This is a genomic window from Vibrio hepatarius, from assembly GCF_001274785.1.
GTDB lineage: Bacteria > Pseudomonadota > Gammaproteobacteria > Enterobacterales > Vibrionaceae > Vibrio > Vibrio hepatarius.
Genome location: NZ_LHPI01000013.1, coordinates 1 through 56,961 on the forward strand (window position 1 = coordinate 1; position 56,961 = coordinate 56,961).

The 56,961-nt window shown below is 43.4% G+C and carries 63 protein-coding genes and 1 tRNA gene; 26 read left to right on the top strand and 38 right to left on the bottom strand.

Annotated elements, in window-relative coordinates:
* The first annotated feature begins 455 nt into the window (after nucleotides 1-455).
* Nucleotides 456-1,388 (top strand): ParA family protein, encoded by a 933-nt coding sequence (locus tag AKJ31_RS14020; RefSeq protein WP_053409734.1) that lies wholly within the window; start codon nucleotides 456-458, stop codon nucleotides 1,386-1,388.
* 2 nt (nucleotides 1,389-1,390) lie between these two features.
* Entirely contained in the window at nucleotides 1,391-2,644 is a 1,254-nt protein-coding gene (locus AKJ31_RS14025; protein WP_053409735.1) for a ParB/RepB/Spo0J family partition protein, read from the top strand.
* Nucleotides 2,645-2,756: 112 nt separating this feature from the next.
* On the opposite strand, the gene AKJ31_RS14030 is transcribed toward AKJ31_RS14025, so the two are convergent.
* Nucleotides 2,757-3,143 (bottom strand): hypothetical protein, encoded by a 387-nt coding sequence (locus AKJ31_RS14030; RefSeq protein WP_053409736.1) that lies wholly within the window; start codon nucleotides 3,141-3,143, stop codon nucleotides 2,757-2,759.
* Between the two features lie 12 nt (nucleotides 3,144-3,155).
* The gene (locus AKJ31_RS14035; protein WP_053409737.1) at nucleotides 3,156-4,238 is read right to left on the bottom strand and encodes a PRTRC system protein D; all 1,083 of its coding nucleotides are present in this window, start codon (nucleotides 4,236-4,238) and stop codon (nucleotides 3,156-3,158) included.
* Nucleotides 4,239-5,305: 1,067 nt separating this feature from the next.
* Here AKJ31_RS14035 and mobI point away from each other — a divergent pair.
* The 19 genes from mobI to AKJ31_RS14130 all read left to right on the top strand — a co-directional run bounded on the left by mobI (nucleotide 5,306) and on the right by AKJ31_RS14130 (nucleotide 24,371).
* Nucleotides 5,306-5,800, top strand: a complete 495-nt coding sequence (gene mobI / locus AKJ31_RS14040) for a conjugative transfer protein MobI(A/C) (protein ID WP_053409738.1) — start codon at nucleotides 5,306-5,308, stop codon at nucleotides 5,798-5,800.
* Complete coding sequence (locus tag AKJ31_RS14045; protein WP_053409739.1) at nucleotides 5,800-6,507, top strand: hypothetical protein; 708 nt, start codon at nucleotides 5,800-5,802, stop codon at nucleotides 6,505-6,507. The genes mobI and AKJ31_RS14045 overlap by 1 nt, the downstream gene beginning before the upstream one ends.
* 15 nt (nucleotides 6,508-6,522) lie before the next feature.
* Nucleotides 6,523-9,336 carry a MobH family relaxase gene (gene mobH / locus AKJ31_RS14050; RefSeq protein ID WP_053409740.1) on the top strand — a complete coding sequence of 938 codons (2,814 nt, stop codon included), beginning with the start codon at nucleotides 6,523-6,525 and terminating at the stop codon, nucleotides 9,334-9,336.
* A gap of 9 nt (nucleotides 9,337-9,345) precedes the next feature.
* Nucleotides 9,346-11,217, top strand: coding sequence for a conjugative transfer system coupling protein TraD (traD, locus tag AKJ31_RS14055; protein ID WP_072161358.1), 1,872 nt, complete (start codon nucleotides 9,346-9,348; stop codon nucleotides 11,215-11,217).
* A gap of 9 nt (nucleotides 11,218-11,226) precedes the next feature.
* On the top strand, nucleotides 11,227-11,865 hold the full coding sequence (locus tag AKJ31_RS14060; protein WP_053409742.1) for an IncC plasmid conjugative DNA transfer DtrJ family protein: 639 nt from the start codon (nucleotides 11,227-11,229) through the stop codon (nucleotides 11,863-11,865).
* Nucleotides 11,866-11,914: 49 nt separating this feature from the next.
* A complete protein-coding gene (locus AKJ31_RS14065; protein WP_053409743.1) occupies nucleotides 11,915-12,910 on the top strand; it encodes a S49 family peptidase in 996 nt (331 codons plus the stop codon).
* Between the two features lie 125 nt (nucleotides 12,911-13,035).
* A complete protein-coding gene (locus tag AKJ31_RS14070; protein ID WP_017190581.1) occupies nucleotides 13,036-13,425 on the top strand; it encodes a hypothetical protein in 390 nt (129 codons plus the stop codon).
* A gap of 68 nt (nucleotides 13,426-13,493) precedes the next feature.
* Entirely contained in the window at nucleotides 13,494-13,808 is a 315-nt protein-coding gene (gene traL, locus AKJ31_RS14075; RefSeq protein ID WP_053409744.1) for a type IV conjugative transfer system protein TraL, read from the top strand.
* A gap of 11 nt (nucleotides 13,809-13,819) precedes the next feature.
* Nucleotides 13,820-14,470 carry a TraE/TraK family type IV conjugative transfer system protein gene (locus AKJ31_RS14080; RefSeq protein ID WP_053409745.1) on the top strand — a complete coding sequence of 217 codons (651 nt, stop codon included), beginning with the start codon at nucleotides 13,820-13,822 and terminating at the stop codon, nucleotides 14,468-14,470.
* Nucleotides 14,471-14,493: 23 nt separating this feature from the next.
* On the top strand, nucleotides 14,494-15,720 hold the full coding sequence (locus AKJ31_RS14085) for a type-F conjugative transfer system secretin TraK (RefSeq protein WP_169780634.1): 1,227 nt from the start codon (nucleotides 14,494-14,496) through the stop codon (nucleotides 15,718-15,720).
* A gap of 13 nt (nucleotides 15,721-15,733) precedes the next feature.
* Nucleotides 15,734-17,080, top strand: coding sequence for a TraB/VirB10 family protein (locus AKJ31_RS14090; RefSeq protein ID WP_053409747.1), 1,347 nt, complete (start codon nucleotides 15,734-15,736; stop codon nucleotides 17,078-17,080).
* A gap of 33 nt (nucleotides 17,081-17,113) precedes the next feature.
* Complete coding sequence (locus AKJ31_RS14095) at nucleotides 17,114-17,509, top strand: hypothetical protein (RefSeq protein WP_053409748.1); 396 nt, start codon at nucleotides 17,114-17,116, stop codon at nucleotides 17,507-17,509.
* Between the two features lie 123 nt (nucleotides 17,510-17,632).
* Nucleotides 17,633-18,082: a hypothetical protein gene (locus tag AKJ31_RS14100; RefSeq protein WP_053409749.1), complete on the top strand. Its 450-nt coding sequence runs from the start codon at nucleotides 17,633-17,635 to the stop codon at nucleotides 18,080-18,082.
* A gap of 186 nt (nucleotides 18,083-18,268) precedes the next feature.
* Entirely contained in the window at nucleotides 18,269-19,132 is an 864-nt protein-coding gene (locus AKJ31_RS14105) for a thioredoxin domain-containing protein (RefSeq protein WP_053409750.1), read from the top strand.
* Complete coding sequence (locus AKJ31_RS14110) at nucleotides 19,110-19,739, top strand: TraV family lipoprotein (RefSeq protein ID WP_053409751.1); 630 nt, start codon at nucleotides 19,110-19,112, stop codon at nucleotides 19,737-19,739. The genes AKJ31_RS14105 and AKJ31_RS14110 overlap by 23 nt, the downstream gene beginning before the upstream one ends.
* 11 nt (nucleotides 19,740-19,750) lie before the next feature.
* Nucleotides 19,751-22,366, top strand: coding sequence for a TraC family protein (locus AKJ31_RS14115; protein ID WP_053409752.1), 2,616 nt, complete (start codon nucleotides 19,751-19,753; stop codon nucleotides 22,364-22,366).
* Between the two features lie 119 nt (nucleotides 22,367-22,485).
* Nucleotides 22,486-22,665 (top strand): hypothetical protein, encoded by a 180-nt coding sequence (locus AKJ31_RS14120; protein WP_053409753.1) that lies wholly within the window; start codon nucleotides 22,486-22,488, stop codon nucleotides 22,663-22,665.
* Between the two features lie 260 nt (nucleotides 22,666-22,925).
* Complete coding sequence (locus AKJ31_RS14125; protein WP_053409754.1) at nucleotides 22,926-23,606, top strand: hypothetical protein; 681 nt, start codon at nucleotides 22,926-22,928, stop codon at nucleotides 23,604-23,606.
* Nucleotides 23,607-23,696: 90 nt separating this feature from the next.
* Nucleotides 23,697-24,371, top strand: a complete 675-nt coding sequence (locus AKJ31_RS14130; protein WP_053409755.1) for a hypothetical protein — start codon at nucleotides 23,697-23,699, stop codon at nucleotides 24,369-24,371.
* Between the two features lie 101 nt (nucleotides 24,372-24,472).
* Here the strand turns inward: AKJ31_RS14130 and AKJ31_RS23010 are convergent, their stop codons facing one another.
* The 12 genes from AKJ31_RS23010 to AKJ31_RS14185 form a co-directional block, all read right to left on the bottom strand.
* Nucleotides 24,473-24,646, bottom strand: coding sequence for a hypothetical protein (locus AKJ31_RS23010; protein WP_157052362.1), 174 nt, complete (start codon nucleotides 24,644-24,646; stop codon nucleotides 24,473-24,475).
* A 276-nt stretch (nucleotides 24,647-24,922) separates the two neighbouring features.
* Entirely contained in the window at nucleotides 24,923-25,174 is a 252-nt protein-coding gene (locus AKJ31_RS14135) for a hypothetical protein (RefSeq protein WP_053409756.1), read from the bottom strand.
* Between the two features lie 15 nt (nucleotides 25,175-25,189).
* Nucleotides 25,190-25,585 (bottom strand): hypothetical protein, encoded by a 396-nt coding sequence (locus AKJ31_RS14140; RefSeq protein WP_053409757.1) that lies wholly within the window; start codon nucleotides 25,583-25,585, stop codon nucleotides 25,190-25,192.
* A 102-nt stretch (nucleotides 25,586-25,687) separates the two neighbouring features.
* The gene (locus AKJ31_RS14145) at nucleotides 25,688-25,930 is read right to left on the bottom strand and encodes a hypothetical protein (RefSeq protein WP_053409758.1); all 243 of its coding nucleotides are present in this window, start codon (nucleotides 25,928-25,930) and stop codon (nucleotides 25,688-25,690) included.
* A 29-nt stretch (nucleotides 25,931-25,959) separates the two neighbouring features.
* Nucleotides 25,960-26,265, bottom strand: coding sequence for a BrxR family helix-turn-helix transcriptional regulator (locus tag AKJ31_RS14150; protein WP_053409759.1), 306 nt, complete (start codon nucleotides 26,263-26,265; stop codon nucleotides 25,960-25,962).
* A 62-nt stretch (nucleotides 26,266-26,327) separates the two neighbouring features.
* Nucleotides 26,328-26,621 carry a hypothetical protein gene (locus AKJ31_RS14155; protein ID WP_053409760.1) on the bottom strand — a complete coding sequence of 98 codons (294 nt, stop codon included), beginning with the start codon at nucleotides 26,619-26,621 and terminating at the stop codon, nucleotides 26,328-26,330.
* Entirely contained in the window at nucleotides 26,614-27,033 is a 420-nt protein-coding gene (locus tag AKJ31_RS14160) for a hypothetical protein (RefSeq protein WP_053409761.1), read from the bottom strand. The genes AKJ31_RS14155 and AKJ31_RS14160 overlap by 8 nt, the downstream gene beginning before the upstream one ends.
* Before the next feature lie 78 nt (nucleotides 27,034-27,111).
* Nucleotides 27,112-27,828 carry a hypothetical protein gene (locus AKJ31_RS14165; RefSeq protein ID WP_169780635.1) on the bottom strand — a complete coding sequence of 239 codons (717 nt, stop codon included), beginning with the start codon at nucleotides 27,826-27,828 and terminating at the stop codon, nucleotides 27,112-27,114.
* Nucleotides 27,829-27,940: 112 nt separating this feature from the next.
* The gene (locus AKJ31_RS14170; protein WP_053409763.1) at nucleotides 27,941-28,366 is read right to left on the bottom strand and encodes a hypothetical protein; all 426 of its coding nucleotides are present in this window, start codon (nucleotides 28,364-28,366) and stop codon (nucleotides 27,941-27,943) included.
* A 527-nt stretch (nucleotides 28,367-28,893) separates the two neighbouring features.
* Nucleotides 28,894-29,658, bottom strand: a complete 765-nt coding sequence (locus AKJ31_RS14175) for a hypothetical protein (protein WP_053409764.1) — start codon at nucleotides 29,656-29,658, stop codon at nucleotides 28,894-28,896.
* Between the two features lie 75 nt (nucleotides 29,659-29,733).
* Nucleotides 29,734-30,282, bottom strand: a complete 549-nt coding sequence (locus tag AKJ31_RS14180; RefSeq protein WP_053409765.1) for a hypothetical protein — start codon at nucleotides 30,280-30,282, stop codon at nucleotides 29,734-29,736.
* Between the two features lie 180 nt (nucleotides 30,283-30,462).
* On the bottom strand, nucleotides 30,463-30,900 hold the full coding sequence (locus AKJ31_RS14185) for a hypothetical protein (RefSeq protein WP_053409766.1): 438 nt from the start codon (nucleotides 30,898-30,900) through the stop codon (nucleotides 30,463-30,465).
* Nucleotides 30,901-31,074: 174 nt separating this feature from the next.
* Between AKJ31_RS14185 and AKJ31_RS14190 the strand changes: the two genes are divergently transcribed.
* The gene (locus AKJ31_RS14190) at nucleotides 31,075-32,436 is read left to right on the top strand and encodes a hypothetical protein (RefSeq protein ID WP_053409767.1); all 1,362 of its coding nucleotides are present in this window, start codon (nucleotides 31,075-31,077) and stop codon (nucleotides 32,434-32,436) included.
* Between the two features lie 113 nt (nucleotides 32,437-32,549).
* Entirely contained in the window at nucleotides 32,550-33,413 is an 864-nt protein-coding gene (locus tag AKJ31_RS14195) for a hypothetical protein (RefSeq protein WP_053409768.1), read from the top strand.
* Nucleotides 33,414-33,517: 104 nt separating this feature from the next.
* Here AKJ31_RS14195 and AKJ31_RS14200 read toward each other — a convergent pair whose 3' ends face one another.
* From AKJ31_RS14200 to AKJ31_RS14210, 3 genes are all read right to left on the bottom strand, one after another.
* Nucleotides 33,518-34,021: a helix-turn-helix domain-containing protein gene (locus AKJ31_RS14200; protein ID WP_053409769.1), complete on the bottom strand. Its 504-nt coding sequence runs from the start codon at nucleotides 34,019-34,021 to the stop codon at nucleotides 33,518-33,520.
* Between the two features lie 156 nt (nucleotides 34,022-34,177).
* Complete coding sequence (locus AKJ31_RS14205; RefSeq protein WP_053409770.1) at nucleotides 34,178-34,516, bottom strand: hypothetical protein; 339 nt, start codon at nucleotides 34,514-34,516, stop codon at nucleotides 34,178-34,180.
* Between the two features lie 320 nt (nucleotides 34,517-34,836).
* Nucleotides 34,837-35,316 (bottom strand): hypothetical protein, encoded by a 480-nt coding sequence (locus AKJ31_RS14210; protein WP_139374586.1) that lies wholly within the window; start codon nucleotides 35,314-35,316, stop codon nucleotides 34,837-34,839.
* A 274-nt stretch (nucleotides 35,317-35,590) separates the two neighbouring features.
* Between AKJ31_RS14210 and AKJ31_RS14215 the strand changes: the two genes are divergently transcribed.
* Together AKJ31_RS14215 and AKJ31_RS14220 are read left to right on the top strand one after the other, a co-directional pair.
* Nucleotides 35,591-36,853, top strand: coding sequence for a type 1 periplasmic-binding domain-containing protein (locus AKJ31_RS14215; protein WP_139374585.1), 1,263 nt, complete (start codon nucleotides 35,591-35,593; stop codon nucleotides 36,851-36,853).
* An 11-nt stretch (nucleotides 36,854-36,864) separates the two neighbouring features.
* Nucleotides 36,865-37,899, top strand: coding sequence for a hypothetical protein (locus tag AKJ31_RS14220; protein ID WP_053409773.1), 1,035 nt, complete (start codon nucleotides 36,865-36,867; stop codon nucleotides 37,897-37,899).
* A gap of 29 nt (nucleotides 37,900-37,928) precedes the next feature.
* Here AKJ31_RS14220 and AKJ31_RS14225 read toward each other — a convergent pair whose 3' ends face one another.
* Nucleotides 37,929-39,068, bottom strand: coding sequence for an adenine nucleotide alpha hydrolase family protein (locus AKJ31_RS14225; protein ID WP_053409774.1), 1,140 nt, complete (start codon nucleotides 39,066-39,068; stop codon nucleotides 37,929-37,931).
* A 143-nt stretch (nucleotides 39,069-39,211) separates the two neighbouring features.
* Here AKJ31_RS14225 and AKJ31_RS23015 point away from each other — a divergent pair.
* A tRNA-Ala gene (locus AKJ31_RS23015) sits at nucleotides 39,212-39,333 on the top strand.
* 38 nt (nucleotides 39,334-39,371) lie between these two features.
* Here AKJ31_RS23015 and AKJ31_RS14230 read toward each other — a convergent pair.
* The 20 genes from AKJ31_RS14230 to AKJ31_RS14330 form a co-directional block, all read right to left on the bottom strand.
* Entirely contained in the window at nucleotides 39,372-40,085 is a 714-nt protein-coding gene (locus tag AKJ31_RS14230) for a DNA/RNA non-specific endonuclease (protein WP_053409775.1), read from the bottom strand.
* Between the two features lie 143 nt (nucleotides 40,086-40,228).
* Nucleotides 40,229-40,687 (bottom strand): hypothetical protein, encoded by a 459-nt coding sequence (locus AKJ31_RS14235; protein ID WP_139374584.1) that lies wholly within the window; start codon nucleotides 40,685-40,687, stop codon nucleotides 40,229-40,231.
* Nucleotides 40,688-40,773: 86 nt separating this feature from the next.
* Nucleotides 40,774-41,205, bottom strand: coding sequence for a hypothetical protein (locus tag AKJ31_RS14240; protein WP_053409777.1), 432 nt, complete (start codon nucleotides 41,203-41,205; stop codon nucleotides 40,774-40,776).
* Nucleotides 41,206-41,345: 140 nt separating this feature from the next.
* Nucleotides 41,346-41,840 (bottom strand): hypothetical protein, encoded by a 495-nt coding sequence (locus tag AKJ31_RS14245; protein WP_139374583.1) that lies wholly within the window; start codon nucleotides 41,838-41,840, stop codon nucleotides 41,346-41,348.
* A 71-nt stretch (nucleotides 41,841-41,911) separates the two neighbouring features.
* Entirely contained in the window at nucleotides 41,912-42,175 is a 264-nt protein-coding gene (locus AKJ31_RS14250) for a hypothetical protein (RefSeq protein WP_053409779.1), read from the bottom strand.
* 63 nt (nucleotides 42,176-42,238) lie between these two features.
* A complete protein-coding gene (dinG, locus tag AKJ31_RS14255; protein WP_053409780.1) occupies nucleotides 42,239-44,401 on the bottom strand; it encodes an ATP-dependent DNA helicase DinG in 2,163 nt (720 codons plus the stop codon).
* 280 nt (nucleotides 44,402-44,681) lie between these two features.
* Nucleotides 44,682-45,146, bottom strand: a complete 465-nt coding sequence (locus tag AKJ31_RS14260) for a hypothetical protein (protein WP_157052364.1) — start codon at nucleotides 45,144-45,146, stop codon at nucleotides 44,682-44,684.
* Nucleotides 45,147-45,236: 90 nt separating this feature from the next.
* Nucleotides 45,237-46,771 (bottom strand): IS3 family transposase gene (locus AKJ31_RS14265; protein WP_411912938.1). Its coding sequence is split into 2 segments (ribosomal slippage): nucleotides 45,237-46,318 and nucleotides 46,318-46,771, totalling 1,536 coding nucleotides; the frame shifts between segments, so codons are not numbered across the junction.
* A gap of 136 nt (nucleotides 46,772-46,907) precedes the next feature.
* Nucleotides 46,908-47,183 carry a hypothetical protein gene (locus AKJ31_RS14275; RefSeq protein WP_053409784.1) on the bottom strand — a complete coding sequence of 92 codons (276 nt, stop codon included), beginning with the start codon at nucleotides 47,181-47,183 and terminating at the stop codon, nucleotides 46,908-46,910.
* Nucleotides 47,180-47,791, bottom strand: a complete 612-nt coding sequence (locus AKJ31_RS14280) for a hypothetical protein (protein ID WP_053409785.1) — start codon at nucleotides 47,789-47,791, stop codon at nucleotides 47,180-47,182. The genes AKJ31_RS14275 and AKJ31_RS14280 overlap by 4 nt, the downstream gene beginning before the upstream one ends.
* Nucleotides 47,788-48,090: a hypothetical protein gene (locus tag AKJ31_RS14285; RefSeq protein WP_053409786.1), complete on the bottom strand. Its 303-nt coding sequence runs from the start codon at nucleotides 48,088-48,090 to the stop codon at nucleotides 47,788-47,790. Before AKJ31_RS14285 ends, AKJ31_RS14280 begins: the two co-directional genes overlap by 4 nt.
* 61 nt (nucleotides 48,091-48,151) lie before the next feature.
* The gene (locus AKJ31_RS14290; protein ID WP_053409787.1) at nucleotides 48,152-48,460 is read right to left on the bottom strand and encodes a hypothetical protein; all 309 of its coding nucleotides are present in this window, start codon (nucleotides 48,458-48,460) and stop codon (nucleotides 48,152-48,154) included.
* Between the two features lie 123 nt (nucleotides 48,461-48,583).
* A complete protein-coding gene (locus AKJ31_RS14295; protein ID WP_053409788.1) occupies nucleotides 48,584-50,254 on the bottom strand; it encodes a DUF6884 domain-containing protein in 1,671 nt (556 codons plus the stop codon).
* A 14-nt stretch (nucleotides 50,255-50,268) separates the two neighbouring features.
* Nucleotides 50,269-50,817, bottom strand: coding sequence for a hypothetical protein (locus AKJ31_RS14300; protein ID WP_053409789.1), 549 nt, complete (start codon nucleotides 50,815-50,817; stop codon nucleotides 50,269-50,271).
* Between the two features lie 95 nt (nucleotides 50,818-50,912).
* Nucleotides 50,913-51,728: a hypothetical protein gene (locus AKJ31_RS14305; protein WP_053409790.1), complete on the bottom strand. Its 816-nt coding sequence runs from the start codon at nucleotides 51,726-51,728 to the stop codon at nucleotides 50,913-50,915.
* Nucleotides 51,729-51,903: 175 nt separating this feature from the next.
* Nucleotides 51,904-52,215, bottom strand: coding sequence for a hypothetical protein (locus AKJ31_RS14310; RefSeq protein ID WP_053409791.1), 312 nt, complete (start codon nucleotides 52,213-52,215; stop codon nucleotides 51,904-51,906).
* 15 nt (nucleotides 52,216-52,230) lie between these two features.
* Nucleotides 52,231-53,475 carry a DNA cytosine methyltransferase gene (locus AKJ31_RS14315; RefSeq protein WP_053409792.1) on the bottom strand — a complete coding sequence of 415 codons (1,245 nt, stop codon included), beginning with the start codon at nucleotides 53,473-53,475 and terminating at the stop codon, nucleotides 52,231-52,233.
* Nucleotides 53,476-53,537: 62 nt separating this feature from the next.
* Nucleotides 53,538-55,562, bottom strand: coding sequence for an ATP-dependent helicase (locus tag AKJ31_RS14320; protein WP_053409793.1), 2,025 nt, complete (start codon nucleotides 55,560-55,562; stop codon nucleotides 53,538-53,540).
* Nucleotides 55,563-55,816: 254 nt separating this feature from the next.
* Nucleotides 55,817-56,317 (bottom strand): hypothetical protein, encoded by a 501-nt coding sequence (locus AKJ31_RS14325; RefSeq protein WP_139374582.1) that lies wholly within the window; start codon nucleotides 56,315-56,317, stop codon nucleotides 55,817-55,819.
* 9 nt (nucleotides 56,318-56,326) lie between these two features.
* The gene (locus tag AKJ31_RS14330; RefSeq protein WP_053409795.1) at nucleotides 56,327-56,953 is read right to left on the bottom strand and encodes a hypothetical protein; all 627 of its coding nucleotides are present in this window, start codon (nucleotides 56,951-56,953) and stop codon (nucleotides 56,327-56,329) included.
* Between the last annotated feature and the right edge of the window lie 8 nt (nucleotides 56,954-56,961).

The following is a 56,961-nucleotide window of genomic DNA, read 5'->3' on the forward strand; positions in this document are numbered from 1 at the left end:
TGCCATGCTCGCTTTAGAGTGAAATGTCTCCCACGTGGGAGACTTTGGCAAAACTACCTATTTGTCTATATTTTTCAATAGGTTAAGTTAGAAATTAATTTTTAAAAAATTAACTCTGAGCACTACTGCCATGCTCGCTTTAGAGCGAAATGTCTCCCACGTGGGAGACTTTAGCAAAAAAGACCTTTTTATCTAAATCTATCAATAGGTTAGTTGCTATTTTAATTTTTAAAAAATTAACGATCTATAGTTACAAGGCTTGCTCAAATTATAAACAACAACAATCAGGTAAAGTAAATATAAACGGCAAATCGAACCGAAAAATGTACTACTTTTCAGTCAGGATATAAAAAACATGATGTTGCTGGGGTATTATGGCATAGATTTATTGATAAGGCCTAACTGGTGGCGTAATATCACTAAAAGCTTAGATTATTCAAGAGGAACTGGTGTTTATGGCTAAATCTAGAAAGCCCATTTCGCTTATTTGCTACAACCATAAGGGTGGTGTGGGTAAGACTTTTATTGCGAGTTGGTTAGCATACTTATTTGCAACCGGCGGAGTAGATAAGAAAGGTAAGAAGTATCGCGTTGTCTTAGTTGACCTTGATAGCCAACAAAACTCCAGTAAAACATTCTTAGAGATGCAATATAGAAGTGGGTTGCCATATCTATTACCGCCACTACATCCAGACTACGTAGATGGCGACCCAGATAACGGCACGTGGAATGGTTACTCAACGAGTTCAGACATACTCTTCGATCGTCAATTTGTATACTACCCAGTTAAAGATGTACCTAACTTGAAAGTTCTTCCATCTGAGGGGCGTGTAGATAGGCTGAATGACGTTTTCTCTGATAGAGATGCATACATTCCACTGATCTCTGAATTGACAGAAACATACCTTGAAGTAGAAGGTGACTTGGATGAAGTTGATATTATTATCTTTGATTCACCACCAAGTAAGACAGCGATTACTGAAGGCTTTATGACAAAGTGTTCACACGTGATCATTCCGACACAGCTGGAATATGATTCTGTAGAGGCTGTACCGAATCTACTTGAAACAATTCGAATCAACAATGAATCCACTGACGAACCAATAAACGTTGTTGGTGTTATTCCGAACCTCGTTCGTTCTAGTAGTTTGACTAATAGTGAGTTAGAACAATTCACAAACCTCATTGAGAATGTGAGTCGATACGAACCGGTACTAAATACTAGTAATCTTGTACCGGATGACTTCTTTTTAGTGAATCGAGTAATTTTCAAACCTAGACGTAAGCCAGATAACTTAGAAGAAGTTTTCTCATTAAAGAAAGATGTTAAAGCTACGGAAGAAATGACTAAGTTATACAAATTTGTAAGTGAAAGAATTGGTGTTTAATTATGGCCGAAAGTAAAAACAAAGTTACTGTAAGAGGACGTAATCGACGTTCATCTGGCCTCGATAAAATGGAGCAAGCTCGTTCTAAAGTACGTGAGCAACAGGAACAGCAAGACAATGGAAATCAAGAGTCTCAACAACCTTGGGAACCAGCAATCAATACAGGTGCTAAAGATTGTATCCGTGATGATTTAGCTATCGCTTCTGTCAGTCCTGACCCTCAGAATGCTCGTGACTTTCCTGTTATCAGGCCAACAGCTGAGGCTATGTTTCTGGCTCAGGAAGAAAATGTCGGTAAGCCTTATGTGATTATTGATAAAGGAACCATAGTTAATAAGACCCCTAAAAACCATCCGTTATACAAACACATTCAAACTCAGATTGATGAAATAGTTCTACTAGCTGAACAGATCCGTGAGGGTGGTGGAATTTACCAGCCAATAGAGGTGTACCGTGTCGGAGGTACTGATTACAGAATTGTGTTTGGACATAGACGTTTTTATTCAGTTGTATATCTAACTGGATGGGATGGTGTATGGCCGTTCCAGGTACACAGACAGAAACCAAAATCTCCTAAGTTAAGACAGTTTGCTGAGAATAACTCTAGAAGTGATTTAGCCCTCCATGAAAAAATATATGCTTTTAAAATGGCATATGATGAAATCAAAGATGACGAATCCAAAGAACTGACTGCTGTCGAAACCATGAAGTTGATGGGTTTGAAAAATGCGTCCTTCTACCGGTATCTGCTGCTAAACAAATTCCCGTTCATCTATGATGCCGTTCGTGATGGCATTGACTTTATGACCATCCGGGAACTTGAAGAAGCTCTCAAATTACCAGATGGAACGGAAGATGAAGAACTAGCTGTTAAGATGAACCTAGCAGAGATGTTCTTAAATAACTCCATGTCAGTTCCTGAATATTTGAAAGCAGTTAATGAAGACGAAGAGCTGGAGTCACCAAATGATTCTGATTTGGGCTTAGATGGCAATGACCAAAACAACGAGAATGACGATTCCCAAGCTGGTAAAGAACCACAAAATGAGATTCGAAGAGGTCGTAAAGCCAAATATTATGTCCCGCCAAGAATCAAGAATACCAATGTAGTTAAAACGCTTCTCACAAGCGACATAACTAAAATGGAGATTGAAGGTATCAACTGGGAAGAGGTTAACTGGGAGGATAGGGCACAAGTAAACCAATGTCTCGATGCCACGATAAAAGCTCTTGAAGAGATGAAACAAGAAGATTAGGAATTATAAAGGTCACCAAGTGACCTTTTTTTTATATTAGAATGTAAAGAAAATACTAATGAAAAAACAAAAAACCACCCTACTGGCCAGTAGAGTGGTTTTGGATATTTGATTAGTCTAGCCCTAGCAAATCATCGCCAAAATCAAGATCACTTTCATCTAGGGAGACAGTATTCGAATCTGCTGGCTTGGTAACATTCGAACTTGATTGACTGTCAGCAGATGTGCCACTACTCGTTACTGTTTCCGATGTAGGTGCGCTACTTGGAATATCTTGAGCAACTACGTGATGAACTGGTGATGCTACTGCAGGCAATCCTCCTAGCTGTCCATTCTTTACCATTAAGCCGAGTCTCATTAGGTAACGAATTTCTTCCGCTCGGCCCTTTTCATTGATTCGTGAAAGATGGTCAAAAAGGTCAGGGTGGATGTCTTGAAGTACACGTAGATTACATCTTACAAACTCTACGTCGTTTTGAAGCTGTTGAGGCTTACTCATAACATGCTCCTATTACTTCTTGAAAAGACCTTTTCTCACCATTGCATTCATTCGTTGCATGCCACCTTCTTGGAAACCAATTACGTTTGCACGCAAGCTATCTTGAAGAATTTGAATATCATGGTTTGGAAATGCTTTCTGTAAAGCTGGTTTGTAAAGCGCAGCCGGGCCACCTACGATAATGATGCGGTCCAAATCTTGAGCGTCACCAACCTTGTTTACTACAGTTGAGATTGCTTCTTCCGCAACTGAATTGATAGCATCTGTGAAATCAAATTGCGGTGTTTTATCGCATCCTTGATGAACTGGGAAATCCATAGTACGACCAAACAATTTTAATTTACCAGTTACAAACGCTTGATCTAATAGCTCAACATTGATGTCGTTGATACGTGTAAATGACGGATGCTCTTTGAACACCTCTAATGCAGCATCTGCTACGGTTGCCAATACACGTGACATGCCAGCTTCATAATCGCCAGAACGGTTTTCATTGGCAATTAGACCACGAGTAACAAGCCAGTCGACAGTTAGGTATCCTGGGTCAACTACAAGCAGGTTCTCATTCTTCATTTCATTAAAGCGACCTTGACCACCTTCACGCGCATAAGCTAATAAACCACCTAGTGGCTGTGCAATAACCCAAGCTGACTTAATAGTAATCTCACGGCCATCGCCAAGATCATGCTTTCCTTCTACCATTTGTTTTAGTTCTTCACGGCGAGGCATAACCGAAACTGGTAGGCCACAAACAAGCAAATCTACTTGTTCATCAGGAATCATTTTTAGAGCGCCAAGTAATAATGCTTTGTATCGCTCAGAATCAATATATCCCTCAGTGTTTAACACGCGAGAAGATCGCGGGTCAGAAGAAGCGTGAACATCTTCACCGACTTCATACTTATTTTTACCTACTGGTACCACAACGGTTTTACGTGAACTAAGGATGTCACTGCCTAAATTCTGCTTACTGTACTTAACAGGTACTGGTACGGATGGGTAAGTACGAATAACAAAGCCTTCTTTTGTTACTCCAGTCACTGTAGATGACGTGCCGTAGCCAATTTCAACAGATCTAACGATTGGATCAGTCATATTTTACTCCAGTAAATGGTTTCAACCATCATTCAAAAATTGGGTGGTGTCCTCTGCGACCTTATAGCAGTCGCGTGGGACTTCTGAAATATAAACGCTACATATTGAAATTGCAATAAAATCATTAAAGTGTTCGTTGTGACTTCCATGAAGTTACACAAGACTTCTTGAGTAGAATCCAAAGTATTTCCAAATACAAGCAAGTGTCCTACATGACTTCTAAGAGGTCACATGGAACACCCGTCACCATTGAGATTTTTGACTGATTAAAAAGAATTGGGCTAGAAGCGAGTAAAAAACGAGCAAATCAAGCGTTTTACTATGGTTAGTAGTGCTGACGCTGATGTTAGGTAAGCCAATATCAGAAAATATCGACGTAATTGATACCTATGAGCGTCCCATTTAGAACTTAGCCATAGAAAAACGAACCCAAATGACCAATTAAAGTGGTGTAAATAAGGCTAGATAATCACCACGGTTGCAAGAAAACTCCTTCAAAATCTCCAGTCATAAATTCTTCAATATTTTGATTAAAGTCGGCGCCGAACTGAATGGTTGCATTTGTTCATAACTTGCCGATTTGCATAAAAGTCGGCACCGAACTCGGTGCGGGTATTCAATAAAACAAAATTTGTTGAAATTGAGATAGTCGGTGGTTTTAAAATCGGTCTGGACTAACTCGGCACCGAACTAGAGTGTTGAGTTAAACCTAACTTATGCAGGAAACCAGCAATGTCGGCACCGAACTAGTGCCGGATATTAGTCGTTAATTTTCAGTGCCTGGATTTGTCAAAAAACAACGAAGTTTAATGAGCATTAAACCCGGCACCGAACTGCAAAAGAGACGTATCTCTAACATTGCCGAAATCCAACTAACTCGGCACCGAACTATTGCAGGGCTTGCTTGCACTTTCCTCTTCGTTTTTTACGAATTCATCAAGGAAATGCAAACCCGGCACCGAACTGAACGTGGAGGCCATTCCTTCACCCGTTGCCGGAATATTCAAACACGGCACCGAGCAAATAGGTGTAGAGATTGAAAAATAAAAAGAGGTTTGAGGGGGCGTATGCCAAGACAGTCAATCGAAACTGCTAGGGCAGAAATTAGAACCACCTTAGAAAAGCTCATTGAAGAGGCAACCACGGTTGTTGATGGCTATTGGATTGAATTCAGAATGATGAATATGAAACTCCAAGAGCGTGAGCGGAAAGAAGGGGCTCCAGAAGGTTATCTTCGAGGGAATTATGGTCCTCGCATTACCGTTCGAACGGGTAAGACATATATCGAGTGGGTTTTTTACGGGCCTGGTCGTTATGGGGGAAGAAAGAAATCGTGGGGTGAGCGAGTAGCTCCTAGAAAGGGTCCGGTATATCAAATGTCCCAGTTCGCTAAAAAGGCACAACCTTGGGAACTTGAGATGATTGAAGAAGCTGAAAACAAACTTCGCCCTTTACGTTATGCAATTGAACATGTGCATGGAGCTCAGGCTTATCTAAGTCGTCTCCTTTCAAAAATGGATAAAACCGAAACAGAAACACTGAACTCTGAGGAACAAGAATAATGGCAGAACAAAATTCACAACAAAATGGAACGGAACAAAGCAATCGTCCATCTGCGCGCAGACCACAGCAAAGACGCAATGAGTTTGTACAAACACGCAAGTCAGTTCCTTACACTTTGCAAGTGCAATCAAATGCAATGCTGGATTATATGTCACGTAATGGTGGAGCAGCAGCTGGCGCATTCCAACGAGTAGCAGGCCTTATCCAGTTCACAGCGAATGACACAGTTGTACGTGAGCGATTGGATACGTGGTTTGAAAGTGTAATCGCCAATGCATCTGAGCGTGCTAACGCATTATCTGTACAGCAGGAAAAATATAGCGAAGGTATTGTGACTAATGTGCCTCGTCCAAAGGTTCCTGAAAACTACAAGTACGTCGTTGAGATCACTCACCCAATTTTTTGGAAACTGATTGGTCTGGTAGAGATGATTGATAACGTTATGGGGGAGATAGAGTTCCTATGGTTATCTGGCCAATTGGAAGACGTTCACCTGCAGAACGCTCAAGGCCAAGCCATCAATACTATTCGTACAATGGTCAATCGTATCTACTACGTTACCAATGCATCACGTAATCGTAAGGGTGGTTTATACAATCCTGATGCATACAACGAGCTAATGCAGGCTCTAATCAAAAACGAAGAAGCTCCAGAGCACCAAGAGAATGAAACTGGTGAGCAGGAAGCCGCTGCAACAGCAGCGTAGTGATTGGAGTCCTTCATGCTTAGCCGCTTAAGAGGTGCGGTACACAAAATGTTATCAGGAGCTGCCGAAAGGGTGGCTCCTGATACTGGTAGTGTAGTTATGCCTGCACCAGAACTGTCTATTGAAGATCTGATTCGATACCCGCCAGAAACAAAAGGTATTCCAGTTATCTCATTGGAAAAAATACTTGCTTCTCAAACAGAGATATTACGATTGATGCATCGTGATTCTGGCTTGCCTGACCCAGAAGAGGATAAGGGGAATTCAAAAGGTGACAAAAAGAAGAAAGAGTATCAGCTTAACTTCGATACACTTTTTCGTCAGGTTGTTACCAACTACATTCGATATGTCCATTTACTTCCTGCATCTGAAAACCACCATCATAGTGATGTTGGTGGTTTGGCTCGTCACAGTTTAGAGGTTGCACTCAACAGTTTGCGCCGTTCACAGCAACAAGTGTTGCCAGCAATTGGTCATTTAGATGAAGAGCAAGCTAGAAAACCACGTTGGCAATACGCAGCGTGGATTTGTGGGTTGCTACACGATGCAGGGAAAATTCTATACGACATGCGCGTATATGATGTTGATACCGGTGAAGACTGGAACCCATACCTTTCTGACCTAATTTCTTGGGCTCACGAAAACAAAGTATCTCGATACCGTGTTACGTGGAAGCCAGAGCATCGCCATAAAAAACACGAAAACCTAAGTGTCCAAGTTTTGGAATGGATTCTCACTCCAGAAGCCAAGTTCTTTCTAATGGACAATTCTGATGAACTTCCTATAGCAATCAACCATGCTCTTGCACATTACGGTGGAAGTGATGGCTATCTGCAGACGTGCATCCGTGAAGCTGACAGCGCTAGTACTGAAAAAGACATTCGAACTCAGTGGCATGAAATGATTGGTAAGCGTCGCTACCCATTGGAAAGCGCAATTGTTAAAGCAATGCGCCGGCTTCGTGATAGTTGGGATGTAAATAAACCCAAAGGTCATATATGGATTATTGGTGAGGAAGTTTATCTAGCGTGGCCTAAGTCAATTCAACTGATTGTGCAGCAACTACAAGAAGACAAGGTAGATGTTCCTGTAAACCCAACGCGAATTCTGGAGATTTTGGAAGAGCGTAATTTGGTTAATCGGATGGATGAAAGCGTTACATACAGCATGTTTACACCAGAAATGGAAGATGTGACTGGAGCAGAGCGTGTCATTCAACTTGCTTGGCCGGGGCTGCTATACGAAACCATGCCCGTTCCTAGATCGGTACCTGGAGTCTTGCGTCTAAATAACGATGGCAAGTCACTTGAGTATAGAAAAGATGGTTCTGTTGTTGAGATCGATCCAGAGCATGATGCTGATGAAAAAAACACTGGAGCATCGGAATCACAGTCTAGCCGTGAAGCGACAAAGCAGCGTAAGAATCTGAAAAATACTACTAAGGCAGAATCTGAAACAAATGTTGGGTCAGTGGATTCCAATGCCTCAAATAAAGCCGAAGAAAGTAAACCTAAGAAGCCACGCAAGAAACCGGCGGCTAAAAAAACAGTCGATAAAAAAGATAGTTCTACTCAGGCATCAACTCCACCTAAAGCAACTGATAGTAACAAAGGTTTAGTGTTTGCCAATCAGGGGGCTCCAGCACAACAAGATAAACCAAACAAACAGAAGCCAATCGAAGAAACGCAAAAGCAGGTGTCTACTCATAAAACTGTTGATACCGGCAATGACGCAAATATGGAAGTGCCAGCGTTCTTGATGGCCGATGAATACGACGGTGAATTCCAGTCGCAGGCTGGTGGTGATATGGATGTGCCAGCATATCTGCTTGAGGAACAGGAAGTAGTGCATAAACCTTCAACGGAGAATGCAACACAGCTTTCACATAATCCTGAGATGGAGACTGCTGCAAATAAAGAACCTACTGAATCTGTAAGTCAAGAAGCCTCACAAATCAAATCTAGAAAACCACAAGCACAAAAAACTGACGGTGTTGTGCCTATGGGAACTCTTCTTAAGCGGAAAGAAGCATTTAAGAAAGAACGACCACAAGCTGCACAGCCGAAAGGTTGGTTGGGGCAGAAAAAACACGGTCGTTCTCAAGCTGATTCGTTCCTAATTGATTTGGCAAATGCAATGGCAAATGGCGATTTGACTGTTGAAGCAGGTAAGGGAATCTTCCTGACCGATGGCCAGTTGCACATCGATACACAAATGATGACAAAAGTGCTCGATGTTGAGGCTGGTCCAATTTCATCGATCTTGAAGAATGAGCGTTTACTCGATTACGACAAGCTGAAACCAAACCTACTTGTTCAGCGAAAAACATTTGGTCGCCATAAGGCAATGGTTTTTTCTCTCATTAAACCAGTTAGCCAGCAAATTTGTTCAGAGCTCGGGATAACTATCACGAACATTGACTATTCCGCTGAGGAACAAAGCCAAACCGTCAAAGTAACTAATCCAAAAAGTGATGCCTTAAGTCCAAAAGAACCTAAAGGTAACAACAACGCTAAACAGCCTGTTCCAACCCCTGAAATAACAGGAGGTCAAGCCGTTGGAGAGGAAGACGAAATCACCATGCTTATGACGTACCTAAATGCGAAATCAGAAGCTGGATGTGAATTCATGCAGAAAACAAAAGATGGCCGTCATTGGGGGATTTACGCCCAAGGCGCTATCAAATCATTTATTCAAGATGTACGCCCTGGGGCAAGTCGAAATGGGTTATCTAAGGAACTGACTTTGATGGCAGATGGAGTGACTGACTTAGAAACCGATTCAGGGCGTAAGAAGCATCTCTTGATTAGAAAAGAACTAATTGGGTAGTGAGGTTCAATGATAGATAGAGGTAAACAATTCTGGATGGAAAACATGTTCCGTCCAGTATTCGAACTTAAACAGGCGCAGATATGGTTTTTTGGTGGCTTTATAACTCTGTTTACAGGGGGGCTAGCCTTAGACACTTCTGTACCTATTCATGTAATCCTCTTTGGGTACATGATGATTCAATCTGGAATTCGCGTTAAACAAGGCCTGCCCTTGTTAAAGCGCCAGTTCAAGTTGTTTGTTAATTATTTTTACGTAATCAGTGCACTGGAGTTTCGAGAGAAAAATCTCAAGAAGAAGGATACCGCGTTTCTTGGTCGTGGCTTTCCTTGGGGGCCAGAACATGCCCAGCGTGCTTATCAAGTTATGTCTATGTCTACGGACTATCTAGAGATAAAGCTGCCGTTGGTGCTTCGTCCATTCAGTAAGAAGTACGAAAAAACAACACGTAAGCTAGGTGGTCGTCCTTGGATACATGGTCTTGGTGAGGAAAAGGAAGTTACAGCTGATGAAAGCGTATTCCATGCTCACTCAGTAATTTTTGGAAATCCGGGTACCGGAAAAACAACGCTGTTAAACATGTTATCAAGTGGTGCGCTTCATCGTGGGAACGTAATAATCATTATTGACCCAAAAAACGATGCGGATTGGCGAAAAACAATTCAGCGTGAATGTAAAGCTCTTGGTATGGAAGATAAGTTCTATTTCTTCCACCCTTCGCACCCAAGTAAGAGCTGTAGGATTGACCCGTTAACTTCGTATGTTCGTACCACTGAACTCGCGTCTCGCTTGTCTTCGTTGCTTCCGGGCGAAGCGGAATCTGACCCATATGTTCAATTCGCATGGAAATGTATTTATCAGGTTATTGAAGCTCAGTTATACGTTGGCGAGAAACCGCAACTTACGAATATTGCCTATTACCTAATGAGCGGCAAGTTCCAACTAGCCAAACGATGCCTTGATAAATTGTTCTGCGAAGTATTGGGGCCTGATTGGGTTACCACTATGGGTAAAGACATCGAGAAAATGGGACAGGGCAGCTTGATCGCTGGAATGTGTTTTTACTACACGCAAAATCTACAAGCTGATCATCCAAACCCTGCGGTCAACGGTATTGTTGAGATGGTGTCACACCCTCAAGAACACATGACGAAAATGTTAGGTTCGACAGCACCATTGTTTGCTCAGCTGACATCTAAACCACTTGATGAATTGTTATCTCCAACTCTACGTATGGATGAAACCGATGATGAACGACCTATCGTTGACACGGATAAACTCGTTCGAACTGGTGGTGTTTTGTATGTTGCGCTGGATAGCTTGTCTGACTCAATGGTAGCAAGTGCAATTGGTAAGTTAATTCTTGCTGATGTTTGTGCGGCAAGTGCACGTCGATACAACTATGAAGAAGGTAAAGGACGTCGCGTTAGCTTGTTCGTAGATGAAGCCCACGCATGTATAAATGACCCACTAATCAATATGTTAGCTGTCGCTAGGGGCGCGCAATTTGAGTTGTATGTGAGTAGCCAAACTTTGCCCGATTATATTGCTAAAACCAATGAGGCACAGGCTCGTCGTATCCTTGGTCTAGCCTCAAACCTGTTCTGTCTACGTGTGAACGACAACATCACACAAGAATATGCGACAGAGAACTTTGGTGAAGCCAGCATCCGTGAAGTTGGGTTCTCTTTGAACTCTGGTACATCGACTACAGGTGCACTAGGTGAATTCTCTGGTGGGTTGAAGGAGCAGCTCAGTCAATCCCGCGAGAAGGTTTTCCCTGCAACTTTGCTAGGTGACTTACCAAACCTCCAATACATCGCACGTTTATCTGATGGCCGTAAGGTGAAGGGGCGTATTCCGTTCCTCAAGGCTGCGTAAGGACTAAATATGTTTAGCGATAAAGATACCAATAAGCAGAAAAACTTCTTTGCCAGAATGGTGGGAGCTGTTGCCATGATCTCACTTGCGTATGTGTTGATTATGATGACACCAGAGGGTTACCGACAAACCTTACAGGCTGAAATTAACGCCTTTAAAGGTGTTGTTGGCCCTGCAGATTCAGCTCATGTATTACAGAATGCAGCTGACATGTATAGCTACGCATTTTTAGAAACCGGTGTTGTTTCTTCTATGGAAGAGTCAGTACAGATTACGGGGGTTGGTGGTGAGGAATTCTGGCGCACACCAATGATTCGAATTGTTGAAAACTTAAAGCTGATGTTCTACCAGACGGTTTTCAGAATGGCGGTGTTTTTCCACTGGTTAATACTTGGTGCTCCATTCATCTTCGCTTTGGCGTCGGATGGTTACTACAAACGAAAAACAAAGCAGTACGAGTTCGGTATTGCCAGTGCGAACTTATTTCGTATCTGGGTTAAAGCCGGGATGTTTGCCTTTTTCATTATCGATGTTTACTTCATTTTCCCCGCGGCAGGCGTGTTCGGAGTTCTACTGCCGCCGATTATGTTTGTAATCCTCGGTTTCTCACTCAGATATGCACTTAGCAACGTAAGTAAGGTCTTCTGATTTTATAAGCCCTCTCAATGGGGGCTGTTCATACACGGAGTTTTAAAAGATGTTCCCCTTTAGAAAGAGAAAGAAAGTACAAGAGCCAAGAAACTTTAAGGAAGCAATCATTCAAGAGTCTGCTCGCCATCTAAAAGTTAAAAAGTGGACGGACGGCGTTAAGGCTGGCGCTATCGCAATCATGATGATGGTTAGTGTTGGGTACACTCTTAGCGATACGGCAAGTGAAAAGATTGGGCCTCACATTGCTGTCATTTCGCTAACAGGGCCAATTGAAACAGGGAACCGTGAAACTGATGGTTGGAAAGTAAGCCAAGTTATCACTGACGCTATTGAAGACGATAATGTAAAGGCCATACTAATTGAGGCTAATTCACCTGGTGGTTCTCCAAGTGACGCGGAGATGATTTATAAAACAATCATGAAGTACCGTTTCTCAGAAGAAAACACAAAACCAATCTACACGACAGTTAGAACTTCATGTGCAAGTGCCTGCTATTACATTGCGGCAGCAACAGACGAAATCTACGCAATGGATTCATCGCTGGTGGGGTCTATCGGTGTACGTATGGATGGTTGGGGCTTCCAAGATGTAATTAAGAAAGTTGGAGTTGAACGTCGAGTATTCCATGCAGGCACACATAAGGCATTAATGGACCCGTTTAAACCAGTATCCAAAGAGGAAAGGGCGTTCATACAAGACTCTATCTTAACCAAACTCCATACACAGTTCATAAATGCAGTAAAGAAAGGCCGAGGCGACAGGTTGGTTGATAAGCCTGAGATTTTTTCTGGGCTTATCTGGACAGGTGAAGAAGCTGTTGAACTGGGTCTAATCGATGGTGTAAAGACCCCGATGGAGATAGAAGCGTACTTGGAAAAACAACTTGGTGTTGATAAATACATATATCATGGACGACAGAAGTTTAAGTTAACAAATCTGTTTTCAATGGATGCGAGTACATTGGTTGATATGATTTCAGAGTCAATCTACCACGAGTTCAAATCTGACGTTAAAAGCAATTCCCTAACCCCTACATATTAATTAAATACCTCTAAAAAGCCCTACATAATCGCTGTGTGGGGCTTTTTTTATTGGCATTCTACCCTCTGTCATAAAGACACGATCAATCAACAATTCTTACGTGATTAATATAGAGAGTTAAGAAAATGCAAAATACTGCAGTAATGGACAAAAACATGCTTGGCGCGGGCTTCGACAGCAAGAAAGTAATGATGTTTCTCGTTGCGCTTGTTGGTGTAGTGGCATTTGCCCTAGCGTTCAACGCCTTAGCCGCAACCGGTACCCTTGAAGGTGAATTTGCTGACATGTGGGACGAAGTGAAAGGTCTAGCTGGTGGTGCTCCGGGCAAAATTCTAATGATGCTTATGGTAATGGGTGTCGTGTTCTTCTCAACTGTTAAGCCAAACCTGGTTGGTTTCGCTGGCTGTGTTGTGTCAGTTCTTGTACTAGCTAACGCTGGCAAGATCATCGATTCATCATTGACTTCAACAATTTTTGACGCTCCAGCTGCATTACTACCACTTATTGGTGGCTAACCAACCCTTGATTGAGGCGCTGATCATTTCAGCGTCTTAATTTTTCCAATTTTGATGAATGAGAATGTATGGAAGATTCACAACAGCAAGCGCTTAGAAGTGACCAGCATTACCTCCCAATGCGAGTCAATGAACCAATGATGGTTATCTTTTGGGACGTAGACGAAGTAAGGCCAATCATCCTTTCTTTTGCTTTAGGTGTGCCGTTTGATGCTATCAACTACGTGCTACCTGTTGGGCTTTTGTACTTCTACGTGGCTAGAAGAATTAAAGCCAAATACGCCAAAGGAATTCTAAACCACATTGCATGGTGGCACGGAATTCTACCAATGAAAACCACGCGTTCAATGCCTGACCCGCTCATTAGAGAACTTTTCAGATAGGAGCACCATAAGTGTTTAAAAATTCCAATGCGCTGCGCTCATGGAGCTCAAGCGTAGCCTTATCTCGATTTCTAGTACAAAGCAACTTGGCTTTGGCCATTGCAGTAGTGGCATTGGCTTACGCCGCTTTAAGCAAAGATGAAACTGTCATCGTAGTGCCGCCAACGTTTACAGAAGAAATCACAATGGCAGGCAATAAGGCAAGCGAATCCTACAAAACAGGGTGGGGCTTATTTGCTGCGAACATGGCAGGCAACATCTCCGATCGTAACGCTTCATTCGTTGTCGATACGTTGAGAAAAATGTTCCTAGCACGTGACGCTGATGACTATGAACGCCAACTTCTATCTCAGGTAGAAGCCCTCAAGGTTCGTGGTGTAAGGGAAAACTTCACACCATTAGATCTAATTTACAACTCGCAAGTAGATACCGTTTGGGTTTACGGCGACAAGAAAACCACTTCAACACGCTCTGGCGCAACAACTACTCAAAAGTGGACATACGAAATCAAAATCGCCGCTCGTAATGGTCAGCCTAAGATTACCTATTTTTCACAATATGCAGGCGCACCAAATACACGTAAGCGCGTAGTTGAACTTAAACAGCAGCAAGTTGAAGAGAAGAAAGCTGCGGAAGAAGAAAATAAACAGGCCGAGGAATAGAAAACCAAATGAAGTATAACTCTATGAATAAATCAGCCTTGGCAATGTTGCTTACTGTTGCCTTTTCATCATCTGCATTTGCTGCAGAGAAAGATGTAGCAGCTGACATACCTGTTACACCAATGAACGCAAGCCGAGTGCCCGTTGACATCTCTGTTTCAAATGGAAACGTCGCCAATGCTGTAGACCAAGCGATTATGGATGCTGTTGCTAAAAGTATGCCTGCAAAATCTGTTGCGGAATACAAGGCTTCACAGCAAGCGCAGCAACCGGTAACCGTAGACTCTTATGGTATGCCAGTGGTTCAAGGTACGAAGGTTAAAACCGTAGATACTGCGCCAGTTTATACGCAGCAAGGGCAGCCACCAGCTATTGCGGCAACTCCAGTTCCGTCTGCAGCGCCACAGGTTAAAGGTTCTTCTGACCCAATCACTGACTCAGTACGTTCAAAATACAAACCACATCAAGAAGTAACTATAGAGCCTGGTCACGGTGAGTTATTACCCGTTGCTGCAGGGCTTCAAAACCGAATCGCAACGCCTTTTGTTGATGCTGTTGTTAAAACCGCTGATATGGAAGTGCCAATTCAAACAGATGGCGGTTTTGTTTACATCACGCCTTTAAGTCAGGCTCCGATCGGTCTAATGGTCGGTGAGCGCGGTATGCCAGAAACGATGGTAAGCCTAACTCTTATGCCTTTGGACGTTCCACCAGTAATGGTAGACGTCAAAGTGAAAATGGATGCAAAAACTAAAGCAAAGCACTCTGAATACATCGCCAAACTGAAATCCGATAAAGAGAAAAACGATTTCCTTACAGAAGCGCGTAAAGGTCCAACTGTTAAGAACGACCCTCGAGTGAATACTGAACATGAAGACCGTGCCACCAGCGTTCTGTCAGAAGTTGCGGGCGGTAACATTCCAAATGGCTTCGACATTACTACCGATATTCCAGCTGAGGAACGCTACCCATGTGACATCGTGCGTTTGGGGATGTACCACGAAGTGGGGCAGCGCATGATTAGTGGCCGAGAAATTATCGATGTCGTTCTGGTTAAAAATGACATCAATGGATTCCGCGAAGTGCGAGAAGAATACTGCTTGGCTGATGATGTAATTGCTGTTGGTGTGTTTGACCGTGCAACGCTGGCTCCGGGTGAAACCACAGAGTTATACATTTTGCGTGACAAACTTTACAACGAAAAACTTAAGCGCGTTCGTACTCGACCTCGTTTAACAAGTTCTTACTAAGGGGGAAATCAAAATGGATATGACCTCTTTGAAAGGCAAAGCTAATCAGCAATGGCAGAACCCTAAAGTACGTTACGGCGTAGTGGGGGCGGTACTGCTAGGTATTATTTGCTCTATTGCATTTAGTACTGACGACATCGATACAGGTGGTACTCGCAAAGACAATAATGGTGCTGTAGTTGTTCCTGAAAAATCTCGTCGTGTAGAGGCTAACTTCTTTACACAAGATGGCGCTGACGATATTGACCAAGGTCGAATGGATGAAATCTACGGCTTAATGGAAGACCAATTGGCAGAGCGTGAGAAAGCTATCGACGAACGCGAAGAAGAAATGCGCCAAATGGAAGGTCGCGTAATGAAAGAGCTTGAGTCACTACGCTTTAACCAGAACGACCTTAAGCGTGAGTTGGAAGTGCAGAAAACCGCTTCTGAGGAAGTTCAGAAACAATTTAGTAATCAGAACTCTCCAATTTTTACGCCACCAGCACAACAGCCGGTTACCCAGACGCAACAGCCTGTAACCACGACAAACCCAATGGCAAATGCTGTACAGAAAGTTATGCCAAAGGTTATTGACCACAAGCGTATTGGTATCCGTACCATCGATAGCACTGGTGACCGATTCCAAGATGCGACGGGTGAGATTAAAGAACTACGAGTAACCGAAGAGGTTGAGGAAGAGGTTGTTAAGGAAGACACTGACAAAGATAAGACCAAGGATAAGGCAGAAATCTTCTTGCCGGCTGGTTCAATTATCAGTGGTGTACTTGTAACAGGTATGGACGTACCTACAGGTAACTCGACTAAGCGTGACCCATTCCCTGCAATTCTTCGAATTAAAGAGGAAGCTCTGCTACCAAACAACTTTACCGCTGATATTAGAGAGTGTGTGATTGTTGCTTCTGGTATTGGTGACATCGCAAGTCGTCGTGCTTACTTACGAGCAGAAGCGATTTCATGTGTAACGGATGCAGGGAAAGCAGTTGAAGCGAATCTAAATGCATTTGCAGTAGGTGGTGATGGTCGTAACGGTATTCCGGGACGTCTAGTTTCTAAGAATGGTGAAGCGGCTATGAAATCGGCGTGGGCAGGTTTCTTGAGCGGCATGGCTAACTTAGCGGGTCAATCTACTTACAGTATTGGCGATAACGAAACAGGTATCTTTGGTCCAATGCAAAACCCAGAAATCATGAAATCAATGGCTGGTACCGCGGCGTTACAAGGTGCTGGTGATGCGATGGAACGATTAGCTGACTACTACATTGAACTTGCAGAAGAGATGAAACCTTATATCGAGGTTAACCCTGGTATCTCTATCGACTTTATTATCCAACGCGGTTCCAAACTACCCCTAGAGTAATCTAGGGGCCACAACCCTATTAAGAGAATGTATATGAACGTTACGAAAAAGAGTCTTTTTGGAATCCTGACAGTTTGGACAATCGTGCTTTGTGTCGCTTTTGGCTTAGTGCTTAAGTTCTTTGTGTTAACAGGTAATACAGAGTCACGACTCGACAAGGTTGATCATGAAATCAAGGTGCTTGCCCAACAGACAGCTGTATCTCCAAAGATTGTTGTACTTGATTTGGCTAAGGTAGCCAACGAGTGGAAAGGACGTAACGATAACCTGGCAATTAAGGCAGTAGAAACAACTATCAAGTTTTATAACGAGAAGGGTTACCTAGTGCTTGATAGTGCAAGTGTTGTTGGTGATATTGGCAAGTATTCAGGCATGGTACCAACACCTGAGAAAATGAGTCAGATGATTCGACAGGCAGAAGGCAAATAGTCTGAGTAAAGGAAATACAGGTTGTTTTGCAAAACTGCCTGTATTGAATGCGCAAGAAAAACTTGCAGAAGGATTTGTTTTTGTTTAACTAGGCGTATAAGTAATGCAGAGGTAATAACGGTTATGAAACTACGCTTAGGAAAAGCTCTACTATTGGCACTGACAGTAATGGGTACACATGTATCTCATGCTGCTGTCACAGCACAACAAGTAGTAACTAGCGCTAGCTACCAACTGACAGAATACGACACGTCAAAAACTGGTCGTCAGCGCGCAATCGAAAAAGTTAAAAAATCAGCATTAAGTAAAGCTGAATTTGAATACCTGACAGTCACAAAAATGGACTTATCTTCTGGTATTACAGAAACAAAGAGCGCTTCGACAGGCCGTGTGACAGATATGCACATACTAAGTGAAAGCTTGGCGCCATGCGATAACAAGCACTCTGCACGTTGTTATAACATCGAGGCAGAAGTCACGGTAACAACCGCTCGTATAGCACCATCACAGAGAGCAATCGACTCACGAGTTAACGCGGTAGAAATGGCGAAAGCTATGGAAGAATTGTTCTAATCTAATTCCAATACACCTCCCAATTTAGCCCTGGCCATGTTCAGGGCATTTTTTTATTCAGAAAACATTTTCTAACGCTACTTGTTGATAGCGACGAATAACTCCCTCTAATTCGAACCACATAATCGCCACAACCGAAACCCCGGATGCTTACTATCTACGGATTATTTTAGGTGGAAGGTAATTATGAGACTACGGGGAGTATCAAAAGCATTGGTTGGTACTTTAGCAGCGCTAACGTTCAGTAATGCAATGGCTGACCCTTTGCTCGACCAAGCGGAACGATTAGCCCAGCAAGAAGCAGCTAAAGGTAAGTTGAGTGCTAAAGCATTGGTGGGTGGCATGAGCGATCTGGATGTTAAGACTGCACTCCAGAACTTCAACAAACTCCATTGGACTCAAATCCTTCCGGTTAACGACCTAATTATGGTTGAGAACGATAAGGGCGAAAAGTTACTGATGGATTCGAAGGCTCGTATAGCTATACGCGGCAACGTTGAAGTTTATGACATGTGGAATAAGCGTCCAATCAACACACAGGCCGATGCAAAAGCTGCATGGATGGTAACACTAGAAAGATTTGGTGTTCGTTCAGGTGACTTAGCTAGTTTCCGTTATGGATTGAAGAAAGACAAACCTGACGTAACTGTGCTTGTAGACCCAAGTGGTGACTTCAACCTAAAGCTTTTCGACCAAATGAAAGCTATGGCAGACAAGTACTCCTTTGAGATTGTACTTGCTCCGCTGCTTGGTGGTGAATCTATTAATGAATCCCTAAAACTCTGGTGCGCCAAAGACCGTCAGAAATCACTTGATGAACTGATGGCTCAAAAGAGTGCTACTGGAGAGATATTCCCTACTTGTAATAAAGACCCCTTAATCAAAGCCCTTGGTGTTGCAGGTGTTCTGCAAATCAAAGGTCTTCCATTTTTTATCAGAGCTGATGGACTTCAACTGCAGGGAGCCCCTGACAGTCTTTCTGAATTCATGAGCCGAAACGTAGACAACATTGGAGAGGTAATCGTAAATGATGTTAAAGCATCTAAGTAAGGCTCTGATTCTTGCTGGTATCACGCTAATGAGCACAGGCTGTTCTAGCATGTTCGAGATAGGTGAAGACCCAACCGAGTGTCCGAAGGCACAAAGTGGCGGTATCACCTGTACGAGTGCGCGTGAAATCTGGAAGTTAACGGATAACAAGAAGGATTTGGAAGAGGCTCGAAAACGCAGTAACGGTGAACTTCAAGACAAAGATGATTCAGATGATGATGAAGAGAAAGAAGTTAAGCCAATGCCGTATCCTGGTGGTACGCCAGCTGAGCGTCAAGCCATTTACCGTGATTACGAATCAAATCGTTCAAAGTTGGCAGCTCCAGAACCTATTGCAGTGCGTCAACCAGCAAAAGTGTTGCGTGTTCTGATGAATTCATGGGAAGACGATGCAGGTCGTTTACATATCCCTGGTTATACCTACGTTGAAATCGAGAAGCGACGTTGGGTAGTTGGCCGTGGTGCGAGTTCAGCGCCAGCGCGTATTACGCCTTTAAGTATTCGCAAGATTTCCCAAGAGGAAGAACGCCGCAATAACCCAGTAGCAGATAACGGCATGGGTATCATTCAACCTGTCCCTGTTCCGCAACCACGACCAGTTAAGTAAGGGGTAGCGATATGGCAGGAATCCTAGATAAACATAACGCTATAGTAGGGCATAACCAATACGGTGATGTCCTACCTGTGCTTGAGTATATCCCGGAGATGAACGGGTACATACTTGACGGTGGATACATTGGTTTCACTTTTATCTGTCAACCACTGACAGGTGTAAACAACGACCTAATGAACTCTCTGGATGACCTTTACGAGCGTCAGTTTCCAGCAGACAGTTTTTTACAGGTGAGTTTGTTTGGTTCCCCTTACATTAAGTGGATACTCGAACGATTCGAGAATATCCGTGAAGGCCGTGCCGAAGGTGAAATGGGTGAGCTGTACGATGAAATCGGTCGTACTACATACCAGTACTATGAAGAAAGTACGGATACGCCACTACACCCAGTAACAGGCTTGAAGGTGCGTGACTATGAGGTTTGGGTATCTTTCAAGATGCCACTCAAAAAGCAACAGCCTTCAAAAGCCGAATTGACCGCGTTCCGTCGTCTTTACCTACAGCTTAAATCAACGCTTGAATCTATTGGGGCGCACCCGGACGACATGACACCTGAACTTTATGTTCACCGGATGCAGATCTTACATAACCAAGCGAAGAATGCTGATTGGCGTGAAGGTGTTAAGGGCCATGATGCAGGTGTACCGCTTCGTTACCAAGTTATGGAGAGAGGTGGCAGTTGTTTCGTCCACCAAGATGGCTTGGAATTCGGTGACATAGAGAAGGGTGAGGGCTCGTTCGTTAAGATGCTCTCCGTGCAGAAATACCCAGAGGTATTAACATTTGGTGATATTTATGACCTGGTGTGTGATTGGCGTAAAGGTAGAGAGGGCTTACGTGAGCCATTCTTGATGACGTTAAACATTCACTTCCCGCCACAGGAGAAAGCTAAGCGTGAGTTTACCAAGAACCGTGGCTGGTTAACGCACCAGGCGTCGGGACCGATTGCTAAGTGGGTTGACCGACTCCGCTTCCAGAAGAAGGACTACGACGAATTCTACATGTCCTTGGAGAACAAGGGCGCGCAGATTGCAAACTGTTACCTGCAGATGATCATATTCAGTGAGTCGAAAGCCAAAGCTGAAAAGTCTGTCATGGATGTACAGTCATTTGCATCTAAGCGTAAATGGAAGTTTGTGGAAGACCGCTACATTTGTTTACCACTCTATCTGTCATCTCTGCCTATGGGTTGTGATGAAGCGACAGTTAAAAACCTTCACCGATTTAACCGCTTCGCATCGGATGCATTGAAGTACATCACACCTATGATTGCTTCATGGAAGGGTAATGGTCTTGGGCGCCCGGTAGTGCCGTTAGTTACTCGTGATGGACAGATGTTCTGTTTCGACCCGTTCACCTCTGATGGTAACTATAATATGTTTACCGCGGCGGCATCGGGGTCAGGTAAGTCTTTCTGGATTAACTACTTGGTGTCTCAAGTACTGACGTCAGGAAACATCGGCGGCGGTAAACTGTATCGAGATAACCCTCTACCGAACGAGCGTAAACCTTTAGACCGTGGCCGTGTATTTATCATCGACGTTGGTCGCTCTTACGAAAAACTCTGTGAGCTCTACAATGGGCGATTCTTAGAGTTTGGCGAGAACTTTAAGTACTCACTAAACCCATTCAAGTCTATACACGAGTTTGCGGGTAAAGACGGTCAGGGTGACATGGTATTGTCTCTACTGAAATTCATGGCGTCACCATCGGGTACTCTAACCGACTTCCAGACAGCGCGTATGAACGTGTTGTTGAACCAACTATGGAATGAAAAGGGTAACAACTCGACCATTGATGACTTTGCCGAGATGTGTAAAGCCGATCCTGAGCCGCGTGTTAAGGATATTGGTTTCCAGTTAGAGCCTTGGTGTAAAGATGGTCCATATGGTGAGTTCTTCGATGATAAGAACCCTCCAGTAGACTTCTCCGGTGACTTCGTTGTTATCGAGCTTGAAGAACTTAAGTCGCGTAAACAGTTACAGATTGCGGTACTTCTGCAGTGTATCAGCTGTATCCAGCACGAGATGTTCCTGTCAGGCAAAGACCGAAACAAGTTGTTCATTTTGGATGAGGCCTGGGAATACATTAAGATCAAGGGCGGTGCAGGTTTAGCAGTAGCGGAATTCTTAGAAGCTGGCTGGCGTCGTTTCCGTAAGTACCAAGCTGCGGGTATCTGTATTACGCAGAGTATTTCCGATGCGTATGAGACAGAAGTAGGCCGAGCTATGGCTGATAACTCACAGTTCAAAGTGTTCTTACGACAAGAGCCAGAAGTTATCGAGAAAGTACGTGAGAACAAACAGTTCGACGGTAACGAAACTGACTTCGCGCTGCTTAAGAGTATCCATACTGTGAAAGGTGAGTACTCTGAGCTTTATATCCGTACTGGTAGCTCGAGGGAAGTGTGTCGATTGTTTGTACCTCGATACCAACAGTTGATGTTTACCACTGATGGTAAGGAACTTGCTGCTATTGACCGATATAAAGCACAAGGCCTGACGATCGCACAGTCTATTCAAGCTGTAATTGATGAAGAGCACGCAACCGGTAGACGAACCTCCACTGAGGAAACTGATGATTTCTCTGCAGAGGAACTAGAGGCTATGTTGGCCGCGTAGAACGGTACTACTTCCAGTACTTTAAAAGGCACTCTAAACGGGTGTCTTTTTCATTATTGGAGGGATTGCGGGATTTGCAGATTGGCTGATGATGTAGGAATCAAATGTAAGAGGTAGCTATGCACAATCATCGATACATTACCGGCTTATGCTCTGATGATGCTCCAGAGAGCGAGAAACAGTTTCTACGTGTCGTTACTGAGCGTCTTATGATGTCAGGCTACACTATGCGTACAGGCGGTCTTATAGGCTCACCTGAGCCGTTTATACGCGGTGCTATGGACGCGGCAGATACTTAACTATCTCGAACAAACGAGCGCTTGAGTATGAAACGTATGTGCCGGCATTAATGGGCGACGACTTGAACGACATTAGTCGATTCATGATTTGCTGGGCGCCTATGCCTACATTTGATAAGAACCAACGACAAAACGATTGTCATGGCTGTATGAGCACTGCAATCAGAATTGCACACACATATGGCATGCAGGTATTCAATACCGCGATACCTGCTCACAAAACAAGATTGCTAAGATGGATAACTGGAGATGTACGCTAAATGACTAACAAAATAGAAACCCAAGCAGTAGAGAATTTCTGGAGCCGTTTCCCTGGACACATCAACTTCTTGGAAGAAAGCGTGAAGTTAGGCCACAACGAAGAGTTTCAGATCCGTTATGACGCAGTAAACAAGTCTGCCCAAGAGTTTCACCCGGCGCTACGTGTCGAATTCTCTCTTGATATGATGGAAGCGAAGGTAAACGCGATCATTATAACTTCAAAAGAGAAGGGAGAAGGTCGCAAGGTAGCTATGAAGCTTGCAAAAGCTTGCCCAGAAGAATATCGAGAGTTGGTTACACCATATCGCTTACCTGCATTGCCGTGGGATTCTGAGGTTACCCAAAACTGGGTGACAGACATGGCCGGACAGTATGGCATGAGAAGTATCGCTAACGAAGTTGGAGCGGTGCTATCTGATGTCACGGTTGCGGTTAAGAGTAATCCTCACAACGGCAAAGTGTTGATACAGGTTGGCTTCAAAAACAAGCGTGAACTGAAAGCGGTTGGTGAAGAAATTGTATTGGTAATGCTGGAGTTATTGCTTGGCGAAGAGATTATTGCGGAAGGTGTTGATCTTCTTAGTATTAAGACAGCCAAGGAATTAAGTTCTGGTAAAATGGGCTGGGAACATACAAGCGGCTTAAATGCCCGTGATGTAATTCTCCGTAACCTGCTCTAACGGTATCCATTTATGTACAATTAGATGTATAATCAAGTAAATAAGAGCAAGGATAGCTCATTACGGATGTAAATTATTAGGAAGCTGCTGATGAATCATGTAAATCTGTTTATGCCAAAACCCATTCCGGTGCCAGATGCCGAAATGGAGGCGTTACAGGAAACAATGAATCATTTGCAGCACCTTAGTCATAACACTTCAATTCCCAATGGTAAGCAGGCTCTTACCGACTTCTTAGAAACAACTCCAATCTTACTTGCTGGTGGCTTTGCGAATCGCGGCATGTTGAACACAATGATCCCGTTTGCACACCAAGTCAAAGCCAGCACGAACTTTATCCCTTGGTTAAACATTCAAGACACTGTTAACACATGGCTATCGTGGGCTGAGAAAAGACGTGATGGTCTGTTTAACGATGACATAGATGAACAGTCACTTTGTGTTGATAGAGCCACAAAACAAATGCCTGTATTTGCGGTACAGCACAAAGGGTTAAAGCGAGTTATCTATCTACATGACCTACCAATTGAATTGGCTACATGGTGCGTACACTCTGAACAAAAGGGGTACTGCGTATTTGCAGTTAATGAAAGTTCAGTCGTGGCTAACTTTGAAGCCTTTAAGTACACCTCGGTTAACTGCGATCTAATACCTGTTAAAGCTGTGCTTCATTTTGGCTACGTAATACGAGATGGGCTAATTGTTATGAAAGGGGAGTCCTACGACCCTGAGAACGACAGTCAGTTCTATGAATTTGAGATATAAAAAAACGACCAGATAAAACATCTTGGTCGCTCTTATGTTGTTTCTATGTGTCTCACCACACACCTCCAGTCCATTACAAGTTAAAGTGCTTTGTAACGTCCTTAGAAGCGGTGAATAGCTGTTTGAGTAGGGATGTGTTTAGCGACTTCTTTAGCAAGCGCCTGATTAGGAGTCAGCTCTTTTGAGAAGTCATAGTGTTTGTAAGTTTTCTGCTCAGGTTGGTTTGCCAAAGCTACTACACCTAATACGATTACTAGTACAATTACTGCTGCCATAATTATCACCTTTGAAAGTTAGTTGGTTAATGTATCGTCTTGATATGTTTATAATCGCATCGATTGAAATTCGCGCAAGACCATATTTTAGACACAACCATCCCTGCCAGTTCTTTAAAAAAAGAACAGCATAACCCTCAAGTCACATCGAAACTGAATGTCACCCAAGTACCCGCAGTTTATCGGCTCTGCAAAGGAAACCTCCTAACTACGGATGCATGTTTTTAAATCATTTCTTTTGGTGGCTCTCATACAAAAGCCACCAGCGCACGATAGTTAATCCACTTTGATAAACACAATCGAGCTAAAGCCGAACGTGTGAAGCCCTGTACTTAGACCTGACGCGCTTGCCAACTCATTCAATTGCGTTGCCTGCTCGTAATTCCTAACAACCAAACCGCTTGTATATCGATTAGGGTGATTTACCGTTCTACACTGGTGATAGTGATGAACAGTTTCTTGAACTGGGATACTGTGTTCTTCGGCAATTTCATTAAGTGTGGTTAGTGCTGCATTCGTTGTTTGCATGATGACGTCCTTATCTTAGCGGTATCGAGGGTCTACGAATTTATTGATGATTTCTTCACTCGGTACTGCTGAGCAATGAGTAATGAGATCCGCGATAGTTAGCGGTTTATTGAATGCAGCTATACGCCAACTCATGTATGGAAGAGTTTTGTTGCCTATAAGCTTTTCATCAGCACCGAGCCACGTATACAGCTGAGCTAGGTTGTGGAATTGAGCACCACTGTTGAAGCCAAGGGCAGGGCTAAGGCGTACACCTTTGAACTCCAGTCGTAATCGAGCAGGGATATGCGATATAAGGTCGCGTAGAGGTGTTGCAGGAGTATCTGACACACTTGGTAAGCGTCCCGTCATTTGATAGTCCATTAACAGCTTTGGGTTGCGCATCATTGCGTTGATTGCGTGGTGGCTCATGATTAGTCCTTGTTGCTTGGTTGATGTGACCAATCTAAATGCAAAGGCTAATCGTGCAACTCAATAAAATGGTAGGGTGGTGGGAGATAAGGGGCGAACCCCTTACAGTTTGCGGATAACGTAGGTTACATTGTCACATGTTATTTCTATCTGACCGTTTTCCAGTAACTGAGAGTCAATATATTCAGCGTACTTCATGTAGTCTTCGACCGATTTAACCATCGTGACTGCCTCTCTATCGAAACGAGCTATGAAGCCGCTCACATCGATATGGGTTCCTTCATCGAGTAACTGCTTGCCGCAGGTTTTACACAAGGTTTCTTTGTGAACGATATAGCTATTCATGGTTAACTCTCAGTATGTTATCAACAGGGTTATTTCTTAGCATCCGTGTAAGGTTTATACGCCAGTTCGATAGCTTGCAGATAGGCGAGTGCGCTTTGGTCTTTCTCAAGAAACTGTCGCTCAAACGATAAACCTTTTAGGTAACGCTGTCTCGCGGCCACATAACGTAGGTTGCTTGGCTTATCCTCTAGGTACCGAGTCATCAAGCTACTAACTTTTGTCCGTGCAATGGGGAACTGAGCCATAACGATAGTGGAGTTTATCTCTAAATGCAGTTCAACATAAGCATCGATAAATCTCAGTACGATCTGATTAAATGCTTCGTTTTGATTCACTTATTTTGCCTCATTTATAGTGTTTTAGTTGTACACACTGTTCACGCACCGAGCAGGGTTCGTTAGTGTCTCTTTAACCAAGTTCTAAGCTCACGGATTGGTTCTTGTAGTACTACCCAGATAAACAGCATTCCAACACCGATAAGAGTCAGGCAGAGTGGTACAAACAGTACCTTTGAAGTCAGGGTGTTAATTCCGTAAAGCAATTCTTCTGGGATGCTGTCACTAAATTGAATGATCCCAAATCGCAGTAGTAGGCCTAATACACCAAGATTGAATGCCACAGCACCGAGAACGAGTTTTTGTAGGTCTTCTTGCCATGTAGTGGGCTTGTTATCTTTAGCTGCTTCAATCATTGCCGCTTTCCTTGTTGAAGAGTAACGATTCAATTTCTGTAACCAGTGAACCTGCCTCAAGTGCGTGATGTATGCTTAAGTGATGATCCCTTTTATAGTCGTTACCTGTATTCACTATGAATTCCAACGCTTGGTTTAAGGCGTATTTCAGTGCCTCTTCATTAGGCGAAGGGAACAAGGGGATTTGAGAAATAACAAAGTCACTTGGATCCAATGGCTCTGCAGGATTGGCACTGTCGTAGGAGAAGTACTGTTCCCCGTTCGAGTAGACGGTTATTTCTGGCGAGCCTGCACAACCCCACAGTGTGGCTTTGTAGTAACCTTTCGGTAGAATTTCTTCTTTCTCTTCGTCAGTAGCATACACAGCTAGTGGTTTATTCAATACATCATCGCTGGTGGCATGAATGCTCATTGCTAAAATCTCTTCTTACGGTTGCGTTACTGCAGTTAGGTATTGCGGTGAAGTTAACCTGGTCCACCGCGTTAAAATTTATTGAGCGCTTAAAATCTGTTTGGTTCGTTCATTATTCATTGGGCAAAGCGCGTAAGCAGTATCTGAGTCATGACAGCTTGCATTGGAAAATGTCACCACTCGGCCACTTGGTAGTTGGTAGAAATCGTAGCTACCGCGGCACAGCTCTTCATACTCGTCTGCATCAATTGGGATGTATGGGCGTGACAAGCAAACTGTATCGCTATTCAAAGCCGAACCCATAAGCGGTGTTAGGTGTTTAATGCCTAATGGGTTTTGGTAGATATACGATTCAATGGCCTGAATTACAGATAAGCCTTTATTAAATGATTCGGTAAAGTAGGCTTCCGACATTGAGTAATCCGGGTCAATCGCACTTAATGCCTCTCGAACATCAACAAGATAAAGGGGGAGTGATTTTTTAATTATCACGTCCTTTAGTGTGATATGAATATTTGTGTCTGAGTCATCATGGACTGTGCTCAGGAAAAATACGCGATCGCCTGCAGTGTGGTTACCTTCTGTTTTAGGGTAGGTCAGGTTAAGCAGGTAACTAAGCTGCTCAGATGGCTGACCATTTAACGATTGAAGGATCTGATAAAACTCCGAGTTGAGTGGAAAGTTTTTTGCACTTGAATTGGCTGTCACTACGACTGAGGAAAGTTGCGTGTCGTTCAAGTGGTTAAGTTGTATGTTGATACGGTGTCCCATTGTGTAATGCCTATATAATTTCATTAATCCATTGTGTGCCTATACGCTCAAAGCTAATCACAAGTGCCTAACGCGCAAGGCTAAAAAAAGTGACCGTATTAAACGGCCACCAGCTACAAACAAATGATTCGGTCAATTAGTCGCAACTAGAGTCGCCGCCAGAATCAAAGCTTGAGCTTGAACCGCTATCACTCGAACCGGAGTCAAAACCTGTTACAGAGACACTGCTATAGGTCTTAGTGGTGTCAGGTTCGGCTGAATCCATAATGGCCGCACCTACAACAGCGGTCGCAAGTAGATCATCACCATCGTCGTAATCTCTGCCCGATCGAGATGGGGTTGGTTTCACTCGAGCAGACTGAGATGCCGGCGGCACAAAAGCATGCGATGTTTTACCTGCACTTGGTGTACGTGGAGTTGGCTTATCCAATTTGTCGCCAGCTGTCTTAAGTGAATCTGCTGCTTCCTTGTCTTCGCGTGCTTTCTTAACTTTAAAGTAGAAGTGCATAGCAATGCCCAGTCCTAGACCAATGGCAATGGTCGTTCCGGTGTTCAAATCCATAAATCTCTCCGTATAGAAAATGGTTACGCCAACGGTGTTGATATGTGGCCGTGATAAAATAGTTACTGGGTAACTAATCTCATTACTCGCAGGATTATACACTACTGCAAGTTCAATGTTTATTGTATGAACATACTTAAAACGCGATAGTTTAAATTTGGGGTATTTATTTAAAAAATTTTCAAATAATTACCTCTATATGATTTTTAATACCAAGAGTCACTTGTGACTTATGTGAAGACTTTCAAACTAAATCTGTCAGTACGTGAACAACAGAAGCAGTCTTGGGTGACTGTTGAGAGGTAGATAGTAAGAATTGTTGTTTAGGTGAAGTGTTCTCTATGACTTCCGGGAGGGTATGAACGGGAAAGGTGAGAAAAAGAGAGGGGTGAGAACCAGTTTAACGAGGGTTGTTTTTATTCTCAAAGTGGGTATTGTGTAGTTGAAGGTTAGTTTGTCTCCAGTTGAGCTGGCTTTTATGGGTGGAAAAGGGCGTTAGTTGGCTGAAACTAGCGCCCTTTTACTTTTTATGACTCACACACCTCAAGTTTTACCTGAACCTGCTGCAGCTTCTCATAGAGAGCCTGTGCATTCTCCGACTTCCCCTCTCCGCGTTCTGCCAATACATCGAGAACACGAACAAGTTGAGACTCAAATTCAATGAGGTATTCGTAGTCTTCGGATACAGGTGCCTTCAAGCACTCAACAATTGCATTGTTTAGCTGGTGGGTTGAGTTAGACAGAGTTGGGCGTAACATTGCTTGTGGGTTGTATAACTCCGACCGAACCACGAGCCATTTATCACTAGCTGAAACATTGATTCGAGCCTGTCGATTGCCTGCTACCTTAGTGACTACAAACTGAATTCCATTTGCTTTGAGGTCTTCTGCAGCTTCAATAGGGGATACGCCCGGAGCACGCACGATGAATAGCCCCTGACCTGCACCGCGTGAAAGCGCTAGTGTTTTACGGGTATTCTGTTCGTAGTTGTGTTTACGAGCTGTTCTGACATGCACATCTCTTTGGTTGTGGCGATAATGGACTACATCTGGTGCAATGCAATTTAGTCGAGCAGCCTGAGCAAGTACTTCTCCCGGATGCTTCTTCGATGCACCGCCGAGGAAAACTTCTGTCACCATGATCATAATCGGAGTTGCATCAAGTTGGAGAGCTACATCTTCAAGGTTCGCGCCTGTCTTGGTCAACAAACCGAAGGAATCGATGTCTTTAACTTTGTAGCCTGGGCGACGTAATTCACGGCCGACATACAGCTCTTTGTTTTTCTGGTTCATGTTCTGCCTATAGCATTAATACTTACGTTATTCCTGTATGCCACCAGCAGGGATAATTGCTGGTGGCAGTCACGATTACTTGCCGTTGAAATTCACACCGATGAATCCTTGGATGTTTAGTTGTGTGCTCTTGGCAAAAATCGATGCACCGGTTTCACAAGCATCCGTAATAGATAATTCGTCGAAGATTTCTAATACTGTTTTGAGTTCAGCTAAGAAAAGTTCTTCTTGCTCTCCAAAGAAAACGACACCCATTTCGCCGTCTTCTGCGCCTTCCTCCTTGATGTTCATCATTGCCTGTAGTGTTTTAGGCAAATAGAACTTCTCGCGTTGTTTAAGGCTAAGAGTCAGCTGCGCATCTCGGTTACCTTCTAGTGCTTCAATCATCTCTAAATCGATGTCATCGATGACCCACTCAAGCTCACTGCGATTAACTATGATGACGCTTTCATCAAAGATGCAGCATTCTTCAATTGGGAGCTGATAGGTTTGACCGCGTTGATTTGTGTTCTCTATGCAAACGACAGACACATAGCCTTCATCAGCGTCGTAGTTAGTCGTTAGGTATTCGACGCCATTACGCTTAATTACGATGCCCGGTTTAAGTTTGCTTGCGTGATCCATGCTTCTACCTTTGAATGTTGAACGTGTTTGATAGAAACAATTAAATGCGATTTTGCTAAACGCACAATAGTACTGGACAGGTATTTGTAAGGATAAACGTTAAATTTTAAATGTGAAGTATAAGATTTGAGTAAATGAGCGACACCTTAGTTGGTCACGCTCATTTATAAAGAGTGGGAGTTATGCTCGGTCAGAGAGATTTTCTAGTGCGATGGCGAATTGTTTTACGACACTCGATGTAAGCGGGGGATGGTCTTCCACAACGCTGGCAGGAATGAACATTTGAGGCCATATTGAGTCGTTATCGATAAGCCCAATGTTGATGTGGCGAGTGCCATTAAATTTAGAATAAACGGGCATTAACTCAGTTATAGCGTTATCTCTCAAGGACATGTCTGAAAATTCTTGTTCGGCCATAACGCCCAAAACTCCGTGTCTTAGTACTACCGCAAATTCAGCCCCAGCCCATTTGGATACGATACTGTTCAGGTCTTTTGCGCGTTCAGCATCATAGTAAACGGTCAAATCCTCTGCGACAAAATCCCCGGCACAGTTGTACAGGTAGGTCGTATCGTTGATGTTGAATTTTGGCATGATGTTTTTGAGGTTTGAGCTCATGTTCGGTTCCTTAATGAAAACTGGCAATAGAACGCATTAGTTGAAAACAAGGTGTTTAAAACGCAAAATATGCGCCATGTGAGTATTTATAAAAACACGGTTAATTAAATGTGCAATAGCATTTGATTTCCATACTGCGTTCACTCAGTTGGACCGATATGTGAGGGTGAAGATTTGAAGACAATTCTCAAGCTGAGATACAAAAGTCTCATAGCTACTGTAGAGAAAGATAGGGCGCTGGCAGCACATGAAAGGTATTTGACTGGTGAGTTACCGGATCCTGTGAGCTTTGGTTGGAAGGGGATGGATGATGTCATTAAGGTATCGAGGAATATGCCTGTCGAACCACAGCCATATAACTGGATGTTAGGCATTGTCTCAGGATTTATTTTTGCACTGCTATTGGTGTTTATCCAAGACAAACAATTGTTATCTCCTTTGGTAGAACTAATACATGCGAAGGGTGGAGAACTAAAGGTAGTTCCTGGAGTGCCAGCAACCATTTCATCGTATGTGACTGACTTTGGCGCGTTCTATTTACTGGGGCTAATCATCAGTGCTCTGTACATGACCTTGGTAAAGGGGATTAAGCGCGTATATATCTGGCTGCTCATTACGCCTTTCCCGGCATTATTCATCGCGTTAGGGCTAATGTTAGTATCTATCAACTTTGAGCCCATGAACCTTCCGTTACTGACATGCTTATCTCAGCTGTGTGCCAATTACCTCCATATCAATTGGGATGTCTATGACAATTACCATCTTGTGAACTTCACGGTTGCATTCATTTTGATGTTGCCCCTTGGGTTATTTCACGCCAAGGCAACTCAAGGTCAGAATGTGGATTACAAGCAGCAAGTCGAAAGGCAGTACGATGCTAACTCGTTCATGAAGCAATATACGACAGAGTTCTTGTTGTGGAATAGGAATACGTTTGAGGCAAACCAACTGTTTAAGGCGGCTGGTGAAGCCGAAGAGAAGCTGGCCAAAATCCTAAACCAAATCATGAAGAACCAAGATGTAGAAAAGCTGGGGCAACTGTACAAAGAGGAAAGCCCAAGGGAATTTTGGGTTTTAGCTTATGCACTTCTGCAGACGTTAAATGAGGCTACTGCAGTCATCAGAGAACACATGGATAGTATCCGAAGTTTTCATTCAATTGTGGAAGGTCAGGACACAGACTTTGAATACATTGAAAGTAAGTTTACCAAGCTATTTCATAAAGCTCTTGAGCCTCAGATCGGCACGTTGACTAAATTGGTAGATCAAGCACTAAGCCATAAGGAATTTAGCGCGGAACTGGAGCATTCAAATCGAATCAATGAGATGAATTGTACTGGCCCAGAATTTTGGCAACAGGTGACTACGATTAGTAACGACGTGAAGATGCTAAACGAAGAGATTTTAGAAATTGAGCGAAAAGAGCAGGGTAGAGAGATGCGTATTCTTACCGGGTTAAGTCAGACTCTCGCAGAAGAAATGCGAAAATCATTCAATGTAGTGACCACACAAATAGATTGGGTCAAAGGGCTGTAATTTATTTTGTTCGACATTGGCGCCTTGGTTTTCCGGGCGCCTTTTTTGTGTCTTGCGCGTTTAGTGAGTGGCCGTAGATTAGGAGAAAACCAAAAACAACCAAAGGCAAAACTATGAATCCACTAGTAATTAACCCTCTACAGATAAAGTACCTAACAAACGGGTGCGGTGAAGCGGTAGATGAATCATTCAAGTACCTGGACAAGCATCAGCTGGACTATGACAAAGAAGCAGGGCATACACTCACTGCTACAGAGTCGGAGTTTGTAAAAGAAGATGTTATCGGGCTTGCTGGTGGGTTGCTTCACTGTAATGTCGCGTATTCGGTCCTCTATAGTGGTACTAAGTTCCTCTGTTTAGTGCACAGTGAATCATTTGGGGAGGATTCGAACGAACAGTCGAGAGAAGAGGCTTACGACAATCACAAGCAAGCTCTAGAAGCGGCTAAAATGATGGCTGAAACATGCGGTGGTCATGTTGCGTGGCTATCAGAGCCAGATGATCTTTTCGCTGTAAGCAATGGCTTTGGCGGTGAATACGTAACGCGCATTCTGATTCCGTTCAGTCATGCCGAGCAATTTGGTTGCTACTCGATTTGGGCTAGTCACCTGAAAGGTATCGATTACTCGGTGCTCTATAAATTTACTAAGTTGAAAGCAATACTTCCTATGCTGGTACCCAACGCTAAGTTTACAGATCAGGAACTCAACGATTTGTGCAGCAGTGAGGACAGTTTGAAGGATGCGATTAATCGCTGGCTGAACAAGCAGCACGTAACCATAAAACCTCTTGTATCTCAAGTGCATCAAGAATATATCGACTTTGATATTGACGGTGCAACTAGAATCCGACGCGCTAAGATGCGATTAGACCTGAAAGATGGCGATGTTTTTAATGTTTACTATGACGTTAGCTCAAAATCTGGGGCCGAGTGGAAAGGTAACTTGGTTAACTCTATCACTCTCGCCAAGCTGTGATGAAATAGCAGACTAAATTTAGGTGTAGGTAGAAACCAGACACAATTAAGGCTCCAGAGGGAGCCTTTTTAATGCAACCGGTAAAAGTAATTTCTACGGATGCGTTACGATAACTTAACCTTCTCACTGTGGGTGCTTGGGTCAAACAAAAATAGTTTGGCTTTACCATCGTCAGGAAGCATTTTATTGATTGCTTCTAGTAGCTCCTGAGAGGAATGCCCGGGATCCAGAACAATGATTGGGGAGCCAGATGCAACCCGTTCATCAAGTAAGGCTTTCATGTCCACCAGCGGCCTTTCTTCATCTTTCTCTGACTCTGAATTTAACTTGTGGCCTTCGACCAACCTAACCAGTTCGTCGCCATCTGTAATGGAATAAGCGCGATTTATTAAAGCAAGAAAACGGACCTTTTCGGGTATCGATTTAGTACCAAGTTCAATACCGGAGAGTAGGGAAGAAGAGTAGCCAAGTGACTTGGCCATGTCTCTTAGAATGACATCGTGCTCAATTCGTAAAGCTCTTAGAAACTTTCCAAGTGGCGTTACTTTAACTGAGTTTTTACTAGAGTTGAGTGCAGGCAAAATCGTTCTTTCTGATGGATCAGACATGTCTAAAATCCCATATGTTTAATTTACAAGATTATTAAAAAGCAGTGGCAACAACCACTGCTTTAATATCAACATGACCATCATAAACATAATCTGGTAGATGGTCACAAAACAAAATTAAAAAGCTAATCCTGACATTTTAAAAACATTCCAGTACTAAGCTTGATATGAATGCGAAAGAAACTTTATTTGACTATCGACTGTGAATGCTCTCGGCTCAAGTTTAAATCGTTTGTTTTTAGATAACTCGTCGAGATAGTGGATAGTAAAATTCATAGCATCAAGTCCGTGCTTACAGATAGCTTGTTCAACTGTGGATAATGATTTAAACGCTTTGCACAAAACATCTGACGACAAAGCCTCTTTATGAATAAATATGTCCTTGTAGTTCAGGATGCGTTGCAGGGAATAGTTGATATACGTTTTTCGTTCAGCTGTCGCTAGGGCGCTGATTTCGCTGCTTAGCAGCTCTACTTGATCTAGGTATTCCGACATGGTTAAGCCCTTTTGTATTGGTCGAAATGTAAAATGGGTTGCATAAGACATGCTAGCCTACATACGAACCAGATAGATGAAGACGATTCTGGAATAAAAGATTGCCATAAGGCATAAGACGCGCAAGCGACAGGAAAGTAGAGTTTATATACTATTGCAACTATCTGACATTGCTAATGTAATTTGAAAAACAAACAGATATGGTACAAATGAAAAGAGACGGGTTACATATTCATGCACGTAATTGTTCTTTTTAACAATTATAAAGTATGTATAATCCCGTCTTTCTTGAAGTTGCCGTATGTTGTTTAAAACCGATTTTAAAACGTAGCGTTTACGGTTTTTACAAAGGCAGAGAAGCGGTCTAAGACGTTTAAATTAGTTACACCATACGTTAGATAGAACGCTTCCTCAGCCAAAATGTCATTGCCATCAAGATAGAACTTGGTGTTTGGGTGAGTGCGATTTAGCTCGTTCAGGTGTTTAGGATCTACAGACAGAATAGCTCTAAGAGCGAAGAAGTCAGTAGTCGAGTTAGCGTCCCATGTTTGATATGGGTCCAAGTCACCTACAGCGATCGAGCCATTGACTCCGTTAATATCTATTAACAGTGTCATGGTTTCCCCGTCGAACGAATAGGTTAGATCACCGTTACCAAACTCCGCTGCAATGTCAGTGAAAAGGTTGATGACGTTTGAAGGTGTTACCTCTACAACAAGGTCGTCAGACTCAATGTTGTTAGGTTGGTGATCTATACAATTTTGAGTTGTTTTAGCGTTAAACATAATTTTTTGGCTCATGTTTATTTTTGTTATATGTCACAAGTAAGCGATGGTCAGTTATCAACTTATGTTGATCATTTATAGTTATTTGACCTAGTAAGCTCCCTAAAATTGAAACATTCATTTTTTGGGAGAAAGTCACAATAATTGAAAATGAGATGTTTTCAAAATTTGTACGATTGGTAAGTTAATTAATGTGCTTAAAATTCCAATGCTGTTAACTAACAGTTCAATTATAACAAGCACTTAGATTTTTTTTGTTCATCGAAAAATATTAGGGAAATTGTCATTTGTGAATCGAAATTTCGTTAACTATTTGCTTCAAAAGCCATCAAATCGGCACAACTGGTTTAATAGAGCCTGGTTGATGTGCCGTGCCTTGGTGCTATATGGCTGTTTGTCGTTTGTTAGCGCACAAGCTTTACCATATGAAGAAGTTTCGAGGGCTGTTCACCCGTTAAAGGTGGGTGTCATTATTAGCAGCAGTGCTAACAAATCCAATTTCATAAACTATGAACGCTCATGCATTGTTAGAGGTATGGCGCGTTCATACTTCTTGAACAACAGTGACGCTCAGATCCGTTTTATTTTCGAAGAAGTAAGCGACATTTACGCGATGGCAAGTGCCAAAGCCGCTCAAGATCTAGTTAAACAGAGTGTTCAGCTTGCGGTGCTCCATTTAACGTCAACTCAAGCTGAGGCTGCAGCTGATGTATTTTCTAATGCTGGCATACCCTATATCACAAGTGCTACCTCACTGAATACCATCAAGCCTGGTTATAAAGGCGTTAGCATTTCATCTTCAAACAAAACGATGTCTAAGATTATTGCTCGTTACTTTATGGCTAACTTTCAATATCGCTCAATCGTCGTGGTACCGAATCTCTTAAATAACTACTCAGATGAATTTAGTGAGTTGTTTAAAAGGGAAATCTACAGCCTTGACCATCGTAAACACATCAATACCTATCCGTTTGGCCTTGAAAACGAACGACTTGATGATCTGGTGGCTCGTATCCCCGATGGAGCCTTTGTGTTCGCACCGTTATACAACCCCAAGATAGGTGTGCTTTACAACCGTTTAGTAAGGGCCGGGAAAAAGGACATTATTTTCTTTGGTGGAAACGTGCCAATGAATAGAACTGAATTTTTAAAAGTGTCTGGTGGTATCTCCGAGGATGTACGAGCGCTGTTTATATCTGATTGGGACATAGACCATCCAGCTACTAGCAAAAGTACTCTTGAACAACGAAGAGCACAAAGTTCTATCCAACGCATTGTGGATGCCTATTGTGATGTCGACGGCGTAACAACACATGTAACGGTTGCATACGACCTAATGAAAATGCTGATGGCAATAAGTGATGATTTCAAGGAAGGAACAACACCAAAAGAACTTATGCGGATGATTAAACAGTCACCCTATAGCACTGTTACTACGGGTAACCACTTTTCATTTGATGATGATGGATTTGCTTATAAGCCTATGTACCTGTTCGAAATGACAGGTGAGAAGCTTATTCACCTTGAAACATTTGAACCGCTTAAACCTTAAGTGAAGGCATAATGAATTATCTTAAACATAATGCGATGATTATATTCACTGCGAGCTTTATAATTTTCGCAAACTATGGGCTTTTCTTCCTTTCAGGTGTTGATTCTACGAACCGCCTGAGAAATGAGAAGGGTGTGTTTGTTGAAGCCGCTCATTACAGGTCCACTTCTGACTTAGTGTATGAAAATGCATACTACTTCAATGTGGACGGGCTTGAACGTCATATGAAGGCGTTCATTGAGCGATTTGAAAAGCAGGCACCGTTTATTAGTGCGTGTATTAGCTTGAAGTTGAGTTCCGTTGATGGCCACCAGCAAGCAGAAAGGGTGGCTTGTACGCGTGAAGATACGTTGGCCATGATCAGTTCTATGCCAACGCGAGAAACATCACGTGGACAATCTCTATTAAAAATTGGTGATTTGGACTTAGGTAAAGTCCAATGGATTGTTTCGAACCGGGTAGGAATGCCTTGGTATGAACACATGTCCTTAAACCCTTATTTATTCTTTCTCTTTGCGCTGTGCCAGCTTGGGGTGTTTTGGTATGTTCATCGATACTACGAAATGCGCCGTGACCGTCAGATTGCTGCGTTAAGAGAAATACCAGCGTCACCTGGTGAGACGATTTCCGATGTCCGTTTGAGGAACATTCAAAAAATCATATCCAAAAACAAGCGTGGCTTTGTCCTGAACAAAGATTTTCTATACGCCACGTACAAGCATCCATACGCTACATTGCACTTTACGAATGGCACGAAACAGAATATCCGCTGCTCAATGGCCGAACTGGAAAACTCATTTAGTGACCAGTATTTGAAAATTAGCCGAGCGTGCGTGATCAACACGGAGATTATTGGTGAGTACAGCCAAATTAAACTCGGTCGAAGCGATAAGGATCACGTGTTGATGATTGACGTAAAAGGGGAAACCACAAGGCAGGAAATTGGCGCGGTTTACTTTGCCTCACTAAAAGATAAGTTGATGAAAGTTAGTTCCAACAAAGCCAAGATAGAACCAGATAACAACAGCGAACAAGTTGACGAATAAAGAAGGGAGCATGACGCTCCCTTTTTCCATTATATGGCGCCAGAAGATTCAGTACTGAACGCGCCTTTAGGTAGTGTCCAAATCTTATCATCCGGGACAAAGATAGGCAGAGTGTATTCCTTTCGGAATGATTGCTGTAACGCTTCCTCGTCATCGATAATAAACGGGGTAGTGCTGGTGGCCCTCTCAAACACGTTCTTGCCGCTACGGGCGATTGTGACCCCAAATTGGTCTTCGTAATCAGCAACCTCTAAGATTTTTTCTGGCCAATACTCATTAATCGTTGCAAGTACCCGGTCAGAGGAAAAGATACAGAGCTTACAGCTCGAGCGACCCCAACCTAAGCGATATGGTACAGGTGGTGTAATTCTCCAGTCAGAAAGTATTTGCCATACATCTTCTTCGGTTAGATGAAGCACATTTCTCCAAGAGTCGATATAACGCGGCTTTTTCGGGTTTTTACTCTTCCTCTCAGTATCTACGGCATGCGGGGCAAGTTGTGACATTTTCGCTCTAGGGGATGATTCAGCTCTCCTTTCACCAGTTATGAACAGGATACGTTGGCCAAGGAATCTGTCTTGATTGGTCAAGGCTCTTTTAGCTGGATCAACTTTGAGTGAAGATGAGCACCATCTCGTGCTTAATGACCCGCTTTGTTGAGGAAACTTTCTACGGGTGCCTGGTTTGCATGTTTCGCGGCCAAGCTCAATGATGCCGGCAGGCGTTTCAAATGAGTGAGGGTGGGGAATAGAATTATGTTTTAGCATCTCCCCTCGAAGCCCTTTATTTAGCCAGCTGCAGTACAAAGGGATTCCGAACGCTTCTGCAAGCTTCTTGTTGTAGGAGTACATGAAGTTCCAATCAAAGAAGATGTCATCATTTAGAGGGTCGCCGTCGACATGGTTGTGCCAAAGTTCAATTTTCTCTTTGGGGTACCCCATTTCCAATAAGCGGCATAATCCCGCGATACTATCTTTACCTCCACTCATGCTCACGATGGCAAGGTCATAATCACTCAGATCTAAATCGGGACAGTCAAATCTTACGTGAGGGTCGGCAGGTTCAAGAGCTATAAGACTGTCACTTCCGAAAATATCTAATTGAACATTGCGACGAATTGAAGGGATAACGACGCTATCATCATAGTGGTCAGTATTGGTCATTTTCATATGATTTTTACCAGAGTGATAATGAATTGAATTTAAAAAAACAATATGTCAAAGTTCATTACCTGCAATGGTAATAATTATTTAAAACGCTGTATTTTGAATGTGATTGTTTATCAGGTATAATTGATGGGTTCTTATGAAGGCGGTCTGTAGTTCACTGGGAGAACGCTCATAGCGTGAGTGGTTGGCAAGGTGAGGGATAGCAACCCGAAACCATCTCCAACCGGTTTGCAAGCCGATGCGGGTTCAAATCCCGTCAGACTGTCCCCATAAGAATAATGGCCAGCTTATGCTGGCCACTGTTCAACTCCAACCACAACCCCTTGGGATCATCCAAGAGTGTTCCGGTTTACCTGTCTTCATGTCAGGTGTCATTGGGAACGTTTTACCCGTTATTTTTTCCAAGTCAGCCACCGACACCAAGTATTTATCAAGTACTGCTTTTTTCATGCCTGCTTTGTTTGGCAATATCCAAGCAAGCGCCCGGTCTTTACGTACAATGAGTTTGTAGAAGTAACCTGGTGTGACTATGCCATGAGATTTGAGATAGTCAGAATTGGCTGGTGTCGCACCTGCTATGATGCCGCCGTAAATCTCAAGAGGTTCTATATCACGGTAGCATTCAGCTATTAACTCAGTCTGCTTCATCGCGCCCCGGTTTAAATCTCGATGTTGTGGCCAGATGTTTACCATGAAGTTTGTCTGTTTAATGCCTAGTTCTGAATTATCAATATGATTCGCTGGTACGCCGTGGCCGCGGTCAAACGTACTCTTGCCGTTTACCTTGTAAGTCGATGTGCTTGTTTGCTGGCAACGGGCAGGTACCTCCGGGTCAAACTCAAAATCTTGTTTGCGGTCTATGTCGCCTTTGTCTCTCCCAAGGGTGTAATGATATTGGACTGCCCCGCGTAGATCACAGTCGATGTCCAAATCAAAACCTTCATATTGTCGGTGGATAATCTCAGCATTTGCTATGCCGGCAAAACTTAACAGCATAGTAAACAGAACGGTTCTCATGTTTTAGTTCTCTCCGTAGATGGTATGCATGGATGATTGATTTCAATGAGTCACAAATGGCGCCAACTCAACTGATGGCTAAAGGTTTTGCGAGATAACGGAAAAAGCGGCCATAAAGCCGCTCTTACCGGATGCAACCGTAGTTAGGCGCATTTGATTGGTGATGTTTCAAGACTCTCTTTCACTGAGATCACGTTTGTGATTTCGAAGGTTGAACCTTCGTGATAATGAGCCCGAATGCGATTACTCACATCGACTTCAATGTCGCTATGCGCTGGTGGTTCACCGTCGAGAGTTTGTACATGGTACGTTTCTTCGTGCTCGTCATCGATCAGGATGTCTACTGCAAATATGTTCTTCAAATTGTCGTTGAATAGGTCACGGAGCAACGTTGCGCGTGTTTCTTCCACTGGTAGTTCATCTACTGGCAGTTCTTTGTTTTGGTTGCCAAGTTCAAAGCGATAGGCCATCAGTAAGGTAGATAGGTCGTTCTTGCTTATCTCGCAGGTACTCAAATCAGATTCGTTACCAAGTGCTGCGCGGGCTAGGCGAGTGAACACACTTGAAATATTTGTCGTATTAGTTGTTACCATCTTCTTCATACTCTTCTGGTAATTGGTTAACGAGCTGGGCCAGTTCGTTAAATTCGTTAAAGCCCAGCGGTTTTGTGCTTAATCGCGGTGGGCGCTTATTTGCTAATAGCAAGGGAACGCTTTGGTGCTTCGGGCATATACTGCCAGCCTGTGATTTTGTGATATGTCTGGTCAATAATTTCACCATTACGTAAGTAATTAACGCCATCCCAAAGTGCTTCAAGTACTGAATTAGGAACGTCCTCGTGGTCATACTCGATCAACACTAACAGGTTCAAAATGCGCTCACGGCCATTTAGTTGTGGTTTTAAGTCCATCAAATTGAAATGGTGCTCAACGTTTACATCTTCGACTAGAGATTCAATTTGCTCTGCCGTCGGGCATTTCCAACCATCTTCTATGAAGTCTGAAAAGTGGTTAACGATGTTCTCTGAGCCACCTTGTTTCTGTATAAGGGATTGCATTAGACGCAAAGCGACAACAACAGTGGTTTGGTTTTGAGGGTTAAGAAGCTGCGTGTCTTTCATGTTGATTACCTTGAATTGAATTAGTCATTCAACGGTAATCGAGTTCGACCAACGCGCAATAGAGATAAAAAGGGATTTAGGTAAACGGTGTACCAGGGGGAATAGGTAATTGGTACACCGGGAGAATGGATAAGATGAAGCTAAGCTACGGTTGCTTTCATTACTACAACATGACGCGGAGAATCATTTAGTGATGTTTTTGGCTTGAATTGAGCCAGTTCGTCCCATTCTTCGCCAGCGCAAATGCTACCAAACGAGTGGGCAGCAAATGGCAACTGATCAAGTGACTCGAAAGTCGTATACGCAGTGCTGTCATTTTCGTAGTCAGTCAAAACCCATTGGTCGCCGTTGTGTGAAACACTTAAGGCTATGACGTTGGAATAATCTATTGTTGGGATAGCCAGTATAAGTGGACTGTCAGTTACTTGATCCACAAAGGCAAGAGCACGCTCTTTCGTATCAAAGCATCCACAGAAAAGAGGGGATATACACCAATTCGAATCAATGACTTTTTCGATAAATTGTTTAGCAAACATTGTAGGCAAACTACCGTGTATGGAAGTGATATACCGTGGATTGTGGCTGTCAGTGATGTACTGAGTAAAGTCGTAAAGGGGAGTTGTCGCAGATGTCATTTGAAGTAGTCCTATTTTGTTTAGATAGCACCAGTTTACGGGTTCGGTAGAACCCGCAACTATCAACTCATTCACTTATCGTCTTCTTCCTTCTCATTCGTTACTGTGTGCTTCTGTGGAGCACCCAATGTAATTAAATATAAGCAAATAATAATTGGTAGAATGACGGTAACAACTGGGCGTACTTGGTCAGGAGTGATAACCCCTTTAGTGAACCAGACATAGAGCAGGGATCCAGACATTAATAGACTTAGGATGATATAAAACCCAGCTATGAATTTTCCTGTTTTTGTCCCGAAAAAATTCAATAGCCAGTTACTTATTTGAGGTGTCATTAATCTCTCCTGTGGGTGAATGACAATGGTGCCGGGCACAACTACCCGACACTGATAAAAAGGTCATGCAAATAGTTTTAATGGAGGCAAAGAATCAATCAATTGCGCCCCGTATTTTTTGCTACTCAGACGGCGATCGAAGATCAGCACTTCGCCGCTGCAATCAGCTGATCGAATAAGACGACCCACTTGTTGAATGAGTTTTGCGCTCGCTTCTGGCAGGCTCAACTCAAAGAAAGGGTTACCACCGTTTTTACTGATGAATTCGCTCTCAGCTTCATCTACAGGCTCTTTAAAGTTAGCGAAAGGTATCTTGGCAATTCCAACACAGGTCAAATATTCACGTGGTAAATCAAGCCCTTCTCCTAGTGATGCGACCCCGACTAAAATCGATTTGAGGTCATTATCGATACGCTCTTTGTGTCTACGAATCAAATTAGGTCGGGTATCTTGCCCTTGAATAAGCATGTAAGCTTTAAGTTCCGGTGATACCAACTCAATGTAGCGATTCAACTGACGGTAGGAGGTAAACAACATAAGCATCGCTTTGTGTTTTTGTGCCATTTGTCCTGTGTAGTGAACAATTTCAAGTGTGTGCTGTTCTTCGTTTTTAGCTGTAGGTTCTACCTTCATTGGTGGAATGATTAGCTTAGCTTGGTTCTGATAATCGAACGGGCTATTCACGCGGCAATACTGGGTACCATCATTCGCGCTTAGGCCAGCTTCAAGCATAAAGCGGTCAAAGTTACCAAGGCTTGTCACGGTTGCGGATGTTAGTACCGCGCCAGCTGCTTTCGACCATAGCGTGTCTTCAAGTTCTTTACCTACGCTGATTGGCACTGCGTTAAATGAGAGGTCAGGTCGACCATTACCGCCGCACGATACCCATTTAGCGATAGCTGACCCTTTCTGCTCAATCTTGGTGAACATCTGCCACATATCTGCAAAACTCTCTGTATGTGCCTGTAGGCGATTTGATTCAGACAGAATTTTTTCAATAGCAGGTGTGGAAGGGATTTTGCGTTTTTCCAAAGCTTCTTGAAGCTTACTTGTGTGAGCTGACACGCAACGGTTAATCTTGCCCGACAGCGTTGATAAATTGCTAAGCGATGTATCTAACACTGATGGTAATAGACCGTCTTTAAAACGGTAAATTTGCTCTTGAGAGTAGTCACTAGAGAAATTGCAGTTTGCCAAAAGCATGTCAGTAACTGAGCGTAGTTCCTCTACACAGCCTTTCACAACTTCATCAAGCTCTCTGCCATCTTTAACGATAGATTGGCTGATCTCTTGACCATGTACCATCGAAAGCTTGGACACCGCTTGTGATACCTTTTTAAGCCAAGAAAGGCTACCTTCAATAGTTACTTTTTGCTCAAAGGAAGAACGGAATTGCTTTGGGATATGATGTGCCTCGTCGATAACCCAAATGGCGTCTTCCGCTGGCGGTAGGACATTGCCACCATTCGCTAAGCTGGTCATGGTTAACGCATGGTTTGCAATAATCACATCAGTTGTATCCAGAGTCTTACGAGCGTTATGGAAAGCGCATTCTTCGAAGTAGGGGCAAATACGCTTAGTGCATGTGCCTGACTTACAGTTCACTTTGTTCCAAAGCGTAGAGGCGATAACTTCACCTGTCACTGGCCAGTTATCCATAACCCCGTCCCAACTTTTGTTGTCGTAGTTTTCGATCATGCGCTCAAGTAGTTCAGCGTCTGCACCAGAAACTTTCTCTACAGGTTCTTGAGAGTCGAATAGGGTATCTTCGCTACGGGCTGGTGGCGCGCCCACAGCAACGGTTTCAACATCACGGCGGCACAGGTATCGGTTACGGCCTAAAGCCACCTTAAACGTCATGTCAGGTCGTATAGATTGAAGTAACGGTAGGTCTTTGAGTTCTAGCTGACTCTGCAAACTTACGTTGGCAGTTGAAACGATCAGTTTCTTGTTTAGCGCCTTGGCTAAGACGATCGATGGTATAAGGTAAGCAAAAGTTTTACCTGTACCAGTGCCAGCTTCCGCAGCGATGATACGGCGCTTCGCACCTTCATTTTGCGCGTAGACACCACCAAGCGTTTTAGCAATTTCTGCTATAAGAAAGCTTTGCTCTTTTCTCGGCTTAAAACCAGAGAGAGCATCCTGAACACTTTTATATAATGTTCTGATTTCTTCTTTGGTTTTGTCATTCAAATCCAGTTGCTTGGCTGGTGCTTTCTCAATCATGTGGTGACTCTCCATTAACTTTATACCGTGATGGTAAGACGGTTTAGTCAACGCGCAAGTCACTAAAAAATAGTGGAATTATAAAACTCAGAGTAGGGTGTGGGTTGTGAAAAACTGCCAGTACTGGGAGTAAATGGAAGACAAAAAGAAGAGTAGAAACGCAGCCACTTTGTAACTGTCAGTAATAGAAACACAAAGAGAAAATTAACCACAAAATAAATGCACCCGTTGTTAGTAATGGCCATAAGAACCCCACTAATTACGGATGCATTAATGCACGTTATTTTATGATTTCACAATGGCTAAACATGTTCTCTTCCCCGCCCTCTAAATTGCCTTTTTTATCAAATTTCAGGCGAACAAATTTGCCATCTGGATATGGGCCATTGGCATCATACTGTGTTCTAAGTTCAAAGTACGCTCTTTCACTTTCACCATTATTTTTCTTTGTAATTACATCTGCTTCGAATCCATGAGGATTTTCTTTAATTACAGTAACCGTTCCCGGTGCATAAGAGAATTTAGTAAGGTCGAAGACCTTGCCAGTGTTTTGAAGATTCCAGTACAGCTTATTGCCATTCTTACGGGTAAACTGATAGCCATACTGATCAGAAAAGCGCAATTGACAAAAAATATTCAAGTTCGGGTCATTTAAGTTTAAAGGCTGGTATGCAGCTGCTGCGTAACCTGAACTCAATAAAGATATTACTGCTAGTGTTTTTAATCCCAATTTCTTCATAATCATTCCTATACTCCGAAGATAACTGTCTTCGTCACTGTTCTACTTTTAATATTGCGGCGTTTTTCAAGGTAGTTGTCATCATTCGCTTGTTTATTAAGCAGCTTCTCTCTCTGGATTTAGATGTACGTCACCAACTGGCTTACAGTTCCTGATATCACCAGGCCATCGTTCGGGTTTTCGCTTTTTTGCAGCGAGTAATACCTCCGCTCGACGCTTCAAGATCTCTTCGTCTTTTCCGTTATGACGCTCTAAGGGCGTGACGTAATTTAGCTTGCTGTGCTTGTGCTCGGTGTTGTACCAGTGCACGAAGGCTTCAACCCAACCTCGACTGCTTTCGAGATTTTCAAAGCCCTTTGTCGGCCAGTTCGGCATGTACTTAACCGTGCGGAACAACGACTCGACATACGGGTTATCATCACTGACTCTTGGGCGGCTATACGATGAGGTAATGCCTAGCTCATCCATCTTCGCTTTGAACGTCAGCGACTTCATAGGCGCACCGTTATCTGAGTGAAGAACTAGCGGTTGATTGAAGCACTGCTCTCGCATCAAGGTTCGTTGCAGGAGCTGTGACGCTAACTCACCGCACTCACGTTCATACACCTCATAGCCCACGATTTTTCGGCTGTAGATGTCCTCTATTACATACAGATAATAATGCTGGCCTCGAACCTTTGAAGGCAAGTAAGTGATATCCCATGTGTAGACTTGATTCGAGCCTGTCGCCGTATAAGTCGTTGGCTTCACTTGCTTTTGTCTACTCCTCTGACGGCCTCGGTTGTTAAGTTGTCCTTGAGCGCCCAACACCCGATAATAGCTCGACTCTGAGGCGATATACTCACCTTTATCAAGCAGTGTCGGCACTATTTGAGTCGGGGGTAAGCTCGCGAACTCTGGGCGGTTACATACCTCGATAATCGCATCACGCTCTTGCTTTGACAGCTTGTTAGCTGGCTCTGGTCTGAGGCAGGTCGGTCTTTTATCCGCCTGAACCTTTCCTTGTAGATACCATCGACGATAGGTTCTCAGATCAATTTGAACCTCATGACAAGCGCGTTCTATGCGACAACCATTTTGTTTGGCTTCGTGGATAAGAGCAATCAGGTGCTGCCTTTCATCGGTTGAGGTTAGTCGTCCTCTGGCTCTTCCCCGTAAAAGGCTCTGAGCTTTTTTCGCAGAACCAACAAGGCAGCAGTTTCAGCGAGCGCCTTTTCTTTGTGGCGTAACTCTTTTTTCAGCTCTTTAATTTCAAGTTTATCGGCTTTGGCCTGTTTCTTTGCTTCAGCTTCCCGTTCTTTGCTTGACTGAAAGCCTTGCATACACTCTTCTCGCCAACTCTGAACTTGCTCTGGAAAGAGACCTTTTTCACGACAGTAATGGCTGAGTTCACTCTCCGTCATCGAGTAGGTTTCGGCAACGATGGCAAGTTTGGTTTGAGCAGACCACTGCTCTGATGAAGTGTTACTATTTGGCACTGCGGCTCCTGAACGTCTGAGTTGCTGCCGCCAATGATACAGGGTCGCGGTGCTAACGCCTTCTTCTTTTGATAGCTGGCTCACTGACATTGAGTATGGAGGCAATAGCTTCTTCAATATGGCTTCTTTTCTTTCTGCTGGAATGCGAGACACAATTCATTCTTACCGCCCTAAACTGGTTAAATTTTAACAGTGACAACTATCCTGCCAGAGGGGGATTGTTAGGGGCTATGTTTTAGCACGGAAGTACTAAGTTAATCGAATGAAAAACATAGTTTTTTGTACAATGTTAAATTCCAATATCCCAAGAATTACCTTCTTGTCGACGCTCCCAAAGTAGCGCTATTGCTTCATCTCTTGTTTCACAACTATCGATCACTACCATGCCGTACCCTTTGGCTAGTTCAACATCCCATTTCTTCGTTTTGATATTGAAACAACAGACACCTTGGCAGGTGATTTTATCTTCGAGAAAAACAGGGCAGTTTTCTTGGCCACTCAACCACGGCTTTTCTGCCAAATGGAAATATTCATCGCTATAAACATCAGTAAGGATAGGGGTCACTTTGTCACCTTGTTTTGTTTTGCCAACTGCTCACGCTTTTCTACTGCTTGGTAGGTTTCTTCGGTCGTTGCTCCGCGCCAAATTAAGTTACGGTGAATGGCTTCACCCATAAATTCAGGATTAATCAAATCACGTGAACCAATAGCATTCACAAGCTCTCTATCGGTCATATTCGACATCGCTACACGTACATGTTCACGAATAGGCATATCACCTACAGGAGTGGGGTAAGTTCGTGCAATTTGATCCAGTGGGTAAGCTTGTGGAACCTCATGCCAAAAAAGGTCAACCTTCAAACTGTCACCATTTTGAAGAAGCCATGAACGGCCATCTTTTAAAGCCTCATTCTTGGTCATACCGAGAGTTTTATATATCTCCAAACCAAAGTTGATTTGATCCACGCCCAATTTCTCAGCGGCAAGTTTCAGTGCCAACTTTCGTAGGTGTTTTCCCGGCAACTCGCCAATCGTTTTTGCGGGTCTTGCATAGTCACCATTCGGGCCACATGCGATATAAGTTGGAATTCGCTCTGGCAGTACATCGATTTCATTGGTGTTGTAAAAATCGCACTCATTCTGATAGTGAGTGATAGCAGGATTCAGTTTCAAAATGGGTAACCCTCAAATGTTTCTTCTGTAAATACCATTCCCTGCGCCGAGGTTTGGACAGTCACTGGAGCTGGGTGCTCTATAAGTAATGGCTGGTCATCTTCCTGCTTTTCTTCGCGTTCGCTTTCACAAGGGCCATTACACATCGCTTGCACGTGATGTTTCCAAGAACGACGCAATTGGATGTCTGTAAAATGGGGTTCAAACTCACCAAGCAGTGAACCATCAGGGGCGGTAACCACTGTTTGATTTGGATTAGAACGGTTTATAAGGATTTCATCAGGGTGAATAGCTGCCATTTTTATTCTCTCTATATTTAATTTTTGTGCCCACAGGTCTTGTTGGTGGGGCTGTTTATGATTAGTCGATGTCAATTAGTTCATTAGATGGAAGACGTTTGAAGTACTCGTTGCCTTTATCAGAAGGCTTGAAACAGCGGCCATTAGGTGAGAACACTGCAACGACTTCTTCGCCATCAAAAACGTCACCGCCCAAGGTGTAACGGTTGTAATCTTGCTGTTCTGTGTGTTCGCGCCATTTCTCTCTGGCATCCTTTAGATCAACCACATCAATGAATTCTTCTGTCTCGATAGCGTAGCTATGAGTCAATGTTCCAACGCGAAGCTTAAGTTGACCTGTCGTTGTCGGTTTCGAATTTTGTTTTGTCATGAGCGTTATCTCCTGTGGTTTGATTCCATTAAAAGCGAGTTAGCGAATCACACAAGATGCTCAGGTTTAGGTTTGATGATTGAAAGGCGCCACGTAACAGCAGCGCCATTTTTAGAGTTTGGTTTAGATAGGTAGGGTTGTTTGAATCGCTACGCGCTGACCGTCAGAGAACAACCGAGTGAATGTTTCCGTTCGCTTTTCAAAATTCGTTGCTTGATGATGGCGGCAGGTGAATGACTGCCAATAAGCAAGCTTTAGCCCCTTAAGAAGCTGGTCTTCTATATCGCGGGGAAAACTGCACAATAGGTTTAAGCAATACTCTTTCGCGTCTTCTTCCTGCATGTCAGATACATCCAGTTCCCAAACTGCTTCCATTGATTCATTCCATAGCTCGACAAAAGCAAACACATTTTCCTCGATAGCCTCTGCCGCCGAAGTAAAAGCAAGTGGGTCTTCATATTCCTCGGTGCAATCATGTCTTGCATATTCAGTGGAGCGGAGCGTTTTATCTTTAGTGATTTCTACGTTTACCTCACGCAGTAATTGGGAACCAATGCGCGATGACGACTTCTCATTCCCTAGAACGGCTGCAGTTCGGCAGGCATCGAAACTTGCATCAAAGCCGTGGATATGCGCGAGAGTTTTTCGTTCTTCATAGACACCACCTCGGGTTACTTCGGAACAAGCTAGAAAATGAGCTCCAGTAAATAGCCTCTCCTTATTCGGCGCCTTTAATTCAAAGAGCTGTTCAATTTCCAAAGGTGACAATCTGACGGGTACATTGACTTTGACCTCTTGGCCATCAACAACCTCGATAGTCGAAATGTACTTCTTGCAGGGTATACCGACGCGAATAGGTGCAAAACTTAGTGCTTTCATCATGGACATAGCGTGCTGGCCAATGTCTGGTGCCTTATGAATCGGCAGGATCACATCACAACGACGTGCTAACCACTTAATCACCGATTTGTTCTCTTTGACTATCGCTAAGCTGGCCGCTGGGTCAAATGGGTTGTCTGGTATGACGATACTTAGCTTTTTAGCATGGCCTTTGAAAGACTCCACGATACGCTTATACCGCGAGAATACTTCTTGAGGTTCTACGAAGTTACCTTTGCCAACTTCGGTAATGACACCGTTGTCGAGAAAAGCTCGGTTTCCCCTAATCAATGACTGTTTCATCATGTCGAGTAGGTGAGGTTGCTTGATGTCGCTAACGTAGGCAAGAGAAGCGCCCAAGCAAGCGTTGGCAGCTGAATAGCCGGTAAACTCGTCAGCTGATGCTAAGCCTGACCGATACAAAACAGGTGAAAATGGTTTTGGTATGTTATTGAGGATCTTCTTTAGTCTACCTCTAAGAACTCCAACGCCAATGTGTTTACGGCAAAAGTACGTCGAATTGAAGGTATTAAGCAGCTTCTGGGAGCTTGGCTTTTCAGTCATCATGTCGAAGACTTTCAAATAGTCATTTGACAACACGACAAACAAATCGCGGGATTTCTCTGCGTATTGCTTCAACAGCTTATTGGCGCCTGCTGTGTGCTTATCAACATACGCTTGCATCGCCGCGGTTTGGGTTCGCTTAGGCATTTGCTGATCATAATGGCCAATGACCTGTTTAGAATGAATCAGGCCATGTAAACCTGACAGTATAAGCACTTCAAAGTGATCGTGTACATTATCTATGTTCGCACGAATTAACTCGTACACATGACCCAAATATAGGTCGAAAGCTTGAGCTTCGGTCTGAGCTTTATTGTCACTGCAACCGATGATTAGAAGTGGTTTAGCCATTGAATCTACCTCAGTTATGCCGCTCGTAGAGAGTGAAACAGTTCGCCCGATAAATGTTTGCTGTCTGGAATGCTTGAGCTGGTACCAATGTCGATAAATGGATGCTCGTTTAAAAGCTGTTTGACAAAATGTGGCCATTCTTCAAGTGAGTCGAAGGGACGGACAATATCGTTGTAGATAACTTCAATCTCGTTGGCTTCTGTTACATAGCCTGCAAATAGAACATTGCAGTACTCGGTATTGAACTGCTTCTGGGCTTCTTCTTTGCTTGGGAATGAAAATAGGCATAAGGACACACGCGGGGCTTCCGTCGCGCATGTTTTAGGATGCTGGTGGAGAGAGACAATTTGATGGATTTCAGGATTCACGTAAGCACTGTCCCAACTATCATCTGAGTAACGCCCATTTCCGGTTATAAGGCACTGCTCATGACAAATATCACCATCATCAAATACACGGTATAGAGTCAGATCTTGCGATTGATAGACGCGTGCCTGACCGTGAAAAAGTGGAGTGTGGCTAACGTGTTGTAGGTGAGGTAATAGGTAGTCGTATAGTTTCATCGTGGAATCTCCTGTGCTTGAGATTCAATTTTCCGACACTTCTCTAATCGCGCCAGTGGCTGCAGGCTGGCAAGTTGCCAACCTGCATGGTCAAGTTATGCAGCTTTGAGCCAGTCGTTAACACGCTGTTTGATGGCTTCAACAACAATCTCTTTGTCAGTCTCAAACATAGAGTTTAATTGTTTGTCCTTAGCATCCCTCATATCGTCATAAAAGGTCTGTGTAATATGACTAGCAAAGTTTGAGTTCCCTTTGATATGCCGAATGCCGCTAACGAATGCCAGATCGGTGGTGGCCGACGCCGGGTTAGAAATGACGGCATTGATATATTGAAGCACCCCTTCCACGGTTGCATTCAACTCAAGCTCAAGGTATTGGCCAATCCGAAATACTGCCTGCTTGTAAGCTTTCATGGTCATCGCATCTGCAGGTTTGTTCATGACTTCCTTGATGTACTCGCCAAGCGATGCAAGATATTTAAGCTCAACCTCATTTTGGTAAGGGCGATGTATAGAATAATTCACGGCGTGCTCTAGGCCGTAAAGGTGAAGAAATACTTCCTCATTACCTGTCCACTGCTCTTTGATCTCAGAGGCGCTACGACGAATTAGTGGATAAATTGCTTTGTAATATTGGTCACAATCCTCTGTTAAACGAAACTCTTTGTAGCAGTTCGTGATAAAGCTTTCATAGTCAAAAGAGACATCTTGATGGGATTCTGAAAGGGGTGATTGTGCAAATTCTTCCGGTGTAGCAATGCCGGTAACATGGAACGTCCACAGAATGGAGTCGACAAACTTAAACGGTGTCCCGCCGTAAATCATGATTTTATTATCGAAGTCTACAGGAAGGTTTTTATCTGTTGAGCGAATTCCCATTAGTTGACCCGAAAAGTGTATTTTGTGATTCATTTTGCTGTTCCGTATTCATTCGGCACCAAGAAATCACGATTTAAGTGGTACTCTTGATGCCAGATAGTTTGAGAGATAATTTGAAGGGAAGGAACTGGTTGCCAACCCATTCAATTGAACTGACAACAAGTATCTCTCACATTGGAAAACGCGCTAGATGGGAAATGCTTAGTGACTATTTGAAGAATTGGACATAAGCCACGAATGTAAGTAGAGCTGGACCAACTGAAAGGAAAAACACCACCATTGATTCATATGAATCGTATCTCAATAGGTCGATTGGCGTTTTCACTGGTTGTTGAACAACAACAGCCAATTTATGCTGCACCATCGTTCTAATTTTAGGGGTGACGATCCTGTACAGAGAGATGATGGCCAATAAGTTCATCGCTGCTATGACCAATTCAACCACATACGATGCCTTTACCGGATGCAGTAACAATGTAAAGACACCCATTTGCAGTACCAGATAAGCAAAATACTTCATTTGTGTTCCCTTCTGTTAATAAGCCAATCGTGTGTGATTATCTGGATAGCCTAACATACGTTCTGCAAACACGGGGTTAAGACCACCCTCAGTCGCGCCAAGGCGCTGCAGATCGCCTATCAAGCCACCGAGTTTACCGGGCCGTGACATTCGGCTACCGGAAGTAAAATTGTTGTTGCCGTCCTTAGCAATGCATGTAGACAACAAGTTCGGGAAAGTGGTTTTGGTCGGGTTAAGATTGCGATCGGGCTCTCCAGTATAAATGTTACCACCGATCAGAATGCCGCGTGATGGCATGTTCGTTACCAGTTCTAGATTGTTCATAGAAAAAATATCGAGTTGAGATACACCCCAGCCAGCAGCAAGTTTGGATGCCATGTAAGTTTCGTTCTTACGTGATTTTGGCTGTTTTGCTTTTACAGGGGCAAACTCAGCATCTGTGATGGCGTCAAATATTGCCTTAGCGATAGCTGGAACAATAGCATTGCCAACGCCGTTGATACGCTTTGTTCTCAGCTTAATTGAACGAGGCTCTTTTACCACGGCTGCATTGAGGATGTATTCAGGATCTTCTGATGGCAGGGGCATAAAGTGGTTCGGTTGCTTGTTCGCTTGCTTACGTACCGTATCGAAGATGCGGCGGTTACCACGAGCGACAGCTGTCGTTGGTAGATACGCGACGATATAAGTGCGATGGCGGTAATGTGGGTAGCCAAACGCAGTCGCTGCAATGACCTCCCACTCAACGATATAACCAAGTCTGTTAAGTTCCATAAGAATCACATCAAGCCCACGGTTTAAGAGGTTGCTTGAGTTTTCAAAAACCAAATACGGTACTTCCAAGTCTTCTGCGATATTAAGAATGTCGTGCACTAGGCCTGATCGCGCACCGTTGATGCCGATATGATTGCCTTTGGTATTAGCTGGAGTCACATCCTGACATGGGAAGCCAGCAGATAGGATAGTTGGGAAGGGCAATATTCCTTCCATAAAATCCTCCATACAAAGGCTTGTGAAGCCAGTTTCTTCAACTGGCACCTTATCCTCGTCTATAAGTGCTTGATGGCTGTGACAGGCGCGAGGAAGGCCAATTTCAGACACATCACCGCAGTTATCTAGATTGAAGTTACGGTCAATCAATTTTGTATTATATGGGTCGATTTCAGCGGTGCAAATCGTTTCTATAAGACCGTTTTGCTGTGCGGCAAGGTGAAACCCGCCTATACCAGTACATAGCTCTAAAAGTGGTAGTTTGTTCATTGTGATTGACCCATAACGTATTTGATATGGGTCAGTATCTGCTAGAAGTCTAATCGCACAAGTCAGCGTTGAGCGACCATAGCTTCGTGGTAACGAAGTGAGGTAGGCGTAGAGCGTTCAGGTAATTCGGTTCTCTCTGTCACGGCATTACAGAGAGCAATAGATAGATCTATTTCTGACTCACGAATGAATTTACTTGCTTTTGTAAGGTGATGTTCGCCATCTTGAGCTTTGGCGTGAAAGATCCGAACGGTTTTTTTAGCCCTTGTCATGCCTACATATGCCAGTCGTCGCTCTTCCTCTTCATCAACACCTAAACCAGTTTCTGACTTTTTCTTAATGGGCATGGTATCCGCATCCCAAAAAGGCAGTAGAACAAGGTCATACTCACAGCCTTTTGAACGAAAAATGGTTGTCAGTGTTACACCGTAATTATTCTTTGTTTGTTGTTGCGACAAATTGATGAGTCTTTGGAAGTAAGAGAGTGCATCCGCTGGTGAAAGCTTCAGGCTTCTTAATACGGTTGCAAGTGAGTTAAAACGCTCTTCGGCCTCTGCCAGTTCAGCATCACTTGTCGCGCTATTGGCCAACCATTCAGACATGTTTGACTCGTCAAGGTACGCATCAAAAACATCAAGGGCAGAGGCATCTTTCACTCCCTTCAATGTGTCGATGATATACAGGCGTTCCCTTACGTTTTCGTAACGGGTTTTGCTGGTGGTATCAGCTAATTGGATGGTATCGATCGCGGATACCCAATGCTCTACATCAATGCCACTTAAGCGGCGTGAAAGCTCCATCAGCTTCTTATTCGGCACGTAAGTATGAGGGAACCGGAGAAGGTCGAAAATAAGTGTGCTGCGCGCTTCCGAATCAAGCACCTTATCGTTTCCGGTTACAAAAGTTAGTAAAGTAGTGAGAAGCTTAATCTCTCTTGTGTTTGGTAATGCGAATTCTGGGGGCATTTTATACGGTACCCTTCGAAGCAGAAACGATAACTCAAAAAGCATCGACTGTGACCAACGGCGGATCAGGACGGCGCAGTCTGCAGGTTGTCCACCGGATTCTAAATGTTTGTTTATGGATTCGATAACGTCAGCTGCTGGCGTACCTGTAGGGCAGACTTCAACATTTGTAATTGGTGTACCTGGAGCAGAAACGGTCAAAGTGTCGAATCGTTCTTGGTTGTTCACAATCAGGTGGTTTGAAGCCAGAGATAAACGGTGACCATAACGGAACGTCTTACTTAATGTCAGCTTTGTACACGGCGGGAAATCTTTCTCGAAAGTTAGCATAAATCCCGGGTTTGAACCGCGCCAACTGTAAATCGATTGGTCAATGTCTCCGACCGCGATTAGAGAAGTATTCTGGGCCTTAATCAGCTTTACCAGCTCATACTGGGAGGCATTAATGTCTTGAAATTCATCAATCAAAATTTTAGAGAATTTTGACTGGTATAGAGTTCTTAACTGTCCGTCCTTGCGTAACAGAGCTACGGTTTCAGGACACCAGTCATCAAAGAACAATACTTTTTCGGCCATACGAGCCTTTTCAAACTCATAAAATGCAGGGATTAAAAACGAGTAAGTTTGGTTGATCCCCATAATGTTAAACACTTCTTTTACAGGTAACATCATCGCTTTCACGAGGCCGACAAACGACAATAGGGTATCTGCAGTTTTGCTATCACCAATAACGGATGCAATCTTCTTGCTTCTCGTGTTTGCGGCAATCACTTTAAGTGCAGACCTAGCTAATGACAGCTGGAATGGTCCAGTGTCCATGTTAAGTTCGAAGCCAATTCGATTCAGGTGGCCAGAATTACGCAAAACGCTGTAGCAAAAACCGTGAAAGGTTTTGATTAATGGAAGGTCTGCCAATCTTTTAGCTTTGATACGCGCAGTGAACTCGGTGGCGATGTCACTATTGAACATTAGGACGCACATATTGGTAGCCGGCATCGTTTTGACTTGTTCCAGAATGAACTCAATTAGAGTTGTCGTTTTGCCAGTACCTGGGCCTGCGTCAATAAGTGCATTTCCAGAGTTAAACGAGACAATGGCTTCTTGTTCGGACGTTCTATTCATTTGCTATACCTTTAAACTTTTCTCTATTCACTAGTATGCAGGCAGATATATATGCCGCAAGAGCCCTAAGTCGCTAACATCGGATTTTGATAGCGTGGTAGGTATATTCCTTAATGTACAGCAACCGGATTGAGAAATGCACTACTTAACGAAGTGCAAAACAGAGCAAGCCATTACCTCAAATAGCAGAAAAGGCGCACTATGTGCGCCTTTCGTTATGGATTAGAAATAGGTACCATTCTTTCAGTAGCAGACTAGGGTTGAAAATTTCCTTCTGCTTGTCGAATAGCTTTGTAGCGAACCATACCTTCGGTCAAAAAGATGATATTGGCCAAGTCATAGTAGGTGACCTTACCGCCCCGATAATCGTAGACCTGTTGTACTTTCTTCGTTATGAAATCCTCATTAACTTCGAGTACCAATTTTTCCAATTCATCGTAATGGTCAGGGGTGATCTCCCGGCCTTCATGCGGAACCAGCCAAACATTTAGCGGAGGATAGTTCTCAGGGTTTTTGTATACCTTCATCGTTACATTTGCTGACGATGCATGAAAATGGTCACCCGCGCTCTTAGTTATGTGTTGAAAGTACCAAATGGAAGCACCAATGACGATTGCATACAGATCAAATCCGTAAATGCCGATACCAAGTAAAAGTATGCCAGCTACTTGGAGTTTTCTAGCGTGTACCAATAGCAGTTTGGCTCTATCAGTTACCTTTCCAGATAGCTCCATTAGGAGCTTGTAATTGTTCAATTTCGGTACCTATTCTTTCGATGTTAAGTGGGACTCTGAGCGGTTGCGTGTTAATTCAATCCAAATTGTCGTTGAACCGTCATCACCACGATTAGATGGAGTAGGGCAAAAGTTCTCGTCAACTTGCTTTAGAAAAAGCTGTTCGCTCAAAAATTCCAAGCAACCGGTATCTGTCGCGGCCATATCAACGCCATATTCTTCGATTGATGGCATTGCTACTGTAACCGCCTGTACGGTGTAAAGATTGGCAATGTAAGCCCATTCATCGCTTTCAAATATGGGCGGCTGAGAAGGGGTTTCAGAGTCATAGATCACCAAGTCTGCATCTTGCTTATCGTGTTGAGATTCCAAACAGCTTGGTTTAGTAAAATGGATTAACACTTGGCTGACAGATGGGTCTGTGTAAACCCATAATTGCTCAGGCACTTCACGTTCATAGCGTGAACACTGTTCACTAGATGGTAAGAGCAAGTCTTTTGATTGTGCACTTAGCCACTGAGTTTCACCCTCTGAATACTGCAGCATTTCAAGAACGATGTTTTTAAGGTGAAAATCATTACCTATAAGATGCTTACCCAAAACGGATTCCATTTTATTTAGCTGGTCTTGAGTAGGGATAAAGTAGGGTTGAGCCATTTTGTTCT

Bases quoted from the DNA above. Each gene is read 5' to 3' on its own strand.
- AKJ31_RS14020 (WP_053409734.1), top strand. From the start codon at position 456: ATGGCTAAATCTAGAAAGCCCATTTCGCTTATTTGCTACAACCATAAG.
- AKJ31_RS14025 (WP_053409735.1), top strand. From the start codon at position 1,391: ATGGCCGAAAGTAAAAACAAAGTTACTGTAAGAGGACGTAATCGACGT.
- AKJ31_RS14030 (WP_053409736.1), bottom strand. From the start codon at position 3,143: ATGAGTAAGCCTCAACAGCTTCAAAACGACGTAGAGTTTGTAAGATGT.
- AKJ31_RS14035 (WP_053409737.1), bottom strand. From the start codon at position 4,238: ATGACTGATCCAATCGTTAGATCTGTTGAAATTGGCTACGGCACGTCA.
- mobI (WP_053409738.1), top strand. From the start codon at position 5,306: ATGCCAAGACAGTCAATCGAAACTGCTAGGGCAGAAATTAGAACCACC.
- AKJ31_RS14045 (WP_053409739.1), top strand. From the start codon at position 5,800: ATGGCAGAACAAAATTCACAACAAAATGGAACGGAACAAAGCAATCGT.
- mobH (WP_053409740.1), top strand. From the start codon at position 6,523: ATGCTTAGCCGCTTAAGAGGTGCGGTACACAAAATGTTATCAGGAGCT.
- traD (WP_072161358.1), top strand. From the start codon at position 9,346: ATGATAGATAGAGGTAAACAATTCTGGATGGAAAACATGTTCCGTCCA.
- AKJ31_RS14060 (WP_053409742.1), top strand. From the start codon at position 11,227: ATGTTTAGCGATAAAGATACCAATAAGCAGAAAAACTTCTTTGCCAGA.
- AKJ31_RS14065 (WP_053409743.1), top strand. From the start codon at position 11,915: ATGTTCCCCTTTAGAAAGAGAAAGAAAGTACAAGAGCCAAGAAACTTT.
- AKJ31_RS14070 (WP_017190581.1), top strand. From the start codon at position 13,036: ATGCAAAATACTGCAGTAATGGACAAAAACATGCTTGGCGCGGGCTTC.
- traL (WP_053409744.1), top strand. From the start codon at position 13,494: ATGGAAGATTCACAACAGCAAGCGCTTAGAAGTGACCAGCATTACCTC.
- AKJ31_RS14085 (WP_169780634.1), top strand. From the start codon at position 14,494: ATGAATAAATCAGCCTTGGCAATGTTGCTTACTGTTGCCTTTTCATCA.
- AKJ31_RS14090 (WP_053409747.1), top strand. From the start codon at position 15,734: ATGGATATGACCTCTTTGAAAGGCAAAGCTAATCAGCAATGGCAGAAC.
- AKJ31_RS14095 (WP_053409748.1), top strand. From the start codon at position 17,114: ATGAACGTTACGAAAAAGAGTCTTTTTGGAATCCTGACAGTTTGGACA.
- AKJ31_RS14100 (WP_053409749.1), top strand. From the start codon at position 17,633: ATGAAACTACGCTTAGGAAAAGCTCTACTATTGGCACTGACAGTAATG.
- AKJ31_RS14105 (WP_053409750.1), top strand. From the start codon at position 18,269: ATGAGACTACGGGGAGTATCAAAAGCATTGGTTGGTACTTTAGCAGCG.
- AKJ31_RS14110 (WP_053409751.1), top strand. From the start codon at position 19,110: ATGATGTTAAAGCATCTAAGTAAGGCTCTGATTCTTGCTGGTATCACG.
- AKJ31_RS14115 (WP_053409752.1), top strand. From the start codon at position 19,751: ATGGCAGGAATCCTAGATAAACATAACGCTATAGTAGGGCATAACCAA.
- AKJ31_RS14120 (WP_053409753.1), top strand. From the start codon at position 22,486: ATGCACAATCATCGATACATTACCGGCTTATGCTCTGATGATGCTCCA.
- AKJ31_RS14125 (WP_053409754.1), top strand. From the start codon at position 22,926: ATGACTAACAAAATAGAAACCCAAGCAGTAGAGAATTTCTGGAGCCGT.
- AKJ31_RS14130 (WP_053409755.1), top strand. From the start codon at position 23,697: ATGAATCATGTAAATCTGTTTATGCCAAAACCCATTCCGGTGCCAGAT.
- AKJ31_RS23010 (WP_157052362.1), bottom strand. From the start codon at position 24,646: ATGGCAGCAGTAATTGTACTAGTAATCGTATTAGGTGTAGTAGCTTTG.
- AKJ31_RS14135 (WP_053409756.1), bottom strand. From the start codon at position 25,174: ATGCAAACAACGAATGCAGCACTAACCACACTTAATGAAATTGCCGAA.
- AKJ31_RS14140 (WP_053409757.1), bottom strand. From the start codon at position 25,585: ATGAGCCACCACGCAATCAACGCAATGATGCGCAACCCAAAGCTGTTA.
- AKJ31_RS14145 (WP_053409758.1), bottom strand. From the start codon at position 25,930: ATGAATAGCTATATCGTTCACAAAGAAACCTTGTGTAAAACCTGCGGC.
- AKJ31_RS14155 (WP_053409760.1), bottom strand. From the start codon at position 26,621: ATGATTGAAGCAGCTAAAGATAACAAGCCCACTACATGGCAAGAAGAC.
- AKJ31_RS14160 (WP_053409761.1), bottom strand. From the start codon at position 27,033: ATGAGCATTCATGCCACCAGCGATGATGTATTGAATAAACCACTAGCT.
- AKJ31_RS14165 (WP_169780635.1), bottom strand. From the start codon at position 27,828: ATGAAATTATATAGGCATTACACAATGGGACACCGTATCAACATACAA.
- AKJ31_RS14170 (WP_053409763.1), bottom strand. From the start codon at position 28,366: ATGGATTTGAACACCGGAACGACCATTGCCATTGGTCTAGGACTGGGC.
- AKJ31_RS14175 (WP_053409764.1), bottom strand. From the start codon at position 29,658: ATGAACCAGAAAAACAAAGAGCTGTATGTCGGCCGTGAATTACGTCGC.
- AKJ31_RS14180 (WP_053409765.1), bottom strand. From the start codon at position 30,282: ATGGATCACGCAAGCAAACTTAAACCGGGCATCGTAATTAAGCGTAAT.
- AKJ31_RS14185 (WP_053409766.1), bottom strand. From the start codon at position 30,900: ATGAGCTCAAACCTCAAAAACATCATGCCAAAATTCAACATCAACGAT.
- AKJ31_RS14195 (WP_053409768.1), top strand. From the start codon at position 32,550: ATGAATCCACTAGTAATTAACCCTCTACAGATAAAGTACCTAACAAAC.
- AKJ31_RS14200 (WP_053409769.1), bottom strand. From the start codon at position 34,021: ATGTCTGATCCATCAGAAAGAACGATTTTGCCTGCACTCAACTCTAGT.
- AKJ31_RS14205 (WP_053409770.1), bottom strand. From the start codon at position 34,516: ATGTCGGAATACCTAGATCAAGTAGAGCTGCTAAGCAGCGAAATCAGC.
- AKJ31_RS14210 (WP_139374586.1), bottom strand. From the start codon at position 35,316: ATGAGCCAAAAAATTATGTTTAACGCTAAAACAACTCAAAATTGTATA.
- AKJ31_RS14220 (WP_053409773.1), top strand. From the start codon at position 36,865: ATGAATTATCTTAAACATAATGCGATGATTATATTCACTGCGAGCTTT.
- AKJ31_RS14225 (WP_053409774.1), bottom strand. From the start codon at position 39,068: ATGAAAATGACCAATACTGACCACTATGATGATAGCGTCGTTATCCCT.
- AKJ31_RS14230 (WP_053409775.1), bottom strand. From the start codon at position 40,085: ATGAGAACCGTTCTGTTTACTATGCTGTTAAGTTTTGCCGGCATAGCA.
- AKJ31_RS14235 (WP_139374584.1), bottom strand. From the start codon at position 40,687: ATGAAGAAGATGGTAACAACTAATACGACAAATATTTCAAGTGTGTTC.
- AKJ31_RS14240 (WP_053409777.1), bottom strand. From the start codon at position 41,205: ATGAAAGACACGCAGCTTCTTAACCCTCAAAACCAAACCACTGTTGTT.
- AKJ31_RS14245 (WP_139374583.1), bottom strand. From the start codon at position 41,840: ATGACATCTGCGACAACTCCCCTTTACGACTTTACTCAGTACATCACT.
- AKJ31_RS14250 (WP_053409779.1), bottom strand. From the start codon at position 42,175: ATGACACCTCAAATAAGTAACTGGCTATTGAATTTTTTCGGGACAAAA.
- dinG (WP_053409780.1), bottom strand. From the start codon at position 44,401: ATGATTGAGAAAGCACCAGCCAAGCAACTGGATTTGAATGACAAAACC.
- AKJ31_RS14260 (WP_157052364.1), bottom strand. From the start codon at position 45,146: ATGATTATGAAGAAATTGGGATTAAAAACACTAGCAGTAATATCTTTA.
- AKJ31_RS14285 (WP_053409786.1), bottom strand. From the start codon at position 48,090: ATGGCAGCTATTCACCCTGATGAAATCCTTATAAACCGTTCTAATCCA.
- AKJ31_RS14290 (WP_053409787.1), bottom strand. From the start codon at position 48,460: ATGACAAAACAAAATTCGAAACCGACAACGACAGGTCAACTTAAGCTT.
- AKJ31_RS14295 (WP_053409788.1), bottom strand. From the start codon at position 50,254: ATGGCTAAACCACTTCTAATCATCGGTTGCAGTGACAATAAAGCTCAG.
- AKJ31_RS14300 (WP_053409789.1), bottom strand. From the start codon at position 50,817: ATGAAACTATACGACTACCTATTACCTCACCTACAACACGTTAGCCAC.
- AKJ31_RS14305 (WP_053409790.1), bottom strand. From the start codon at position 51,728: ATGAATCACAAAATACACTTTTCGGGTCAACTAATGGGAATTCGCTCA.
- AKJ31_RS14310 (WP_053409791.1), bottom strand. From the start codon at position 52,215: ATGAAGTATTTTGCTTATCTGGTACTGCAAATGGGTGTCTTTACATTG.
- AKJ31_RS14315 (WP_053409792.1), bottom strand. From the start codon at position 53,475: ATGAACAAACTACCACTTTTAGAGCTATGTACTGGTATAGGCGGGTTT.
- AKJ31_RS14320 (WP_053409793.1), bottom strand. From the start codon at position 55,562: ATGAATAGAACGTCCGAACAAGAAGCCATTGTCTCGTTTAACTCTGGA.
- AKJ31_RS14330 (WP_053409795.1), bottom strand. From the start codon at position 56,953: ATGGCTCAACCCTACTTTATCCCTACTCAAGACCAGCTAAATAAAATG.